Below are 57,671 nucleotides of genomic sequence, written 5' to 3'. Positions count from 1 at the left end.
AACCGGATCTTTTTGTAGCGGTGGACTGTTCACCAGCAAATGATATTGAAAAAGCGACTCAAAGTGAAGGGCAATTAGGTGGAGGGTTCTTACTGAGAATCCAAGATCCTGGTATGATTACTCACAAAGGCTTGCGCGAGTATATTGAAGATACTGCAAACACCCATAATATTCCCTACCAATGTTTCTTCTCTAAAGGTGGTACTGATGCTGGAGCTGCTCATACTATGAATAAGGGTGTTCCTAGTGCAGTGATTGGAGTTCCAGCACGTTATATTCACGGCCATCAAACTTTATTTACTATCTCAGATTATGAAGCAGCCAAAGAAATGCTCTTGCATTTAGTACGTAATTTTGATCGCACGACTTATGAAACGATTATTAAATCATAAAAGGAGCAATTAAATGAAAAGTTTAGCATTTTATAATAAAGAAGGAATTGGCGATGTACTTCTTTTAACTAATGGAATAACGGATGAAGATCATCTTAGCTACGAACGCAAAGGGGATGTTACCATAATTAGAGATCAGACAAATGATCAAGTGATGGGTATTAATATTCATCGTTTATCTAAGCATTTTAAAGTGGAGGGTCAAGGTCTTGTTAAATTAAATAAAGAACAAGAAATGCTGGTTAAAAACCTCATTAAAGAGGCAGGCTTTGATTTAGAGGTCGAAATCGATCGAGAAGAAAAATTTGTGGTTGGATTCGTTGAAGAATGTCAAGCTCACGAAGATTCTGACCATTTAAATATTACTCAAACACGAGTGAGCGAAGATGAAGTCTTACAAATTGTTTGTGGAGCAGCTAATATTGCGCAGGGTCAAAAAGTTTTAGTGGCCAAATCAGGTGCAGTGATGCCTTCGGGCGCAATTATATGGCCTGGTGAATTACGAGGTGTTCCTTCTAGAGGTATGATTTGTTCTACCCGAGAGCTTGGTTTAGAAGATATTCAAAATGATCCAGGCATCTGGGTATTGCCGAATCATTTTGAAGTAGGAACAAGTTTAGCAGAAGTAATTCAAAGCTATTAATTTAGAGAAAAATCACAAAGGAGATCGCTATGACTTCTGAATATAAAGGTCCAGCTTTCAAAAAAGGTCATCACTTAGCTGGAAACAAGAAAAGAAAATTTCATCTTGGTATGGGGAGTCATCGTAGTTCTGAACACGCTTTAGAAGAGCCCGCTTTTAAAAAGGTTCAAAAGAAGATAGAATCTAATAGAATGTCAGATAGACCTTCTGATCGGTGGTTTGAATCCGGTTCAGGAATATTAGAAAGCTTTTCAGACAAACCACTATCATCCTCTTATCAAACAGCTTATGGACGGGAAGCAAAGCATTACCGACTTGAAAAAGCTAGTCAAGCCATGCAAAGCAAGAAAACTTTAGATGAACAGTTTGAAAATGAGCCAAATGAGACAAAGTTTTCTTATGCTTATGATATTCCTTTCTTGCATAATAAAGATTATCGTAGGAATAATATGGAAAACAAATTGCAAAAGGATTATAATAACTCATTGTCTACAAGCGAAAGAGAAAAAACTAAACAAGACAATCAAGTAATAGAAGAACGTTTAGCCAATATTGATCATTCCTTGAAAGCAGTTCAACGGATGCAAGAAGGGCATCAAGAGTGTTGGACTATGAAAAAAGTTGACCGTCAGATACTCAAACGTTTAGTGAAAGACAAGCAATCCTTTCTCTTGTTTACTAAGGAGGATAATGAATAATGTTAGATAAAAATACTGTTTATCACTTTGTGGGAATAAAAGGCTCTGGTATGTCTGCCCTTGCTTTGGTTTTACATGGTGAAGGATACCATGTACAAGGCAGTGATGTAGCTACTTATTTCTTTACACAACAAGAATTAGAAAATCAATCCATCAAAATTCTAGAATTTTCAGCCGATAATATCCAAGCGAGGCAAACGATTATAGCAGGCAATGCATTTAATGATGAACACCCTGAGTTAGTGAAAGCGAGAGAATTAGGTCTACCTATTTATCGCTACCATACCTTTATTGGTGACTTATTAAAACAATACACTTCAATTGCTGTCACAGGTTCACACGGTAAGACTTCTACGACTGGTTTGCTGGCCCATACTTTAAAAAAACTAGCTCCTCTTTCTTATCTCATTGGTGATGGTACGGGTTTTGGCGATGAAGAATCTACCTACTTTGCCTTAGAGGCTTGTGAATATCGCCGTCATTTCATGGCCTATCAACCTGATTATGCGATTATCACCAATATTGATTTCGACCATCCAGACTATTATCAATCCATTGAAGATGTCTTTTCAGCCTTTAATGACTTTAGCCACCAAGCAAAAAAAGGAATTATCGCTTGGGGGGATGACCCATTTTTATCTAAATTGCAATCAAATGTTCCTGTCTATCGCTATGGCCTCAATGATAACCAAGAGTTTTATACTGATAATATTCAACGTACGCCAAAAGGCTCTGATTTTGACGTATATATTAAAGGAGAAAAATTTGGACACTTTCACCTTCCTGCTTATGGCGAGCATAATATTTTAAATGCCTTAGCGGTTATTACCTTACTCTATTTAGAAGGATTTAAGGCTAAAGACATTGCTGAACAAATGGCAAGCTTTCAGGGGGTGAAGCGTCGTTTTTCAGTAAGACAAGTTGAAGATTTAATTATTATTGATGACTATGCCCACCATCCAAGTGAGATAAAAGCAACAATTGATGCGGCTCAACAAAAATATCCTAATCGACGGGTAGTAGCAATCTTTCAACCCCATACTTTCAGTCGTACCGTAGCTTTGCTTAATGAATTTGCTGAAGCTTTATCAATTGCAGATCATGTTCATTTAGTTGATATTTTTACTTCAGCTAGAGAACAATCAGGTGATGTCAAAATTGAAGATTTAGCTAGAATGATTAATGAAAAAGTTGAAATTATTTCGAAAGATCATCTTTCACCGCTTATGGATTACAAAGATGAAGTCCTTTTATTCATGGGAGCGGGAGATATCGACCATTTAGCTCGTCAATTTGAAACAGCCTATGCGAGTCTTCATGTAAAAAATTTATAATGTAATTTGATTCTTAAAGCCAGCGAATTCGTTGGCTTTTTGCATAAATAAAGGAGTGACATAATGTCAAAACGTACCATACTTTTAATTGATGGATCGAGTTTAGCCTTTCGTTCTTTCTTTTCAATCCTTGATATTGAACGTTTTAAAAATCGATCAGGTCTTCATACTAATGCTCTTTTCACTTTTAAGAGAATGTTAGATAATGTCTTGAGTCAATTTAAGCCAACCCATGTTTTAGTGGCATTTGATAAGAGTGGTGGCACTTTTCGGACAGAAAAATATCAAGACTATAAAAGTGGACGCCAAAAGACACCTACTGAATTCAAAGAGCAGATGCCATATTTTCGTGTGCTGTTAGAAGCCTATGGGATTAAACATTATTCTTTAAGTAATTATGAAGCGGATGATATTATAGGAACTCTTGCTTATCAAGCAAACCAAGAAGATCAAGTTATTGTCCTATCTGGAGATAAAGATTTAACTCAATTAGCCAGTGATAAAACAACTGTGTATATTACGCGTAAAGGTGTTTCTGACCTAGAAGCATACACCCCTCAATCAATCCAAGAAAAATGGGGGATTGAGCCTTTACAAATTATTGACATGAAAGGTCTTATGGGGGATTCGTCTGATAATTACCCAGGTATTACTAGAGTGGGTGAGAAGACAGCACTTAAATTACTTCATCAGTTTGGTTCAGTAGAAGCCATGTATGATCGCTTAGATGAGTTAAAAGCTTCTAAAATGAAAGAAAACATTATTAATGATGAAGCTAATGCAAGGATGAGTAAAGATTTAGCTCGTATTCTTCATGATGCACCGATAGAATTGACAATTGAGGAGACTCTTTTGCACCAACCAGATTATCAAGCTTTAGCTGAGTTCTATCGTCAAATGGACTTTCAATCCTTCTTGAAAGACTTGCAAGTTGAGCAAGGGGAGTCGAGTACGATTAATCAAGCAGCAGAAGATTTACCTGAAATTTCCATCCAAGTAATCGATTCAGCAGACCGGATTGAACCCACTATCTTACCTGATCAAGCAGTGTATTACAGTGAAATCTTACAGGACAATTATCACTTTGCCCCTATTAAAGCGGTCGCTTGGTTAGACTTTAAACAGAATCAATTGTACATCCTTCCTGAAGACTTAGCTTTTAGCAGTCAAGTTTTTAAAGAGTGGTTAACTAACGAAGACAAGCAAAAAATCTTTTTTGATTATAAACGTGAAGCGGTCATAGCTTCCCGTTACGATACACAAATTAATGGCATAATGATGGATGTTTTGATTGCCACTTATTTAATTGATACAAAAAACAACCAAGAACTTGCGGATGTGGCTAATCTTTTAAATCTGCCAGTGACAGTGCAATACGATGAAACGATCTATGGTAAGGGAGCAAAAAGAGCTTTACCTGAAAATAAGGATCAGTTTTACCAACATTTAGCCAATAAATTACAAACTCTAAAAGCAGTTCAACAACCATTAGAAAATCGTTTAGAAGAACTAGAGATGACAGACCTCTATCATGAAATAGAGTTACCTTTGGCTCAAACCTTAGCCAAGATTGAAATCGGTGGCATAAAGGTTGATCGTTCAACTCTAGATGAAAAAAATGAGCAAGTTCTAATTCGTATGCAAAAAATGGAAGAAGAAATTCATAACATGGCTGGCTCAACTTTCAATGTGAATTCTCCTAAACAATTGGGTATTGTTCTTTTTGAAGATTTAGGCTTGCCTATTATCAAGAAAACAAAAACCGGGTATTCTACAGCAGCTGATGTTTTGGAAAAGTTGAAAGACAAGCATCCCATTGTCCCAGCTATTTTAGCCTATCGACAGATTGCAAAATTACAGTCGACCTATTTAGCAGGGCTTCCACCCTATATTAAAGAAGATGGTAAGATTCACACACGCTTTGTCCAAACTTTAACTCAAACAGGACGTCTTTCATCCACTGATCCTAACTTACAAAACATACCAATCCGAATCGAAGAAGGACGGCTAGTGCGTCAAGCTTTTGTACCAAGCAAGAAGGGCTGGAAGTTATTTGGGGCGGATTATTCACAAATTGAATTACGCGTTTTAGCTCATATTTCGCAAGATCAACACATGCAAGAAGCGTTTAGAAATAATGAAGATATCCACTCTGCTACGGCTAGAAGAGTCTTTAACCTAGAAGATGATCAGGCAGTAGATGCAGACCACCGTCGCCAAGCCAAGGCAGTTAACTTTGGAATAGTATATGGAATTTCTGATTATGGTTTATCACAAAATTTAAACATTACCCGTAAAAAAGCCAAGGCTTTTATTGATCGTTACTTTGAAATGTTTCCGGGCATCAAAACATTTATGGAAACGATTGTGGAAGAAGCTAAAGAAAGAGGCTATGTAAAAACACTCTTCAATCGCCGGCGTTATTTACCGGATATTCACGCTACCAATTTTAATGTTCGTTCCTTTGCAGAACGAACTGCTATGAACTCGCCAATTCAAGGAAGTGCGGCTGATATTATTAAAGTTGCCATGGTTAATTTAGATCAGCGCTTGAAAGAGGAAGACCTTCAATCACGCATGATTTTACAGATACATGACGAATTGATCCTTGAAGGACCAGAAGAAGAAATGTCGATCTTAGAAAAAATAGTTCCACAAGTGATGGAGGAGGCTGCTGATTTGAGTGTTCCACTAAAAGTAGACTATCATTATGGAGATTCTTGGTTGGAGCTTAAATAAATAGAAATAAACTCACAACAAAATGTCTTAGAACTTGAAAATTCTTAAGAATTTAACTTGTGAGTTTTTGATTTATCATATGTAAAAGTTTACTAATTTTTGTTATATTGAGAAACTTAAATTTTTCATTGACGCACTTTTAAAATTAATATAAAATAAAACTAGCCACTTTGAAAGCGTTGTCAAACAGTGGTAAAATAAAAGGAGGTTTTTTATGATTACGAATGGATTTCACTTTATCGCCTTCATGTTACTTTTCATAGGTGTAATGGTTTGGCTTGAAAGCAAGTATAAGGATTCGAAGTTCTTTACTTATGTACCAGCACTGATAATAGTTTATTTTGGAACGATGTTATTTTCAACCTTTGGTTTTTGGCAAGGGGAGGAAGTCTTGGGTGCAAGGGGAGCGATTAAGGATGCTATTCTTCCAGCTATGATCTTTCTAATGCTTCTAAGAGCTGATTTAAGAGATATTGCCAAGTTAGGCTGGAAAATGATCCTATCATTTTTCTCAGCAACAATCACGATTACAATAGGCTTTGTAATCGCTTTCACCCTATTCAAAGGAATCCTATCGCCGGATGCTCCGCTCACGCTTGGTGCCTTAGCAGGTAGTTGGGTAGGTGGCGTCCAAAATATGTCTGCTGTTATGGAATCATTAAATCTTAATAGTGAAAGTATGGGATACACTCTTTTGATTGATTCGATTGATTATTCAATGTGGATAATGTTCTTGTTAGCTATGGTACCTTTTGCTAAAAAGTTTAATAAATGGACCAAGGCTGACACCTCTGTCATAGATAAAGTGAATGAAAATTTAACTATTAAATTTGATAAAATTAGCACAGCCATTGAGCATCATCATATTCTACTGTTATTAGGTTTAGCTTTTAGTTTTACTGCCCTAGCACAAACGATAGCTGGCTACTTACCTGGTAACTTTGAAACAGGCTGGACAATCATTATCGTTACTTTTATTGGTTTAGCGTGCGCTATGACACCTTTAGGTAAGATTCCGGGTGCCCCACAGCTATCTAATGTTTTGTTATATTTATTAATTGGTTTAATTGCAGCTACTTCAAATTTTGCCGAATTAACCCAAGCCCCAGCTTATATTTTAACTGGTTTTGTTATTTTGTTAGTTCACGGCATATTAATGTTAATTATAGCTAAGCTTTTTAAGTTGGATTTATTCACATGTGGGGTGGCTTCATTAGCTAATATAGGTGGAGTAGCATCTGCACCAGTTTTAGCAGCGGCTTATTCTCAATCTTTAGTGCCTATTGCTGTATTAATGGCCTTAATAGGTGTAAGTACGGGAACATTTATTGGAATACTAATTTCAAATCTTTTAGCATTTTTAGCTTAAAATCTTTAAAAACTGTATCTTTTAAGATGTGACAACAATAGACGATTGTTTGAATGATATTTTATCTGTCTACTTGACAGGGGGCATATCAGAAATTCAATCGTCTTTTTTGTGTCCTTATTAAGACAAAATCTTTAAAATAGCTTGAAGCTTCTAAGCTAGGATGAAAGTCCCCCCCTCTTAGTATATAATAATTGGTGTACATAAAAGAAAAGGACGGAAATTATGATAAAATTAATGAAGCAAATCACTCGTTTTGTTTTTGTTGGAGGGACAGCGACCCTACTAGATATGGGGATCCTCTATTTGCTTAATTATCAATTTGGTGTTAATCACCATATTGCCGCAACCATTGCTTTTGTAGTAGCTACCTTTTATAACTATTACCTGTCTATGAAATTTGTTTTTAAAAGTAAGTTTGAAGCAGGAGAACGACATAAAGAATTCCTGGCTTTTTTCATTTTAAGTGTTATCGGATTGCTAATCACCCTAATCGGCTTGGTGATCTTTGTAGATTGGCTCAAGTGGGATGTAATGATTTCTAAGGTACTGATCGGTATTGTTGTGATGATTTTTAATTTCGTGACACGTAAAATTTATTTTGAAGGGGAGGCAGACCTACATTGAAAATAACAATTTTGATTCCCTTTTATAATGAAGAAGAAATGATCGAAAAGACTCACCAAGTTTTAAGTAAAGAATTGAAAACAATGGTTGAGTTCGAATTTGAATTACTTTATGTGAATGATGGCTCCTCCGATCACACCTTAGAATTGATGCGAAAAATTGCTGAACAAGATGAGCGAGTTAAATACCTTTCATTTAGTCGCAATTTTGGTAAGGAGGCTGGAATGTTAGCGGGCTTTGATCATGCCAGTGGCGAAGCAGTTATTATTATGGATGGAGATTTACAAAATCCGCCATATTTAATTAAAGAAATGATTGCTAAATATCAAGAAGGCTATGATGTGGTGAATGCCAAGCGAAGTCGAGATGGCGAACGAAAAACAACCAGTTTTTTTGCAAAAATCTTTTATAAAGTTGCCAACACCATGATGGATGTCGAATTGACGGATGGTGTTTCGGATTTTCGTCTGTTATCACGGCCAGCCATTAATGCTATTACCTCATTAAGAGAGTATAATCGTTTTTCTAAAGGATTATTTTCTTGGATAGGTTTTAAGGAAACGGTCATTGAATATGAAAATGAATTACGACAAGCAGGACAAACAAAATGGTCATTCAAAAAGTCTTTAAACTACGCTTTAGATGGAATCCTATCCTTTTCTAATCATCCCTTAAGAATGATTTTTGGCTTAGGTTTAACTTGTATTGCAATTGCCGGACTCTATATTATATGGTTACTTTTTAACTACTTTAGTGATCCGAGTCAAGCAGTATCAGGTTACTTCACCACTATTTTTACAATTGTATTTTTTGGAGGCGTTCAATTAGTCTCCATTGGGGTTTTAGGTGAATATATTGGTAAAATATTCTATGAGGTAAAGGGAAGGCCTCATTATATTATTGAAGAAAGCAATATTAAGAAGGGGGACCAGGAATGAAGAAAAAAACATGGATTTATGGAATGAGCGGCTTGGCTCCTTTGGCCTTAATGCTGGTAGGGTGGTTTATTAATGATTTCTTTCCTTTTGGAGAAAAGTCTTTCTTAGCTATCGACTTTAATCAGCAATTTATTGATTTATATATATTTATGCGAAATTCTTTTTATTCAGGTGATTTTGGCGCTTTGTTTTATTCTTTTACCAAATCAATTGGAGGAAATATGATTGGGGCTTGGGCTTATTACTTAATGAGTCCTTTCAATATATTTTATTTAATTTTACCCATGAAATGGATAACCTATGCTATATTTTTATCGGTATGGTTGCGGTATGGGGCTATGGGCTTATCTATGGCTTATTATCTTATTAAACGCCATGGTGGCCAAAAAAGACCTTATTTGACTTTGATTTTGGCTACCACCTATGCCTTGAATGGTTTCGCTGTGTCTTATCAAATGACACCTATTTTTATGGATGCATTATGGCTAATGCCTCTGCTACTTGTAGCGCTAGAAAATGTACTGGATGGTAAAAAGCCTTACACCTACATTTTTCTTTTGGCTTCGACTATGATCATTCAATATTATATGGGCTATATGATTTGCTTGTTTATTTTATTCTATAGTTTTTATTATTTGTTTGTTCAATATTACCAAGTACATAAAGACCATTATTTTAAATTTTTAGGACAAAATGTTGTTCGCTTAGGTATGTTTTCTCTAATAGGAATTGGACTGTCAGCTCTATTATTAGTGCCTAACATTTATAACTTACTCTTTTCAAAAGCTGCTTTGGAATCGACTCTATCTTTTGATTGGGAATTACAAATAAATCCATTAGATATCTTTGCTAAGTTAATGATAGGGGCTTTTGATAATGAGTCATGGTCTGCGGGACCGAACTTACCCAACATATATGTTGGGTCCTTAGCTATGGTGGGGGTAATCAGTTATTTCCTATCGAAAACAATTAAAACCAGCCATAAATGGGCGAGCGCTACTGTTTTAACTATCTTCTTCTTTTCTATGACCCATGAATTCACTAGCAAGATTTGGCATATGGGACAAAATCCAGCAGGCTTTTTCTATCGTTTTTCTTGGATTCTAGTCTTTTTCCTTATCTTATTAGCTTATCAAGGACTCAAGGATAAAGTGATTGAAAGCCAGGAAGTTTTCATTGGAATAGCTATTGCCCTCTTAATTCAGTCTGTAGTGATGGTCAAGGAATATTCTTTCCTGACTCCTGAACAAAGACAAGCTTCCGCCTTTATTTTTGGGCTAATGTGGTTGGTTCTTTATTTAGTAAAACAGCCTCACTTTAAATGGCTGCTAGTTTTATTATTAAGTTTTGGAGAGTTAAGTGCCAATGCCTATCTTTCCCAGGGAAGACTAAATCATAACAATGCTTTTAAATTTGAAAATGCACTGGATGTCATTGACGAATCTATTGATAAAATTCGTCCAGACAAAAGCGATTTTTACCGTATCTCTAAAACATTCTATCGGTCTAAAAATGATCCGATGACTTTTAGTTATCCTGGAATGACAACCTTCACCTCTAGTTTAGAAGGCTCTACACGAGATTTGTTCGAAGAACTAGGAAATTCAGCGATTGATGCATCTATTTATTATTATGGTACTCCTTTAACTGATGCTCTATTCGGAGTGAAGTATTTTGTAAATAATGAACCCTTTTCAAGTGATGATCAAGCTGTTATTGATCAGACTTATATTTTTCCAACGGATGTGACACGCCTAGATATTACTAATGAGGCGAATAAGGTAGATGAAACCGATCGATTTACCATTTTCCAAACTCCTAAAACATTGCCGATTGCTTTTGGAGTAAGTAATCAGTTAGCTCAATTGAATTTAATTGAAAACCGACCGATCGCTAACCAAAATGCGATTGCTCAAGCTCTCCTATCAGATGATACAGAAATTTTCAAACTGGTTGAGACCGAGGTGACTTTAACCAACTTAATTCATGGAGCGACACAATCAGGAGGTCAAATCTTTTCTCGTGAAGATAATACACTGGATGGTTCAATGAAGTTGATTTTTACGCCAACTACTGATGATTCCTACTTTGTCGATATTCCGCGCAGTTTATCAACCTATAAGGGAGAAGTCGACATTTTATTAAATGGACAGAATTACGATTATCGCTCTAAATTCGGAGCCAATCAAGTCTTTAATATTGCCCATCAAGCCAAAGGTCAAGAACAAGAGTTGGAGATCATTATTAAGGCTGACCGACAATTCAATTTGACAGATCTGAAGATTTACCAAATGGATCAAAATAAGGTTAACCAAATAATCGAAGACCGGCAGTCAGAGGCCATACAAATAGAAGAGTGGGGCTCCAACTATGTGAGAGGTTCGATTACAATTAAAGATAGCCCTTGGGTGTTTACTTCTATTCCGTACGACCAAGGATGGCAAGTGAAGGTCGATGGAGAACTTGTAGAAGACGAAAAAATATGGGATTCTCTTTTGGCCTTTCAAGTAGAAGCTGGCGAACATCAACTTGAAATGATCTTTCAGCCGAGAGGCCTTTTATTGGGAGCATGCATTACTAGTTTGTCTGCCTTAAGTTTAATTGCTTGGGCTCTTCTAGAGCAAAAGTACGGCAAGTTCTTAATGTTTCATCTAAATGGTGAGTCGTTAAATAAACGACAAATTGGTCGCTCAGCCAAAAAGTCTCCTACTGACCAGCAGGTTGAAAGGTTCAAAATTACAAAAGACCCAACGAATGACATTAAAGTAGAGGAGTAAATTTCAAGATGAGTCAGAAAAAATCTTTAATTATTTCTTGGTCACTTGGCTTTCACTTTCTATCAGCTTATCTAATAACGGCGATTTTAAACATTATGATGTGTCCTGAACTCAATGTTTTGGTCATTCTGGATAATCAAGTGTCCATATTTTCTTTTTTAAGTATGCTTGTTTTAGTTTTTTCACTTTTATTAGCGGGCGATTTTCATTTTTCAAGAGAAGATTTAAGAGGAGAATTTTTTACTATTGTCTTAGTAATATTTTGTCTATTCTTTACATGGCAAAACTCATCCTTAGTAATCGTCTTGGGTGTGTTTTTTCTTTTAATGACCTACTATTGCTATCTCTTTTTCAATAGACTTAAGAAACAATTCATTGTATTGGGAGGAGCTTTTATCTTAGCGATACGCTTCATTTATCTGGCTGTTTTTTTGAATGAAGAAACATTTGTAACAAATAGTTCATCAATGGATAAAAAATTATTAATCTTATTTATTTTAAGTGCTATTTTAGCTTACTTCTTAACTCGTGGAAGTCTTCTGGAACGATTAAATTTAAGAATGAGGTCAGGGAGTTTATGGGCAATATTCTTTCTGTCCATTATATTGTATGCATCAACAGTTGGCTTATGGGTAATTGCTAGAGTTTTAGTCTATGCTTCACCGACTTATGATATGGGCATTTTTTCGCAGATGTTTGAGAGTATGGCGAATGGGATGGGGCCTATTACAACTTTAGAAAGAGGAGAAAAGTTGTCACATTTTGCAGTGCATCTCTCTCCTATTCATTATTTAATTCTGCCTGTTTATTGGCTATTACCGAGTCCTTTGACTATTCAAGCGCTTCAAGTTCTCATTGTAATGTCAGGAGTCATACCTTTATATTTAATACTTAATCAGTTAAAGTGGAGTGTGAAGTATCGAATTGTCTTTCTTTTGCTCTATTTATGGATGCCATCATTGACTAGCGGTCAATTCTATGACTATCATGAAAATTGTTTTTTAGCACCATTAGTTTTATGGTTAATTTATGCCGACCTCAGTCAATCGAGCTGGAAGATGGCGGTAGCAACCCTATTATTATTAGCAGTCAAAGAAGATGCGATTGTTTATGTAATAAGTATCGGGGCTTTCTTTTTATTACAAAATCTTTGGCCCCAAACGTCTAAGGTAAAAAAAGTAATACTGGGGCTTCAGATTATTATACCAATAGCTTATTTTTTCTTTGCTATTACTTGGTTAAGACACTTTGGCACTGGGGCAATGACTAGTCGCTTTGCCAATTTTATGCTGACAGACCAAGAGGGTTTAATCCATGCGGTCTTTAATGCCATAAAAAACCCCGCATTCACATTAGCAAGTATTTTTACTTATGAAAAGTTAAAGTATCTCTTGATTATTTTTGCAAGCCAGGCCTTTTTACCCTTGCTACAAGTTTCATGGCGCCCGTATATTTTATTGTTACCCCTTTTGGTCATCAATCTTGTCAGTGACTGGCCTTATCAAGTCGACTTATTTAAACAATATCACTTTGGGTCGAGCACGCTTATTCTTTTTATGTCTATCATAACCATTGAACATTGGCAAAGAAGAAAAGTGTATCTGTTTCGAACCAAAAAATTCTCATTTGAACAATTATCAAGCTTTTTCATCACCTTATCAATATTAGCAAGCCTTTCGTTTTTTGTAACAATGATAGGCCCTAGAAAGTATGATTATCAATCCTATCAAAACGACACTGAATTTTATCAATCGATTCAAAAGACCTTAGCTAAAATACCAAAAAATAGTAGAGTTGTGACGGTATCCTCATATACGACACCTTTATCAAAAAATTCAGAACTTTATGATCTTTTCTATCATAATAATCGAGAAGTAGACCTTACTATTGATTATGTTGTTTTTAATCGCTCAATTTTAGAAGGTCAATCAGAAGAAAAACAAGTAATTGAAAAATATCTTGCTTCAGGCTATATTGAAAGTGATCTTTCAGGTAGGGATGTTGCTATTTTAGAAGCTAGATAAATTTTTGAACCACCTAATCCTAGGTGGTTTTTAAAATAAGACGATATCATCTTTACTATTCGACATAACCGACAAAGTTCTTCTTTCATGATAAAATAAAAATAGATTTCAGTTTAGGAGTGGGTTAAATGCCAGAATTACCAGAAGTAAATGCTGTCATGATTGGATTGAATCAGTTGGTTCAAGGAAAGACCATAAAAAAAGTAAATGTTTATTGGCCTAGAATAGTAGGGGCTGAAAATGCTGAAGAAGTAAAATTGTTTGCTAATCAGTTAATCGACCAACAAATCATTGAAGTCAAACGAAGAGGAAAATATTTAATATTTATTCTTAGCGATAAGGTTATGATTTCGCATTTGCGAATGGAAGGTAAATATCAATACACTCCTCAAGATCAATTGACATCCTATCAAAAAGATAAGCACACTCATGTCGAATTTATGTTCACTGATGAAACTTTATTGAACTATCATGACGTTAGAAAGTTTGGTCGGATTGAAGTAATAGCGAAAAATGAGCTAGAAAATTATTTTCTCGCCAAGGACTTAGGTCCAGAACCCACAGAAAATGAGTTTGATTTAGCAAGTTTTCAAAAAGACCTATCCAAAATTAATCGTATGATTAAACCTGTTCTCTTAGATCAAAAAACAGTGGCAGGTTTAGGAAATATTTATGTTGATGAATCCTTATTTAGAGCAGGAATCCATCCAGCTAGTTTGGCCAGGTCTGTTCCACTAAGTAATATGCAAGATCTACATCAATCAATCATTGAGGTGATTGATGAAGCGGTCAAGGCAGGAGGCTCATCCGTTCGAACTTACCGCAACAGTTTAGGACAAGCAGGAGAATTTCAACAACAATTGCAAGTGTATGGGCGCAAGGGACAGCCTTGTTTTCGTTGTGGTACTACCGTAGAAAAAACTCAGTTGGCTCAACGAGGCACACATTACTGTCCAAGGTGTCAGAGATATTTTACTTAGTAAAAACAAACATGATCGACTAAACAGGAGGTATAGTATGACGTTTTTGATAGCATTAACAGGAGGAATAGCAACCGGTAAATCAACCGTGGCTCAAATAATTAAAAATTTAAACTATCCAGTTATTGATACGGATCTAATTGCAAGGAAAGTAGTTAAGCCTGGTAGTAAGGGATTAAATAGACTGGTTGAAAGATTTTCTGAAAAAATCCTATTGGGCTCAGGTCATTTAAACCGTCCACTTTTATCGGCAATAGTCTTCAATGATTCTCAAGCTTTAGAAGCCCTTAATCAAATTTTACACCCTTTGATTCTTGAAGAGCTAAGACGTCAAATTAAAACGTTATCTGAACCATTGGTATTCGTTGAAGTGCCCTTGTTATATGAAGTGGGTTGGCAAGCTTTCTTTGATCAGGTGTGGGTGATCTATGCGCCTTATCATAAGCAATTAGAACGCTTGACTCAAAGAGATCAAATCGATCTAGAAATGGCTCAAAGAAAAATTTCTAGTCAAATCCCCACTATCGAAAAAATTGAGCAAGCTGATTTTGTCATTGATACTGAGTTTGACAAAGAGACAGTTGCTGAACAAGTTAATCAAGCATTACAAGACTTATTAAATAAGCTATAATAGAATTAGGAATTACTTTAATGTATTTATATAGAAAGGGGGAGCTTTGATGGAATGTCCAAAGTGTCATCAGCAACAATCCAAAGTAATTGATTCCCGACCCGCAGAAGATGGTGCATCTATCCGACGTAGAAGAGAGTGTATGACTTGTGGTTTTCGTTTTAATACTTATGAACGTATTGAGAGAACACCTTTATTAGTAGTTAAACGTGATGGAACACGTGAAGAGTTTAATCGTGATAAACTCTTGCGTGGTATTGTTAGAGCGGCAGAAAAACGACCGATTAGTCGTGAGCAAATGGAAGAAGTGGTCGGTCACGTTGAAAATAAAATTCGAGAAATTTGTGAACAAGAAATTGCTAGTAAAGATATCGGTGAATTTGTAATGCCTTTATTAATGGAATTAGATGAAGTGGCCTATATTCGTTTTGCTTCGGTATACCGTGAATTCCAATCACGTGAAATGTTTATTAAAGAACTTGAAGCCCTAACGCTACAATCAAAATCATCGGAGCAAGAGGACCATGGTCTTACAGATTAATCCTTATCAACCTTATCAAGTCAAATTAGGCCTTCCTTTATCATTTCAGCAACTTCAATGTTTAACTCAACTTTATCAACCGATTATTGGGGCCGATGCAGTCAGTTTATATTTAACTTTGGCTCACCAACCGAGAGAAAAACTTAATTGGACCTATCGGACGATGCACTCTCGATTATTACCTGTTCTTAATATGGGTATAGGGGATTTCAATCAAGCACGCATTCATTTAGAAGCTGTGAATCTTATAAGGACTTATCGAGATGAAAAGTCACATGATGACTATACACGGCAAACTATTTTCTATGAAATGCAAATGCCTTTGTCAGTGGAACATTTTTTTAAACATCCCCAATTATCATTAGCTCTTTTTAATCAAATAGGTGATGAGTCTTATTATGGCTTGATTCGTCTGTGGAAAAAAGAAGACCTAGGGCAGACAGCATTAAGCGAAATCACCTTACCTTTCGCTGAGGTTATCAATGCTAAAAGCGAAAACTTTCGTCGTAGTGAATTATTTGAAGCGACCGAAGGCATACAATTCCAAGACCAATACTCAAATTTTGAGCTTGATGAAGACAACTTTCAAGATAGATTTGATTTATCTTTCTTTTATCAGATACTAGCCAGTAAACAAGTTGCTAAAGAATTGATAAGCCAAGCTGTCTTGAACCAAATAGCTAGCTTAAGTCAGTTTTATGAACTGGATGAGGAAGCTATGGCGCAAGTTGTTAAACTCGCTCAAAGTCCAGTCACACAACAAATTGATCTTGAATTGTTAAGAACTTATGCAGCAAAATATCAGTATTTTAAGAAACGCGAATATTATGATCAATTAGTCGACCAGTCAGTCAAAGCAAGTCACGAAGAACTTGCTAATTTGAAAAATGATTTAAAAACGAACTATCCAAGCTTTACCGATCAAGAAATTGAAATTATACTTATCTGTCAGCAAATGAATCCAAGTGAATTTTTAAATCAAATTAAAGAAGAAGCAGGCGGATTTGCGACGAGTTCTGAACATTATTATTTAAAAGAACTAATTGAGAAATCACGTCTGCCACAAGCTGTCTTGAACTTTTTAGTTTATTATTTAATCGTTATGGAAGGGCACGCCAATTTTGAAAAAGGAAGATCGAATCGATTGGCTAATGAGTGGCAACAAGTGGGACTATCCAATCCTGCAGAGGCCTTGGAGTTCTTACATAAGCAGAGACTCTTTAAAGAGAAACAAAGTAAAATTAAAGACAAGCAAAAAGCACAATCATCAAAGAACAATTGGACTAACAAAAAAAAATATCAAGAGTTGGTGCCTAGTTGGTTGAAGGAACAACAAAATCCAAAAGCCACTTCTCAAGAAAATGCTAGCAGTAAACCAGTTGAGACAAATGGTAAGAACGCATTGTCAAAGGAGATAGATGATGACTCTATAGACAAAGGCGCAAAACCTTCGTCACAATTAAAAGAAGAAGAAATTCGCAAACGACTAGAGAACTTATTAAATAAGGGGGAAGATTAAGATGCAATCCATCAAACAGCTGATGAAAGATTTTGAAAATCAAACACCCCAATCTGCTTCAAGTCAAGAAATGACAAAAGTGCTTCTCAATTATCCTGCTATTAAGGATTTTATCAATGCTAATCAGGACAAAATTTCACTAGAAATGATCATGAATTCTCTATCCAAACTCAACGAGTATCGGATGGAAAAAGAAGCCATGGCAGCAGGTAAAGAAGGGCAAAACCCTGGTTTTACACCGGAACTTTTTATCAACTATAACTATATAGATGTTACCTATGTGCCCACTCAAAGTTATTTACATCAACAGGCCCAAAGAAAAACAGCTGCTTTAATTGATAATCGGATGATGGCTCTAGATGTTCAAAAAGCAAGGCTTGAAGATTACGACTTAACCAGTCCGCAACGTTTAGTGTTGATGGAAGCTGTCACAACTTTTATTGAAGAGATTAAAGTGAATATTCGTCAAGCCAGAGGTATGTATATCGCTGGACCGTTTGGTGTTGGAAAGACCTATTTATTAGGGGCCTTAGCCAATGCTCTAGCCAGTTTGGGTTATCAAGTATCGATGATTCATTACCCAACCTTTACGATGGAAATGAAGGCTGTGATTGGGCAAGACAATCAATTATTTATGATGTTAGAGCAAATTAAGAAGAAAACAGTTCTAATTATTGATGATATTGGGGCGGAATCGAATTCAGCTTGGTTAAGAGATGATTTATTAGGGGTTATACTCGAACATCGGATGAAGGAATCCTTACCAACATTTTTCACTTCCAACTTCACAATGGCAGAGTTAGAAGTTCATTTAGCTTCTAGTCGTAATGCTTCCGACGTGACGAAAGCGGCAAGAATCATGGAAAGAATTAAATTTTTAACTAAGGAATGGCAATTGACGGGAGAAAATCGCCGCTTATCTAACCGTTAATTTATTAAAGAGAGGAAATCGATGTATGAGAGATGGATTCAAATCAACAGATTTTAAAAAAGAGCAAAGGTTTATATTGCTAGTCCTTGCTATTGCACTGATTATTCAAATAACGGTGGCAGGGTTGTATTTCTTTGTGGAAAAGCAAACTGTTTTATTATTTCCTATGTTTTTAGGGATTTTAGCTAATTTGACTGGCATTGGCAGATTAATGCAATTATGAAACTAATTCTTGCATTTTTTTAAGATTGATGGTTTAATGAATTTAACTCAAGATAAGAAATTAATGAGAAGTCACGAAGTTTAATTCCCTCATTTCAAGAGAGAGGTCGTTTGCTGGAAGACCTTAATGATAATTAGCTTTACCCCTTCTTGAATGCTCGACCCAAGCATGAGTGGTAAGTCGAGACGTCGGAGGCGTTAACTCTATGAGATTATCTTATAAAAGATAATGAACTTGGGTGGAACCACGTCGAATACACGTCCCATTGGTTAGTAATAGCCAATGGGACGTTTTGTTTTAAGTTTAAGTAGTACGGAGGAGGAATCTTATATGTCAACAATTCATTTAACATTACCGGATGGTGCTGTAAGAGAATATCAATCAGGCATCACACCCATGCAAGTAGCAGAATCTATCTCTCGTTCTTTAGCTAAAGCAACCTTAGCAGGTAAATTTGAAGGAGAGATTATTGACCATAATCGACCAATTGAAAAGGATGGGTCAATTGAGATTATCACTAATAAAAGTGACGAAGCTTTACAAATTATGCGTCACTCAACCGCTCACTTAATGGCTCATGCTATGACTCGTTTGTATCCAGGTATTCACTTTGGTGTAGGACCTGCCATTGATTCAGGATTCTATTATGATACTGACAAACCAGATCCAATTACCGAAGAAGAATTGCCAAAAATTGAAAAGGAAATGAAAAAAATTATTTCAGCCAATTATCCAATTGAACGGCGAGTGGTATCGCGTCAAGAGGCTTTAGAGATTTTTAAGGATGATCCTTACAAGCAAGAGTTAATCAATGATTTACCTGAAGACGAAATTATCACCGTCTATACGCAAGAAGATTTTACTGATTTATGTCGTGGAATTCATGTGCCTTCAACTGGTAAGATTAAGACTTTTAAACTCTTGTCACTCGCTGGAGCTTATTGGCGTGGCAATTCTGATAATAAGATGATGCAAAGGGTTTATGGAACAGCATTCTTTAAACAAGAAGATCTAGATGAATTCTTAAGATTACGTGAAGAGGCCAAGGAGCGCGACCACCGTAAATTAGGTAAAGAATTGAACATATTCATGATTAGTCCGGAAGCGGGATCAGGTTTACCTTTCTGGCTACCTAATGGAGCAACTATCCGTCGTACCATCGAACGCTATATTACTGATAAGGAAATTTCATTGGGTTATCAACATGTTTACACTCCAATCATGGCCAAGACGGATCTTTATAAGACCTCGGGACACTGGGATCATTATCAAGATGATATGTTCCCGCCTATGGATATGGGTGACGGTGAGATGCTTGTTCTAAGACCGATGAACTGTCCACACCATATGATGATTTATAAAGATGATATTCATTCCTATCGTGAACTACCTATTCGAATTGCAGAATTAGGGATGATGCATCGTTATGAAAAATCAGGTGCTTTATCAGGCTTGCAGCGTGTTCGTGAAATGACACTTAATGATGCGCATATTTTCGTTCGTCCTGACCAAATTAAAGAGGAATTTAAGCGTGTGTTACAGTTGATTTCTGAGGTATATCAGGACTTTGGCATTACAGATTATCGTTATCGTTTATCATACCGTGATCCTGAGGATACTAAGAAATACTTTGATGATGATGAGATGTGGGAAAAAGCCCAAGCTATGCTTAAAGAAGCTATGGATGAATTAGAATTGGATTACTTTGAAGCGGAAGGGGAAGCAGCTTTCTATGGGCCTAAGTTAGATGTTCAATTCAAAACAGCTATTGGCTTAGAAGAAACCATGTCCACAGTACAATTAGACTTCCTACTTCCAGAACGCTTTGACCTAACTTATGTAGGTGAGGATGGTCAAAATGACCATCGTCCGGTTGTTATCCACCGTGGTGTAGTTTCAACTATGGAACGATTCGTTGCCTACTTAATTGAAGAGTACAAGGGATCCTTCCCTACTTGGTTAGCTCCAGTTCAAGTTGTTCTTTTACCAGTTAATCTCGCAGCCCATGGTGAAAAAGTAGAAGAAATCTATCATGCTTTGAGAAATGTTGGTGTTCGCGTTGAAATGGACTTGCGTAATGAAAAACTTGGCTATAAGATTCGTTCAGCTCAAACTTCTAAAGTTCCTTACCAATTAGTAATTGGGGACAAAGAAGTTGAATCTGGTAATGTGAATGTTCGTCGTTACGGTCAAGAAAATTCAGAATCAGTTTCGGTTGAAGATTTCATTGCAATGATTTTAGCGGATATTAATAATAAATCGAAAAAATAAAAAATTATAATTCTAAACACTTATCGCCCAAATTGTCTTTATTAACTACTTAAAGGCAAATTTGAGACTAAGTGTTTTTTTAATTCACAAAAATTATTTTCTAATAAGGCGGCAGTTATTAGCAATGATCATAGCAGTCTTGTATAGGTGTCATGAAGGCACAGGGTATTTCAAGCTTTTTTATCGGCAGCTCAGTCGTCTACCAAACTTTACTAATGGCGGTTATAGGAGCCCACGCTCGGTTTGATATTTACTCTTTTAACAGCCCTTTATTTACCAGCAAAAGTACCTTTTGCTTTTTCATGGGAATTAATTGGAATTACAATGGTCTTAATGATTGTCTTTGCGGTTTTAGGTGGATTGCTTTCAGTTAGACAAATTGTACGCATTGATCCAAGTCAAGCGATATCTTAGGAGATAAACGTGAAAGCCATAGAAATTAAAAATATTGAAAAAGTTTTAAAGATGGTGACAAAACAATTCAAGCTTTGAAACAGACTAATTTTGAGATTGAACCAAGCGAATTTGTGGCCATAATTGGCCCAGCTGGTTCTGGTGAAAGTACTTTATTATCGATTATTGGAGGGCTCCAAAGTCCTTCAAAAGGTCAAGTCTACTTAAAAGAAGATTTTTCCGCTTTAAGTGATAAAGAACGTACTAAACGCCGCTTTGATAAAATAGGTTTAATTTTACAAGCCTCGAATCTTATTCCTTTTTAAAAGTTAAAGATCAATTCCGCTTAGCTGATGAACCGACGGCTAGTTTAGATAGTGAACGTGCTTTCGAGGTAGTGGATCTTTTAGCAAAAATGACTAAGGAAATAGCATAAGCAACAATTATGGTGACGCATGACACGCGGCTAATATCTAAATGTGACCGATTTTTTAAAATGATAGATGGAAAATTAGAAGAAGCCGATAGCAATGAATATTTAAAAAGCAGATTTCCTTTTTAAAGGAGATCTGCTTTTTAATCATCTAAAATTGTCAAATATTCTTTTAATAAAGTTAGTTATTGGATTATCTCTTCGATTTTCTAAAGTGTTTTTTTCTTGTTCGGTTTGAGACTCATTATCTTCTTCACCATCTATGGAAGTTTCATTAAGCTCTTCTTCAACTTTGGATTGAGTGACTTGGTTAAGGGGTAAGTTTTCATTTTGATATAAATCAGGATGTTCAGCTAAAGCATCAAGAATCAAGGTTAATTGATCATAAGAAGAAGAATAACTTCCATCTTCTTGGATAAAGTTCCCCATGGATAAGGCAATAATTTCACGCCCATTTTCCTTGCCTGTCGCTACAAAACTATCTCCTGCACCATCTGTGAGACCGGATTTAAGGCCATTAATTCCTTCTCTTCCTAATGATTGACCAGGTAAAAGAGGATTAGGGGTATTAAAAACTTGGCTAAAGTCGCCATCTTCCTGGAAAACATAAGTTTTAGCAGAAGAAATATTTAAAATTTCTGGAAATTCTTTAATGACATTTTGAGTCATCAAAGCTAGGTCCTGAGCAGACATTGCGTTTTCATTACTAGCTAGAGACCCAGCCATACGCCAATCTTCAGGTATAAATTCATTAGGGACACCAGAAGTTGTGTATAAATCGAAATCTACAAAGCCCCAATTATTAAGTTGGTCGATCATCGCTTGAACAGCTGCAGTTTCTGAACCATAGATTTCTCGCATCAGTAAAGAGGCTGCATCATTCCCTGAACGCATAATTAAAGCATGAAGTAAATCATCTACAGTATATTTTTGACCAGCTATTAAAGGGGTGCTAGTTAACTCAGGGTTATCAGAGAGTGCTTGAGTTAGATCACTGGGAGCTTCAATTTCACTTGTAATTTTTATTTTCCCATCTTCAATTGCTTTATAAGTAAGATAGGCTGTAAGAATTTTAGTTGTAGAAGCAATTGGATAGGGGATATTACTTCCTCTTTGAGCTAAAATTCGATTTGTTTCAACATCTACCACAATGAAGGATCTTGAACTAATTGAACTATCAAAAAAGCTGGTTAGCTCCTCTGGGTAATCATCTGGCATGACGACCGTCTTGTATTCTTTGGCCTTATTAATATCTCTAGACAGATCAGGTAATTTAGATAAATTTTCAACTTGGGCTGAAATAGCTTGATTGAATAAATTGCTAAAAAGCATGACTAAAACAAGTTTTTTAAAAAAATTTTGCCAATTTATTGAATGTATAGGCATAGGCTGTCCTCCTTAAAATGGGTGTGACTAACGTTAAAACTAGTCAATAAACTATTCTTTATTATAGCGAAATCTCAATTTAAGTCCAATTGAGATATGAAATTTAAAAAAATCAAAGAAGCATCAAATTTCGTTCACAGTTATGAAAAGCGCAATTTTAAATGTTGATTGGTAAAAATAAAAGAGATTACAACATAGTAATTTTTGATAAAATAGTTTTATTTATTGGGAGAAATTTAATAGAGAGACCACTCATTGATAATAAGGTTAAGTTTTCCCATAAATTGATCCACTGTCCCAATTTCTCTTTTCATTAGAACCAGAGCATAGATAGGGTGTCCATTTTCAAAATAAATAGCTGTACCGTGATAGGCATAATCCAGTTGTCCATATTTAGCAGCCATACCACCTTTGATATAAAGCTTAAAGTGTTGATCTTTTTCAGAAATGGATATGTATCTAACTAGAGGTAAATATTCTTTATCTTGGGCAATTTGTTTTAGTTAAACTAATAAAGTATTAGGAGTAGCATAGTTATATTGATCATAAAGACTTTCTGTCTTTTGACTAGCCCCTGATTTTTCAACCAAATCACGTTTAAAGTCTCCAAAATTGTTTTGATAATAATTAATCAGAATGTTTCAAGCGATGTTATTTGAATACACTAATAAATTTTCAATCAGCTCTTCTAATTGGTATTCAGACTGAATGGGACTATGGGTATTTTTTTCTGCACCTGATTCAAAATCAACATTGCTGGCAGGCAATTGACTTTTCCAGTTAAGTTTTCCCTCTTCAATTAATTAGATGTAAAGAACAGCCGTTCCAACTTTATTGCTAGAAGGAGCATATTGGCCGATAATTTCGTTTAAAAAGTGAGATTCTTTAGTGAAAAATTATAGTAGGAAATGCCTAGACGAGAAGATGGGGAATTATAGTCATTTATTAAATCATTCACTAAATCAGTAACTGAACGATAGGAATCATAATTTCTTGAATAGGATGTAACTTGATGTTCTTCAATCCGATTTTTTCATCCATGCTGGTTTCTTGAGTCTCAATAGTTGTACTTAGTCTTTCTGACGCAGTTGTAATAGATTCTTCGCTATCAGAAGGAGAATGAGAGTCCTGCTGACAGTCAACTAGAAATATCATAAAAAAGCTAATAAAAAGTTTTTTATCGACATGAGCATTTCCTAAGATAATGTAAGAAATACGGTGTCAACCACATAAACATTGAACTTATTTCTAAATAACGAGTCCATTTAAGCTTTGAGATGAACTGTATTTGGTTAATAATAACTACTTTATGAATAATCTTCAAGATAAAATCTGTTTTTACTTAATGAATATATAGAGCATCTTTTGCTATAATAATAAATATTAGTCATGGAGGTGGATGGTAGTGAATTTGAAATCTTTGACTCAAAGTGAAAATCTTGAAGGTAATTTATTCTTATTGGTGTCAGTTTCAGTCTTATTACCTTTTTATGTTGGTAGCGCTGTTATTTTTTTAACAACCTTATATCTTCTATTTCAACACCGTCGAGACTTGAGACAGATAATGCGCAAACAGAGTTGGTTATTTATCTTTTTGATATATAGTTTAATCATATCAATCTACTTTAGGAATTATATCGGAGTTGCCGTCACATTTGTTCTTTTTTTACTTTTTTTACTATTTAATTTTTATTTTCAAATAATGACTCCTCAGCTTTTTTTAAAACAGATAAAAATTTTCACATGGGGGTCTATCCCGTTAGCTTTGCTAGCGTTTGTAAGATATACTTACTATGTTTTTATGAATGGTTACGATTTATTTTATATTTTTAAGTATCATAATCCGCAAATTCGTGCAGAAGCAACGTTTTTTAATCCTAATTATTATGGACTATATATTGCCATGGTTTTAGTAATGGCTATTTATTTAATGGCGAAAACAAAGCGACCACTTGATCGTTGGTTATCGATGATAGTCATCTTCTTAAATTTAATTAGTTTATTTTTAACTGCTTCGAGATGGTCTATTCCTACTTGTATTGTAGGGATTGTCCTTATGGTATTTTTCTTAAAGCCTAAAATAGCATGGGGGATTGGTTTTGCTTTAGCAGGAGGTTTTTTAACTTTGTTTATAAAACCTGAATTATTACCTAGGTTTACTACTTTGGCGCATGCTTTTGATGACCGTTTTGCAATTTGGTATACTGGATGGCAAATATTTATAACAAGCCCCTTAATCGGAAGAGGGCCTATGGCTTATGTTACCTTTTATTATTTGTTTGCAGATCAAGGAAAAATGCATGCCCACCAGTTATTGATTGATACACTAGCTAATTACGGTATTGTAGGTCTAATGGTTTTAACAATGGCTTTTAGTCATTACTTTAGGAATGTAGTTGAACGAGTCTTCCAACCTAAAATTAGACTAGAATTAGGTCTCATTGTGTCAATATTAGTAATCGTTCTTTTTCACGGTATGATGGATGTGGGAATTTTTTGGATACAAACAGGCTATATCTTACTAAGTATTCTAGTGGTCCCTTTTTGTGTTCTCGAACAATTGGAAAATGAAGTTTAAAAGTATGTTGATCAAATAATTTTGAATACAAAATTCACCCACGCAACTTTTGTTGAAGAAGTTGCGTGGGTGATGTGATTATTATTGAATCTGTTGGTAATGGTACCATTCATTTACGCGTAAATTTAAATCCCCCATAAAATTATCGAGTGTACCCAGATCGTTGGTCATTAGCACTAGACTATATATAGGCTTTCCATCTTCGAAGTATATACCTGTATCGTGATAACCATTACCATACTGACCATATTTAGTAGCCATTCCTTTATCAACGTACAGCTTGAATCGTTGTCCTTTTTGTGCGATTAACATGTAGTTTATAATAGGTTGATAGCTATCATCGAAAGCAATTTTATTAAGATAACCGATTAGCATATTGGGTGTCGCATAGTTCATATTTTGAGTTAAAGCAATCGGTTTATTATTAATGCCTGATAGTTCGATTAAGTCATTGCGATAATCACCATAATTTTCGTAATAATAATCGATTAAAATGTTCCAGGCAGTATTATCTGAATAGACTAGAAGGTTAGAAATCAATTCCTCTAAGCTATAATATGAGCGCAAGGGATTATTGGTGATTCTACCATCACCTTCTTCTAAATCCTTTTCGCTAGCAGGCAGTTGACTATCCCAACTTAGGACACCTGCTTCAATTAGGTCGAGATATAGGACGGAGGTTCCCACTTTGTTGGTAGAAGCTGCATGACGTGCTTCATTTTCGTTTAAGTAATAGGATTCTTCACTTACAAAATTTTGATAAGCAATACCTAGCTTAGAAGAATCAAAGCCATATTCATCAATTAAATCTTCGATAATTTCTTGAACGGAGTCATATTGATCGTAATCTAAGGAAAATGATGAAGCGGCTGGTTGTTGTTCGGTATCATCTTCTTGTGTAGTTTCAATAGTTGTTTTTCCACTACTTGCAGAGGTGGTTTCTTCCTTATCGGTTGTTCCGTCATCTTCAACTATTGGTTTATCTTCTTTAACTGTTTCGGTACTTTCGTTAGGCTCTATGGAAGAAACTTCTAAGTCTTCGTTTGTCTCTTCTTTATCATCGTTTGACTTGTTTTGCTTTTTTATAATTGCTTTTCTTAATTTGTCAGTTTTGGATAAAGTTGTTTCTCTACTCTCTTCTTTAGTAGAAGATATTTGATCATCTTCATCAGCAACTGACTTTTCAAGTGAGGAAGAAGGTTGACTTTGTAATGATTGTGAATCCTCTAATGAAGCTTGATTGTTAGATGAGTCAACTGAAGAGCTTTTCACTTCAGGGGATGAGGTATTTTGGCAAGCTGTTAACAGCCCTATCATAATCGTTCCTATTATAATTTTTTTTAAGTCCATTAAAAAACTCCTAATATTTAGATTTCTGCAGTATTATATCATCAATTATGATTAATAGCTAAAGGAAATTTGCGCTCTAAGAATTTGAGGACGAGACGTTAAGACATAAGCATGCCCATTTAGAAGCACCTTGTGTAACATATGTTTGACAACTCTAGACACTCTAGAATGCTCTAAGAATTTTAACTTGATTTATCAAATGAAGTGTGATACACTGTATAAGTTGAGAAAACAAGTAGAAACAAACCGTTTCTCGCCGGACATTAGAAGATGTAGGGCAAATCATTTATGGAGCAGAAAATTCTGTTTTTGTAAATTGATAGAGACGGCACGTATACAAACGGGCTGTTTTTTGTTTTTATTTGTCACTCATAAAAATTATGGAGGTGGACTCATATCGCTAAAGAAGCATTGATTAATGGGCAAATTCGCGCTAAGGAATTGCGCGTCATCGGTGATAATGGAGAACAAATTGGAGTTAAATCGCTACAAGACGCTTTAACGATTGCTGAATCTTTTGATTTGGACCTCGTGCTCGTTTCACCGCAAGCTAATCCGCCAGTTGCACGGATTATGGATTACGGTAAATATCGCTACGAGTTACAGAAAAAAGAAAAAGAACAACGTAAGAATACAAAAGTAGTCAGTGTTAAAGAAGTACGTCTCAGTCCTTCAATTGATGACCATGATTACCAGACGAAATTACGTCAAGCAATCAAGTTCTTGGAAAAAGGCGATAAAGTGAAAGCAAGTATCCGGTTTAGAGGACGGTCAATTACCCATAAGGATTTAGGTTTAGATGTTTTGGAAGACTTTATTGAAGATACAAAAGAAGTTTCGACCGTTGAGTCAAAACCTAAAATGGAAGGCCGTAGTATGTTTACCATACTCGCACCCTCGTCAGAATCATAATACGATTAATAAGTAGGAATATAGGAGGATTATTATGCCAAAACAAAAAACTCACCGCGGTTTAGCAAAACGCGTTAAGAAAACAGGTACAGGTAAATTGAAACGTTCACGTGCATTTACTTCCCACCGTTTCCACGGTAAAACTAAAAAGCAACGTCGTCAACTACGTAAATCAGCTTTAGTTTCTGCTTCAGATATGAAACGTATTAAGCAACAAATTTCAGCTTTATAGGAATAAAGGAGGAAGAAAATCATGGCACGCGTAAAAGGTGGATATGTTACACGTCAACGTCGTAAACGTACATTAAAATTAGCTAAAGGTTATTACGGAGCAAAGTCAAAATTATTTAAGACAGCTAAGCAGCAAGTTATGAAGTCATACATGTATGCTTTTCGTGACCGTCGTCAAACCAAACGTAATTTCCGTCGTTTGTGGATTACACGTATTAATGCAGCAGCTCGTCAAAATGATATGAGTTACTCTGTATTAATGAATGGTTTGAAAAAAGCCGGAATCGAAATTAACCGTAAAATGTTAGCAGATATTGCTATCAATGATGCAGCAGCATTTACTGCTTTGGTTGAGGAAGCCAAAAAAGCATTAGTTTAAAAAATAGACTCTATATCAAATAGGGCTGATGATAAATTAAGGAGACTAAGCAGTTAATATCTGTTTGGTCTCTTTTTCTTTTTCTTCGGATACAAATTGTCTCGCGTTAAAAGATTTTATCTTTAAAATGATAATAGTTTCGGGAGTCATGGACATTGCGCTTAAGCACTTTAAATTTATTGATCACCCCTTAGTTAGTTCAGGATGGTTGAAGGTAATCTCAAGAAAGTTGTTGGGATTCCGAAGGTTCTTCTTAACCTAGATGATAGCCGGGAGGTTGAATTGTCACGGAGTAAGACCTTAAATGCTTTGTGACTAAATTTTTCTAAGGGATAGTGTAGCTTTTGTATCATTTGATAGGTGCTTTTAAACACTTGCTTCTGATTTTATAGGTCATTGTCCCTATTGTCGGTATTGTTCAAAAACAGTCCCCCAATATCTTTTGATTTATTGTAGAGCGCCTGTCTCTATGATGTACTTGATTTATCCAATGAATGTGCAACCGATTTAATTCAGGATTAAGGGATTGAACAACGATATGAAACCGTTCAATAATAATCAAAGTATTAGGGCTCAATTGGCAAGTTAAGGCAATGTAGGCTGTGTATCAGTCAATGAAAATAGTTTTTACCTTATTTTATTCATGATGACTATAACGGTAAAAGTACTTTTTTAGATATTTTAAGTGACATCTTCTACAACATCTATGATTTGATGGGGAATGACATTGCACTAGCAAAGCTTACAGCCCCCTTCACTGTTGGAATTGACTTAAACTTATCAAACAAATCTTTTAAGGGAGGGTCGGTGGCCGTTTATGAGAAACGGAAGCGAAGGCAATTATGACATGATGCATTTATAGATAGATATGTTTGATAAGCAATCATCTTTTTTGAGGGCGTGTGAATTGTTAAACACGCTATTTTTGTTTGGTAGCACTAGAGATGAAACAATGTATCTACAAGGGCTTATTCTGAGCAGGAAAGTGTGGTGATCAAAGCTTGTTTGTTCAGACAAAAACAGACCTTTCCTAAGCCTTATAAGGAGCTAATAATAGGTAAATAGTTAGCCTTTTAATGACAGTCTTTTCTTTATGATAGTAGGAGCAAGGATGAAAAGGGTGAACAGGAGAACTTAAGGCGCAAGAAATATAGTGATTATTTTTGACTTGTGCGACTCAATTATGAGAGAAATTAATGTTTGGGTCTTTAGTATTGAGGACTGTTCTATCTTATTAGTCATGTACAGACTTCTTTCTATATAGTAGAACATGCTTTTAATACATTAAATGTCTGTGTTTTTGTGAATGATCCCTATAATTTATAGAATCATAATATGTTGAAGCCAAAGTCAAGGGAATCTTGATTTTGGTTTTTTGTTTTATATGGAAGTAAACATTTTGAAACATAATTAAATTTAAAAAGAATAGTTTCTTGATACTAATAGAAAAGTTATTTTTCTTTTACGTTCAATTAGTTAAAAGTTAATTAGTAGGAAATTTTTAATATGAAATTTAACCATAACACTACTACAATTCACAATGTTGTGGTAATATGGGATAAAGTACATGTAATTGTGTAGATTATGAAAGTCCATATAAAGCCCCTTTTACGGCGCGATGTTTTTGCTATAAAACATACCTAGTAGATTTTTATAGAGGCTAAGAACATCTTACATTGAATAATGAAGAGTTTAAAGCATTATTAAATAATCGATAAAGGGGAATGTCTCTAAAACATTTAATAACCATGTTTAAAAAAGTAATGAATAATTGACAAAAACAATTTATTCAAGCTGATGGTTACAGGTGATTCGAAGGGTGTCAGAGTCAAAGGATATATATGACAATGGCTCAGTTCGATAAGAAAGCGTATTAAATTTGATCAACAAGAGACTGTTAAAACATTGCAGTGTAATTCACACAGGATTATGGGCTTGACTTAATATTATGGGTATAAAGACACTAATGTGAGAGATTTTATGAATTAGAAAGGAGTTATATGAAGAAATTATCAGCAAGGATAAAGTGAGTTTGAGCAAAAGTTAATAAGGAGGCGAATTGTAATGAATAAAAAAATAATGGTTAATTTAGTGTTGACAATGATGCTTGTGTTGAATATCGTTTTCTCACCACAAACGATGTACGCAGTTTCGCAGGTGTTTGATACAGATACTACTACCATGGTAAAGAATGAAAAAATTGTCGATGGCCAAGTGCTCGAAACTAGGACTAAGAATAAAGCTGGCGAACAAAAAGATGTGGATAATAACATTTTAAAGGATGAAACCCTTCTGGAAGAGATAGGAGATGATAATCTAAACGAAGAGACACAAGTGGATAATTCAAACAACTCAGAAGATGATGCAGAACATCTTCCTCAAAAGAAAACAGAAGTCCCAGTGGATAAAGCGCCAGAAGGCATCAACAATATTGATCCTCCGATAGATGAAACGGCTGTAGAGAATGAAATGGTTCCTGAAAACGCTACTTTTAGTGTCCTTCAAGGTAACTGGGTGAAAAATGTTGTTATGACTGTCACCACAACAGACAATAACACATTCATTTTACCTGATGGGGAATCGATAACTTTTACTCCATCAGAATTAAATGCTTTAATACTTGATTATATTCTAGTTAGTCCTCCTAATACGGTAATAAATGCTGGGGACACTTATACTATTGTTTTGCCAGAAATTTTTGAAGGAAGTTCCGCAGCTGTTTCACTTCTGGTGGAAGGTACAGAAGTGGGTACTTATACTGTAACTAATGGGGAAGTTGCCATTCTTTTTAATGATAAGGCTAAGGAATTTGATGATTTAAATATAAACATAAAGATTTCTGGACAGTTCGATACAACACAATTGATTGAAGAAGAAGTTATTGAGGTTGTCATTCCATACGGTGAAGGAGGTTTTTTTACAACAACTATCATTGCTGAGGAAATACCTTATGACGGGGAAGATAAAAAAATAGCAGGACAACCCTATATTTTTGATGAAAACGGAGAAAAAGTATATAAAGATGTAACTGGACAACCAGTGACAAACCCTACACATATAGATTGGACCGTTCGATTAAATGATAGTATGGCCACCGTTTCAGAGGCTACATATACCGATTATTTTGGTGATGATTTAGAGCTTTTACCAGAAAGTATCTTAGTTGAAAAGCTCATTCGTAATTACGAAAACCAAGTGATAGGCCAAGAAGAAGTAGTGGTTGCACCGTTAATAAGTGATTCGCGCTTTGAAATTGACTTAGGGTCAATTGAAGATGCCTATGATATTAGCTATACTACATTAATTAATCGACCGAATGGGGGAGGAGCTAAAACTATCAGTAATACTGGATTAATTTTCCTAGATGGTTCAGAAACTCCTGTTTCTGATAGTTTTGAGGGAACGTGGTATGAAGATCTACCGACTATTACTAAACAAGGTTCAATCTCAGAGCAAGATCCCTCGATAATTGATTGGGAAGTTACTTATAATTATGGCCAGGAAGATCTTGGGACAGTAATTTTAGAAGATTTAATAAGTGGAGTGGACTCTCAAACGAAGAATATTACAGAAAAAATTAAACTTTTAAAAGATACGATTAAAGTGCGTAAGGTTGTTCCTGATAGTAACGGCAATGTTTTAAACCCAGAAGATTTCACACCAGTTAGTGGAAGCTTTCCTTTAGAACTTAATGCTCAAGGACAAGCCTATTATATTACTTTTTCGACAGAAGTAGAATTGGGTGTTCAGGGGACAGTCACTAATATTATCTCTGATAATCTAGATCCACAAAATAGTGCAACCGACTCGGTTGTTATAAATACTATTCCAACTTTTGGTAAAGCTGGGGAGCAATTGGTAGATGATGAAGGTAAGCCATATATTGAATGGAAAATTACCCTTAATTCGCAAAGAATCAATATGGGTAGCATGACAATTCGAGATGTGTTTGATCAAAGTTTATTAGACTTTAATGTTGCAGATTTATCTTCATATGAATTATACCAAGATGAGATAACAACAGAAAAGTTAATTGATAATAGTAATTACTACATTCGTAATTATACACATAGCGATAATCGAGAAGGATTTGCTCTGACTGTCCAGAATGCAGGACCTCATAAGTATATATTTGTTTATCGAACATATTACACGACAGCAGGACTGCAAGAACCTAATATAGCTAATAATGCTGAACTCGTTTACTTATTCGGTGAGGAAAGTGGACCTGGAATTTCTTTTGATGTTAACTTAGCAGGTCCTAAAGCAGGAATAAAAAAAGTTGGTTCTTATGTAACTAGCGAAGATAAAACTGAGCAATTTATTGAATGGAAGATTACTTTTAATGAAAGTAATATTAATCTTACTAAACCAATAATTGAAGATAGTTTTAGTAGTGGCAATTATAAGTATGTAAATGATTCTTTTGAATTAACTTCTACAAATGAAGGTGCTTTGGCTTTTGATCCTACTGCATTAATAATGAATCCAAGTCAAGGATTTACCTATCAATTTGGTACTGATACCAATGCTACTTATACTATTAAATATCTTACAACCGTAGATGACGCCAATAACCTCGACCAAATAAATAAAGTTACTTTAGATTGGCAAGGTGGTAAGGAAGAAGCAACAGCTAATGTTTATAAACGTCAAGCAGGTATTAATAAGAAAGCTAACATTGTGATTGATGCTGAAGGTAATAAACACATTAATTGGATTATTAATTTCAATACAAAAAAAGCCGTTTTAGCTAATGTAGTAATCACTGATCAATATTCTCCGTCAACAGCAGACCTGTCTAATATTCTTCTATATAGAGACGGAGAGGAAGTTGATCCTAGCCAATACCAGGTCATTGAAGAAAGTCAAGGATCATTTGAACTTATATTAGGAGACATTGATGCAGTTCCGTATACGCTCACATATACAACTAGTCTTTCGTCAGGAGAAGAAGTAAATCTTATTCAAAACAAAGCGTTATTAACTTATACAAACGGGAGTGAGCTAGCCTTTATAAAAGTTCCGAGCCCTGCTTTATCGGTTAACAAAGAAGCAGTGAGCCTAGACAAGACTCCAGATAATCCTGTTATCTCATGGGAAATAACTGCGAATGCGAACACATCAAATCTCATTAACTTAGTAGATCCTGTTTTAACAGACACAATACCAGGCGATCAAGCTTTAATTCAAGATAGCATTAAAGTTTATGATCAAAGTGGCACCCTTATTACCGACAATCTTAATGTGACAATTAACACTGATTCCAATAGTTTCGTCATTCAACTACCAAACGGATCTTATCAATACAAAGTACAATATGACACGGAAATTTTGCAATTCCCATCATTCCATGAAAGTGTTTTGGACAGATATACTAATTCAACTACTTTATCAATGATATACGAAAAAGAAGATGTTGTCGCTAGTGTATCAGATACAGCCTACTTGGATTATTTTGCAAATAACAACAGTGGATTGGTTGCTAAAACAGGGACACAGAACCAATTAACCGAAAACATTGATTGGACAGTTACCGTGAATGAGGAAGGTCTGACAATCAAGAATCCAATAATAGAAGATCAACTTTCGGATAAACATAGTTATCTAACTGATTCATTTAAAGTTAGAGATAGCGCAAATAATCTTTTGAATATTAATGAAGACTATTCAATTACTTTCGCTGAAGATGACAGAAGTTTCAAGTTGACTTTAAACGATACAATAACACAAGCTATTACAATTTCTTACTCCACACGATTAAATGATAATTTAATTGGTACTTATCAGGTTACTAATACCATTACATTAAAGGGCGGAGAAGAGAGAAAAATTATTAAAGAAACAGTTACTGAAACAACTGCTCAACAGTATCAATTTGGTGGAGGCGGAACAGGGAGAAAACTTGATTTTAAAATTCTCAAAAAGGCTAAAAGTGGAAAAGCTATACGAGATGTTGGATTTAAGATTGAAAACATAGACATTCATGGAAATGTCGATACGGTAGTATCGGAAGTATTTACAAGCGAGGAAGGTATTTATATTTCAGATAAATTGAGAGATGGAAAATATATTCTCACTGAGACATCAACTCCTGAAGGTTTTAAAACACTTGCATCATCAATTTATTTTACAATTAACTATTCGGTTGACAATCCACAGTCTTACGAATTACAATTACTTAATTCAAATGGAGAAGTTGCCGAGATACCTAATGTATCAACCAATGGTAATGTAATAACAATCATCAATGAACCCAAAGAGGTTAAGACTCCGTTAAAAGCAAAGAAGATTTTAAGAGGTCTAAATTTAGCTGACGGACAGTTTCATTTTGAATTACTAAATGAGGATGGAGAGATTATTTCTCGAGCTAAGAACGATGTTAATGGTAATATAGTGTTTGAAGCGCTTACTTTTGACACAATAGGTGATTACCAATATATGATACGTGAAAAAATAGATCAACAGGCAGGGGTAACTTATGATACAAATCAATATAATGTATTAATATCAGTCACCTACGATGAACAAGGGCACTTAGCAACTAATATCCAATACGAAGAGGATGATCTACCTACCTTTAAAAACTCTTATACGCCTAAAGTTGGAAAACTATCATTATTGGCTGAAAAAAAATTAGAGGGTCTTTCTCTAGAAAAAGACCAGTTTAATTTCCAAGTATTTAATGAAAATGAAGAAGTTGTTGCAACAGGTACGAATGATAGCAATGGAAAAGTTGTTTTCAGTGAATTAACCTTTGATAAAATTGGAGTATATAAGTATAAAATTGGTGAAAAGAAAGATAACCAGCTAGGTATTGCGTATGATCAAACAACCTATGATGTGATCGTTAAGGTAACCGATGACGAGAAGGGTCAATTACAATTGGTTGTAGAATATCCTAACAATAAGGTTCCTGTCTTTACCAATGTATATACTACTCAACCAGGAAAAGCTTCATTAATTGCTAAAAAAGAATTAACAGGTCTTGATTTAATAGCTGGTCAATTCAATTTTGAAGTTCTAAATTCTGATGGTGAAATTATTTCGACAGCATCGAATGATATAGATGGGAAAGTAGCATTTACTGATATATCTTACGAAAATGTTGGAGAATATAATTACACTATTCGTGAAACCCAGGATGATCAAGCAGGTATCACTTATGATGATTCAACATATGATGTTACAATTACAGTAACTGATAATGGAGCAGGACAACTTGTTCATGAAGTGGTTTATCCTGATCAAGCTATCCCTGTCTTTAAAAATAGTTACACAGCAGCAAAGGGTGTACTTTCATTAGTCGCAGAGAAAAAATTAGAAGGATTAGACTTAGTAGCGGGTCAATTTAACTTTGAAGTTGTGGATACCAACAATGCAGTCGTAGCAACAGGCACGAATGATAGCAATGGAAAAGTTGTCTTTAGTGAATTATCATTTGATACGGTAGGCGAGTGTGCGTATACCTTACGTGAAGTGTCAGACAATCAAGCAGGAATTACCTACGATGATTCAGTGCATGAAGTAGTAGTTACCGTAACTGATGATGAAAAAGGTCAGTTACAGATGGATGTAGCCTATCCAAACCAAACAGTTCCTGTCTTTAAAAATAGTTACACAGCAGCAAAGGGTGTACTTTCATTAGTCGCAGAGAAAAAATTAGAAGGATTAGACTTAGTAGCGGGTCAATTTAACTTTGAAGTTGTGGATACCAACAATGCAGTCGTAGCAACAGGCACGAATGATAGCAATGGAAAAGTTGTCTTTAGTGAATTATCATTTGATACGGTAGGCGAGTGTGCGTATACCTTACGTGAAGTGTCAGACAATCAAGCAGGAATTACCTACGATGATTCAGTGCATGAAGTAGTAGTTACCGTAACCGATGATGGGACAGGTTTATTAAGGTTAAGTGTCACCTATCAAAATGATGCAATAGCTGTTTTCAAAAATATTTATACTGAAATTTCAGAAAAGCCTAAAGATCCTGAAAAACCTCAGGAACCAGAAAATCCTAAAGACCCTGAAAAACCTCAGGAACCAGAAAATCCTAAAGACCCAGAAAAAGCTCAGGAACCAGAAAATCCTAAAGACCCAGAAAAACCAGAAAAACCGAAAAACCCGGATAACGCTAAAAATCAAGAAAACACTAAGGATACTTTACCTATAACCGGTGAAGAAACTACTTATTCATTATTAGCTCTGACAGTTTTGATTATTGGTTTGATGATTTATCTTTTGGGTAAAAAAGGTTTAAGTAAGAAATTTTAGGAATAGATACCCTTAAGACATTTGTAGATTATAATTTACCGAACAAATGAACGTTATGGAATCACTTTTAAGGTAAGTAAAACAGACGAATCGCTTGATTCGTCTGTTTTATTCTTATAAAAGGGTGAATTTTTATGAAAAATAGCCTCCCAAAAGGTCTACTCTGTGAGACTTGAGAGGAAAATTTTAGGAGGGAAATAATTGTTGATAGTTAAGTATTATAATAAAAGTCATTCAAAAAACTATTGAAAGAAATAAGCGGTCAATCTCTGAAACGAAAGCCTCTCGACCTCTTATTTCAATAAATTAAAATGGGTAGAACATTTAACAGAGTGATCTAAATGTTGTGAATGTAATAAATCTAGATGATCAATAACGGATTCATAAGTAACATTATCCTCGAGCAAAATCCCTTCATCTTCACGGGTAGAATCAAATATCACAAGACTAGGGGTTGAATGAACACCCATGGCTTTAGCAATTTTAAGGTCATTAAAATATAAATCTCGTGTGAAATCGGAATAGAAATCCTCATAGAACAAATCTGAATCTAAACCATTGCTTGCAGCAAGGTCCATAATTAAGTTTTCGTTCAAAAGAGATAGATCGTGATAAATTTTTTGTTGTAAATCTTTTAAAAAGCATCTGCCTTTACGTTTGCCTTGAAAGTGTGCAGCTTTTACGGCTAAAGCAGCTTTATAAAGTTTACAGTAGAGGTCATTACGGACTGCTAAACTAGGTTGAATAATGCCTAAACGCTGCATAAAGTCATTTAAAATCTCTTCATTATGTATACAAAGAATATTAATGTCAATCTTTGAAGAAATTAATTTACTAGCCTTATTAATCTCTTGCTCGGAATAGTAGCATTTTCGCCCTAAAGGATTGACAAACAAATAAAAGTCAAAATACTTTGCCTGACCATTAAAGTGATAATCAATCATATAATTTTCCACACTATTCCTCCTTCGTATTACTTTTTCTTAGTATAAGCTTATCATAAACATAGTGTAATCTATAATAATACGCCTAGAGTGAAAAACCTCACAAATAAATAGTATGCCGTAAAATGATAGATATTTCAACTAATGAACAGTTATATACGAAAACCCTTTGACTTATGGTAAAATATTTTCTGGATGATATTAATCAATTAGACTGATATGGGTTGAATATTTTGAAAACTTGTAGAGGGCTAGAAAGGGGGAAATCATGGAAAATAAATATGTATATGAAGAACCTTTTGTCGACAATTGGGCATTGTTCTTAGCCCCTTATGGTCAGGCTGTTGAAGAATTGAAGCTAAAATTAAAAAGTATTCGCCAAGAATATATTGATTTGGATAGACACGCACCGATCGAATTCGTTACCGGACGAGTAAAATCACCTGAAAGTATTATGGAAAAAATGGCTGTTAGACAAATCAAAGCCAAAGATTTCCTTTGTGGTGTTCAGGACATAGCTGGGGTTCGAGTGATGTGCCAGTTTGTTGAGGATATCTATGAAGTAGCAGATTTACTATTAAGACGGTCTGATTTTAAAGTCATTATGATTAGGGACTATATTAAAAATCATAAGCCGAGTGGGTATCGTTCTTATCATATGATCTTAGAGTATCCGGTGGAAAGAATTGAAGGAAACATTTCGGTTATTGTGGAAGTACAAATTAGAACTTTAGCGATGAATTTTTGGGCAACCATCGAACATTCGTTAAATTATAAGTATGATGGCAAGTATCCTGTTGAAATATTAGAAAGACTTCAACGAGCTTCTGAGGCTGCCTTTCTACTTGATGAAGAAATGAGTCAGATTCGTGAAGAGATTCATGAAGCAACCAAACTGTTTGACTCGCGTTAAGAGCAAGAGTAAGGAGAAACTATGAAAAAGATTGGATTAGTATATAATAAAAAAGCTTTATCAGTTGCCTATGCTCAACGACTTAAAACTAAACTCCATCACTATCAATTAAAAGAGCTCTCTAACGGGGAAACTCCTGACTATGTAATATCAATTGGTGGAGATGGCACACTTTTATCAGCCTTTCACCAGTACCAGGCATTTATCAATCATACTCAATTTATAGGGATTCATACGGGACATTTAGGGTTTTATACGGACTGGTTAGGCGAACAGATGGATCAAGTTTTACAGAGTATTGTTGAAAATGACGCTGAATCCATTTCATATCCCTTACTATCGGTAGCTATTACTCTCGGTAATGGAAAAAAGAGACATGTTCTAGCCCTCAATGAATGCAGTATTCGTTCGCATCGTAAAACAATGGTGTGTGATGTGGAAATAAAAGACCAATTCTTTGAAACATTTCGTGGGGATGGATTGTGTATTGCGACACCAACCGGGTCTACGGGGTTAAACAAATCTTTAGGTGGAGCGGTAATGCATCCACGAATTGAAGCAATACAGATGACAGAGATGGCTTCGGTTAATAATCGTGTTTATCGATCCTTGGCCTCGCCTATTATTTTACCGGCTGATGAATGGCTCACTTTAAAACCAGATCCATCCAATGAATGGATGGATATCACGACTGACCATCTATTTTGGGCGGACCAGACAATTGATACGGTGCGCTTGCAATTGGCTAAGGAGAGAATTCATTTCGCTAGCTTTAAGCATATGCATTATTGGAATCGTGTAGAATCCTCTTTTATCGCTAATCAAGTGAGAAAATAAGTTTAATCAATAAAAGGTGAGGTTTATAATGGAGTTGAAGTGGTTTTATGATCAATCGGAAGAAATAACGATTAAAGAATTTTTAAGACAACAACAGTTACCAAAGGCCTTTTTAAGAAAGGTTAAGCTTGAAGGTCAACTGTTATTGAACCATTTAAAAGTACCTGTTCGTTTTAAAATCCGTAAAGGAGACTGTCTTCATTTATTAGCTCCCATCGAGCGAGGGCATGAAACAGTTCCACCTTCAGATGACCCAATTGAAATCGTCTATGAAGATGATGATCTACTTATTTTAAATAAACAAGTGGGAGTAGTTTCAATTCCTTCTTTAGCAAATCCTTCGAGTTCAATTGCTAATCGAGTGAGAGGTTACTACCAAAAGCAAGGCTACTCGGATCAAGTAATCCATATAGTAACAAGGTTAGATCGTGATACATCAGGCTTAATGTTAATTGCTAAGCATCGATTAGCTCATGCATTGATGGATCGTCAAGTAAGAGCAGGTCAAGTGGTTAAATATTACCATGCTCTAAGCAGTCGCAGTCAATGGTCAGACCATGGTATAATTGAAGCACCTATTGCACGTACGGAGTCTTCAATTATAACCCGGCGTGTTCATGAAAGTGGAAAATATGCCAAGACCGAATATTGGTGTCAGCAAACTTATCCTAATGGAGCGCACTTAAGAATAAGGCTTCATACAGGACGAACACATCAAATTCGGGTACACTTAATGCATATGGGAGGTCCTTTAATTGGCGATGATTTATATGGAGGTCCTTTGACCGAAACGATCAGACGTCAAGCGCTTCACTGTGGCCAATTGGAGTTTAACCACCCCATGACTCAACAGCCCTTACATTTTGAGATGAATCTACCAGAAGATATGCAAGATTGGATTCAAGCCCAGCAAGTTAACTAAGAGAGGAATAGCAATGGAAGTATTTGAAAGAAGTTTTGAAGAAAGCGTCGCTAGTTTCAAAGCTATGCTGCAAAACAACCGTATGACACGCTTTCGTACTGAGTTTTTAGCGTTACATAATTATGATCAAGCCAAAATTTTTACTGAGTTTGTCAGTTCTGAGCGAAAAACAGTCTATCAATATCTTGCTCCCAGTGAACTCGCTGATGTCTTTGATGCCTTTGAATCAGATATTCTTCACTTGAGTGAAGAGTATTTCCTAGAGATGGAAAATGCCTATGCAGCTATTGTTTTAGGTGAAATGTACGCGGATAATGCGGTGGATATTTTAAATAATATTGATAATAAAGAAAAAGTAAATACGTACATGCATTTAATGCCTAATAGGTCTGCCCGTGAAATATCTCGTTTGATAAACTATATTGACGAAACAGCAGGATCCATCATGACGACTGAGTTTGTAACTGTCAAGGAAGAATATACAGTTAAACAAGCCTATGAACACTTAAAAACGGCAGCCGCTCAAGCAGAAACTATCTATTATGTGTATGTGATTGATGAAGATAGACGACTAAAGGGTGTTTTATCTTTAAGAGATCTCATTGTTCATGATGATCAAACCTTAATCTCAGAAATCCTTAATCCTCGTTTAATAACAGTTGAAGTAAATGATGATCAAGTAGAGGTAGCAAAAATGGTACAAGATTACGACTTATTGGCCCTACCAGTTGTAGGCTTTGATCGTGAATTACTTGGTATTATAACGGTAGATGATGTTTTAGACGTTATTCAAGAAGAAGCAGACAGTGACTACTCAGGTTTGGCTGCAGTTGATGTTAATGAAATTCATACTACTCCATTTAAGGCTTCTAAAAGTCGCTTGCCTTGGTTAGTTACACTGCTATTTATGGGGATGGGGACAGCCACTCTAATTTCTCAGTTTGAAGGTTTGATATCCTCAGTGCCTGTTTTATCTAGCTTTGTTACATTAATAACCGGTACAGCAGGTAACGCTGGAACTCAATCTTTAGCGGTTGCTGTTCGCAAGCTTACTAATAAATCAGAAGATGATAAATTTTTTGATTCTTTTAGTTTTGAATTACTAACAGGAGTAGTCACAGGATTGGTAGTTGGGTTAACCATAGCCCTAGTGGCAGGCTTTTGGAAAGGAAACCTCTTTTTGGGTATGATCATAGGGATTGCTATGGCTTGTGCAATCGTGGTGGCTAATATTGCCGGTGCTTTGATTCCTAAACTCATGATGAAGATAGGCTTTGACCCCGCTGTGGCTAGTGGTCCATTTATCTCAACTTTAAGTGACTTAACTTCAGTCTTCATTTATTTTACAATTGCCCGAGTTTTTTTAACCTATTTACCTTAATGATAAGAAAAGCCTCTAGCTATAGACACCCACTTGTTTTAGAATTTCAATTTTCAAACTCTGGTCCAAGTATAAAAATCTAAAGGATTGTTATTTTTTCATAATTTGCTTTTGAATTTAAGGCTAATTGTTGTATAGTAGAATCAAGTGATTACAATGATTTATCTTTTAAGATGGATCAATATAAAGGAGAGAACAGAATGGTAGAATTGAACTATCAATTATCAGAATCAGATCGTGCACGTTTAGAACGTGTGAAAGAATTAACCGAGATTCCTTCACCAACTGGTTATACTGGTGAAATTGTGTCGCATTTAATGAAAAAATTTGACCAGGATAAAGTGGAGTATACTAAGACACCAAAAGGAGGTTTACTAGTAACTTTAGAAGGAAAAAATAAAGAACGTCAGCGTTTTATTACAGCTCACGTGGATACTTTAGGAGCGATGGTTCGTGCGGTAAAAGCTGATGGTCGTTTGAAATTAGATCTAATCGGTGGGTTTGTTTACAATTCGCTAGAAGGAGTATATTGCAAAATCCATTCTGCAAAAACAGGTAAAACTTTTGATGGAACGATTTTAATGCATCAGACTTCTGTTCACGTTTACCGTAACGCAGGGTCATTAGAACGCAATCAAGACAATATGGAAGTTCGTTTAGACCACCCTGTTTTTAACCCAGAAGATGTAGCAGAATTAGGTATCGAAGTAGGAGATTTTATTTCTTTCCATCCACGTGCAGAAATTACTGACTCCGGTTATTTAAAATCACGCCACTTAGATGATAAAGTGAGTGTTTCCCTTTTATTAGAAGCTATTGAAGCAATTAAAGCTGGAGAACTTAAATTAGCACATACTACTCATTTCTATATTTCTAATAACGAAGAAATTGGCTACGGTGGAAACTCTAACATTGCTCCAGAAGTTGAAGAATATATTGCTGTCGATATGGGAGCATTAGGAGATGATCAAACTTCAGATGAGTATACAGTGTCTATCTGTGCTAAAGATGCTTCTGGCCCTTATCATGTTGGCTTACGTAATCAATTAGTTGGATTATGTGATGAAAATAAGATTCCTTATAAAGTAGATATCTATCCATACTATGGTTCAGATGCTTCTGCAGCTATGCGTGCCGGAGCAGATGTACGTCACGGATTGTTTGGTGCTGGAATTGATGCTAGTCATGCCTTTGAAAGAACACACATCACCTCAGTAATTGCCACATATGACTTAATTCATAAATACTTAGAAGCAGAGATGGTAGATTAATCGTTTTTAGGTAATAGACCTAGTCATTTCTTATAGATGAGAAATGACAGGTCTTTTTTTGTTGACGAATTGTCCAATCAAATGCAACACCGATAGTAAGAATCCAAAAAGTTCTTCTTTAGGTGGTTTATATTTTATACCTTTCCTTGGTCTATTTTTCATTAACTCTAGGTTATTGTGTAAACCATCTTTACTTACTTTTGACAAATCCATTTCTTCAGGATAAAACTCTCTTAAAAGCTCATTGCTGTTTTCATTTGTACCTTTTGCCAAGCACACTAAGGATCATAGAAATATGTCTTACAGACTAATTCCTCTTCTGTTTCCTCAAATTCTGAACATTCTTCGCCTCTGTCAAATGTTATTGTTTTTACAAGATCTTTTAGCGCATTAATGATTGCCGATGTGATATTTTCCGACTTTCTATTTTCTACTAATATCGCTATGTAATATCTGGATCTTCTTTCTGCCAGTGTTACAAAACAATACTTGCTTTTTCTATGACTCTCTTTTCCTCTACGAACCTTAATGTTTGAAGAATTGCTTTTTATTTCTCTTGAAATTGTACTAAGAGATCTTCTTAATGTTTTGGCAATTTTTATGATACTCCTTCATAAATTTAAAATTGATAAATACAAGCTCTCTCTTCCATGGTAAGATGGTTATAACTCATAGTTAATGGCTCCTTTTAATCTGTTTTGTTTGGTTATTTACCTATTAATATAGCTAATGAACTCTGCGTTTATTGAACGTTGCACTTGTTATGATAATTTATCTGTTTAAAAAGTCATTAAATAAGGGATATCGCAATAGGACCTATTCAAAACAAGTATTTTTTGTTAAAATTAGTTGATGGAAAAGAAAGTTATGAGGTGAGTAAATGGACCGTATCAGCGAAGTGTCTGTTAATCTATTTGGCTATAATCGCAAACAAGTTAACCAATTAGTTGAATATAAAGATGAAAAAATTAAATCTTTAGAAAGAGACGTTGCTAATTTAAACCAGAAAGTACAAGCTCTAGAAGAGAAAGTGGTTTATTTCCAGTCGATTGAAGCCGCTCTAAAAGATGGTTTAGTGGACGCACGAAAGACAGGAAATGAAATTATTGCCGATTCAGAAGCAGAAGCAGAAAAGCTAATAAATCGTACTAATGAGCAAGTGGCCCAATACAAAGAAAACTTTGCATATTATAGTAAGGAATTAGCCAATACAGGAACAGATTTAAAAGATCAATTAAAAATGATGCAATCACAAATGCTAGATATGATTTCAGACTATGAAAAATTTGTTTCATCAACTAATTTTGATGAGGTTTTTCCTAGCAAGCAAGTGGATCGTTTTAGGAATCAGATTGAAGATTATGAGCAAGATGACTTACAACCAAACAGTCATCGAAAGAATCTTTCGGCAGAAAAACAATTGTCAGATAGAGAAAAAGAGGAATTACAACGTTTAATTCAAGATGTTATAAAGAATGAAGAAACGGCAGAAAAGACAAATGACAAAAAATTGGTTGATTTTAAGAAAGCTCATGGTTAACTAAATGATAAAAAAGGGCTGGGGGTAAACCCAGCTTTTCTTGTCTTTAAGTTATCAACAGAAATGAGGAGAAATAATGGTTAAAAATATAACAAAAGAAGTGGAGCGTCGTCGAACTTTTGCAATCATTTCCCATCCCGATGCTGGAAAAACAACTATCACCGAGCAACTTTTATTATTTTCTGGAGCTATACGTGAAGCGGGAACGGTAAAAGCTAAGGGAAAAAAATCAAATAAATTCGCTAAATCAGATTGGATGGAAATTGAAAAGCAAAGAGGTATATCAGTCACGTCTTCTGTCATGCAAGTGGATTATGATGGCTATCAAGTTAATATTCTTGATACTCCAGGTCACGAAGATTTTTCGGAAGATACCTACCGTACTTTAATGGCAGTCGATGCTGCTGTTATGGTGGTCGATTCTGGTAAGGGAATTGAGCCTCAAACTAAGAAATTATTTGAGGTCGTCTCAAAGCGTGGAATTCCTATCTTTACATTTATGAATAAACTAGACCGCGATGGACGCGAGCCAATGGATTTAGTAGCGGAATTAGAAGAAGTCTTAGGAATTAATGCCTATCCAATGAATTGGCCAATGGGTATGGGTAAAACATTACTAGGTCTATATGATTTATACAATCAGCGCGTGGAAATTCGTCAATCAGATGATGAAGATTATTTTATAGCACTGGATGAAGAAGGACATGCCCAAGGAGACCACGATTTTAAATCATCATCTATTTATAGTCAAGCAATTGATGATGCACAACTTTTACATGAAGCGGGTAATAGTTTTGATCGCCAGGCTATTTCACGAGGAAAATTAACGCCCGTCTTTTTTGGGTCCGCTTTAACGGGTTTTGGCGTACAAACTTTCTTGGATGCCTTTGTCGATTTGTCTCATCAGCCGGCGCCGGCTTTAACAGTTGACGAAGAATATATCCAGCCAACAGATGAGCGTTTTACAGGCTTTGTTTTTAAAATCCAAGCTAATATGAACCCAGCACACCGTGACCGCATTGCCTTTGTAAGGATTGTTTCTGGCCGTTTTGAAAAGGGAATGACAGTTACTTTAAACCGAACCGGCAAAACCATTCGAATGGCACATACTACCCAGTTCATGGCCGACAGTCGAGCAGAAGTCCAAGATGCTTTTGCAGGCGATATTATTGGCTTATATGATACGGGGAATTTTCAAATAGGTGATACCATCTATGCAGGTAACCAAGCCGTCCAATTTGAAGATCTACCACAATTTACGCCGGAGATTTTTATGAAAGTAGCGCCAAAGAATGTAATGAAGCAAAAATCTTTCCATAAAGGAATTGAACAACTTGTGCAAGAAGGAGCCATTCAATTATATAAGACCTATCATACAGAAGAGTATATACTAGGAGCGGTCGGACAACTGCAGTTTGAAGTTTTTCAATATCGTTTATTAAACGAATATAATGCAGAAGTTGAAATGACACCAATGGGGTCAAAAATTGCACGTTGGATTGATGATGAGGACTTAGATCCTAAGATGTCTTCCTCACGAAACCTTCTGGCAAAAGATCGTTTCGGCCAAGCTGTTTTCCTTTTTGAAAATCAGTTTGCTGAAAATTGGTTTAAAGACAAACACCCTGATGTTAAACTTAAACAGTTGATGTAAATCTCTTATTAAGGGTTACTGGTATTTAATAAGTAAATAATCTTAGCTTTTAATTTTGGTTTTGTGTATAATAATGATAGCGTTTGCCTGGGTTTTTATTTGCCTAGAATGAATAGCTATTCAGCGCATAGCTTAATATTAGAAATAATGTCTTTAAGGAGATGAACATATGGAAAAGAAAGAATTTCACGTAGTTGCTGAGACTGGGATTCACGCAAGACCTGCAACTTTATTAGTGCAAGCAGCTAGTAAGTTTTCATCAGATATTAACTTAGAATATAAAGGTAAATCAGTAAATTTGAAATCAATTATGGGAGTGATGTCTCTTGGCGTAGGACAAGGAGCTGACGTTACAATTACAGCTGAAGGTTCTGACGAAAAAGAAGCTATTGAAACGGTAACAGAGACCATGAAGAAAGAGGGCTTATCTGAATAATGACTAATAAACTAACCGGTATTGCGGCTAGTGATGGGATTGCAATTGCACCTGTTTATTTATTAGTGGATCCCGACTTAAGTTTTGACAAAAAGTCAATTGAAGATAGTGAACAGGAACTTATGCGTTTGTCTGTCGCTGTTGACCAAGCAAAAGCGGAACTTGAAAATATTCGCCAATTAGCTGCTGACCAATTAGGTGAAGAAGAGGCAAAAGTTTTTGATGCACATCTTTTAGTTTTATCAGATCCAGAATTCCTAGCCCAAGTAAAAACTTTGATTGAAGAAGATAAGATGAATGCAGAGGCTAGTCTTGAACAAGTTGCAGATATGTTTATTGCTACATTTGAAGCGATGGAAGACAATCCTTACATGCAAGAACGTGCAGCAGATATCCGTGACGTGAAACAACGACTTTTAGCTGCTTTATTAGGAGTGGAATTACCGACTCCAGCTACTATTGACCATGAAGTAATTGTGGTGGCTAGAGACTTAACGCCAAGCGACACTGCGCAATTGAATAAAAAATATGTGAAAGCCTTCGTCACAGAGATTGGCGGAAGAACATCTCACTCTGCTATCATGGCAAGGTCGTTAGAGATACCTGCCGTTGTTGGGATTGAAGGTGTTTCTCAAGCGGTTAAACAGGGAGAAAACTTAATCGTAGATGCCTTAGAAGGTCAAATTATCCTGCAAGCAAACGAGGAAGAACTAAAAGAGTATCAGCATAAAGGCGACCAATTTAAACAAGTCCAAGAAGAATTAAAAAAATTGGTAGCATCGCCATCCATAACTAGTGATGGTAAAACAGTAGAAATTGCTGCCAATATTGGAACCCCTAAGGATGTTGAGGGAGCTATTGATAATGGAGCAGATGGAGTAGGCTTGTATCGAACAGAATTCCTTTACATGAATGCTGCTGATTTTCCTAGTGAAGATGACCAATATCGCGCTTATCGTCAAGTGCTTGAAGCTGTTGATGGTAAAGGGGTGGTCGTTCGAACCATGGATATAGGTGGCGATAAGCATTTGCCATATATGAAGTTGCCACAAGAAATGAACCCGTTTTTAGGTTACCGTGCTATTCGTATTTCTATAGATAAGCCAGAGATGTTCAAAACACAATTGAAAGCATTACTGAGAGCATCGGTTCATGGTGATTTGAAAATCATGTTTCCTATGATTGCTACAATTTCAGAGTTTCGCCAGGCTAAATCTTTATTAGAAGAGGTTAAAAAAGAACTTCAACAAGCGCAGGTTGAATATTCAGATTCTATCGAAGTTGGAATAATGATTGAAATTCCAGCTGCTGCTGTTTTAGCGGACCAATTTGCAAAGGAAGTAGACTTCTTCTCAATTGGTACAAATGATTTAATCCAATATTCAATGGCTGCTGATCGAATGAATGAGCGAGTTTCTTATCTTTATCAACCCTATAATCCTTCTATTTTGAGATTAGTCAAATTTGTAATTGATGCAGCTCACCAAGAAGGTAAATGGGTTGGTATGTGCGGTGAAATGGCTGGTGACCAAATGGCGGTACCTATTCTACTAGGTATGGGATTAGATGAGTTTTCAATGTCTGCTTCGTCAATCTTAAGAACACGTCAGTTAATTTCACGCTTAGATAGTAAAAAGATGCAAGAATTAGCTGATCGCGTGATCAAGGAATGTAATTCATCTGAAGCAGTAGAAGAGCTTGTTAATCAATATTTAGCCTAAAGTGTATTTCATAAATAGTTAAGACCCTAGGAATAGTTTGTCGCCATTTAAGCATAGCCATATGTTTGTGGAACAAATCGTTTCTAGTGTCTTTTTTTTACAAAAAACACTGTTGTTAAGGTAGTAAAATATTTACTATAATAGATGAGAATAGAAATAAGCTCTAGGAAGGAAGCATTATGAAGATAGGCATGTTTACGGATACCTACTTTCCTCAATTAAGTGGTGTATCAACTTCAATCAAATTATTAACAAAAGAATTGCGAGCTAGAGGACATGAGGTAGTTATCTTCACTACTACTGATCCGAATGCAGAAGCAGAGCCAGATGTTGTTAGGATTTCAAGTGTTCCCTTTTTAAGTTTTTCTGATCGAAGAATTGCATATCGGGGATTCGATCGCTGTTTGAAAATAGCGCGTTCCATGAACTTAGACCTTATTCATACGCACACCGAGTTTAGTATGGGTTTAGCTGGTAAGTATGTTGCTAGCCGTTTGAAGATTCCTAATATACATACTTATCATACAATGTATGAAAATTATACCCACTATATTTTAGATGGGCTCTTAGTTCAAGCCAATCATGTAAGAGTAATTTCACGTCAGTATTGTAACCAATCAAATGCAGTCATTGCGCCCAGTCAATTAACTAAAGATACTTTAGAATCTTATGGTGTTCATGTTCCTATACAGATAATAGCTACTGGAGTAAACATTCCAAATTTTAAACCAGAAGAAGCTAAAACTTTGCGGAAGACTTTAGGTTTTAATAGTAAAGACCGTGTATTATTATCTTTATCACGTTTATCTAAAGAAAAAAATATAATTGAAGTCTTATATTCTTATTGTGAATTGAAGCAAAAGGATCCAAATCTAAAATTAGTGATTGCTGGGGATGGACCAGAAAGAGATAGTCTAGAACAATTTAGTCGTAAACATGATTTAGATGTGCGCTTTGTTGGATTTGTCGATCATGATGAAGTTTGGCGTTATTACCAAATGGCTGATTTATATGTAAATGCCTCAGAGTCGGAATCGCAAGGGTTGACTTATCTAGAAGCAATTGTTAACCGCTGTCCAATCATTGCTAAGAGTAATGATTACCTCAAGACTGTGATGCAAGAAGAGGCTTTTGGCGCCTTATTTGATGAAAATTACACACTTAATCAAGCAATTAGAGACTTTTTGGAGAAAAAAGACTCAAAACAAGTTGATCCAATTGATACAGATAACTTATATGAAATATCAGTAGAAAAGTTTACGGATCAAGTTTTAACCTTTTACAAGCAAGTATGTGAGCGATATATTGAAGAAGAAACTGGCCTTTTTGATCGTGTCTTTAGTAAAGTAAAAAATGTTATTCGTGAAATTGTAATAGGAGGAAAAATATAGTGGATCAAACACTCAAAGTAGGTTTTATCGGACTAGGTGTTATGGGACAATCAATGGCTAGACACATATTAAGAGCTGGTTATCCGCTTTATGTTTATAATCGAACGAGGTCTAAAGCCAATCAATTGGTTGAAGAAGGGGCTATTTGGCAAGCTTCACCTGAAGAAGTTGCTCAGGCATGTGACTTAGTCTTAACAATAGTTGGCTATCCTGAAGATGTTGAAGCGGTATACCTAGGTGAAAAGGGCTTGTTTAAGGGTGCTCACTCAGGTCAGGTTTTTATTGATTTAACCACCTCTAGACCAAGTTTGGCTCAGGAACTCACTAAAAAAGGACAAGCTTTGGGTGTTACTGTTTTAGATGCACCTGTTTCTGGTGGAGATTTAGGAGCAAAAGCAGGACGCCTAACAGCTATGGTTGGAGGAGATGCAGCAACTTTAGATCAAGTTCGTCCTATTCTTGAAACATTTAGTGCAAGTATTCAACTCCATGGTTCTGCAGGTTCTGGCCAACATGCTAAGGCAAGTAATCAGATTATGATTGCTGGGACAATGACCGGCATGGTCGAAACATTAAGGTATGCTAAAGCAAATGGGTTAGACTTAGAAAAAGTTATTGCAACCTTGACTGGTGGAGCTGCTAATAACTGGTCATTGGCCAATTATGGGCCTCGTATTTTAAAATCAGACTATTCACCTGGATTTTTTGTTAAGCACTATATCAAGGATTTAGGTATTGCTTTAGAAGAAGCTGAAAAAGCCAATTTAAATTTACCAGGTACAAAACTTGCCTATGATTTATACCAAGAATTAGCAAAAGAAGGTCATGAAAATGATGGTACTCAAGCTTTGATTAAGCTTTGGTGGGATCAAGCTTAATAGTCCTCCTCACTCTAAGTTGGGAAGCAACTTAAAATTTATTTCTTGCAATTTTATCTCAGTTTGTTAGTATACCTTGTATAAAATAAATTATCTTCTTAGTGAAGAATGGAGGAAATCATGAAAGCATCTGTACTTACTGGAATTATTCAACGACTAGAAACAATGACTAAGGCAAAAGATGAAGTTGAAATTCGTCGATTTGAATTGGATGGGATTGAAAAATGCCAAGTGACTTATTTACCAAATGATGATGCTTTTGAAATGACAGAATCAGAAACGGGAACTGTTTTCCGCTTTGACAACATTGATCTAGTAGCCATTGAAATATTTGATCTGTTGGGTTAATACAAACAAAAAGAGGTCTGAGGATAATCGAAATCCTAGACCTCTTTTTATTTATCATAAACATATAATCTTTTCATCAGTTAAAATCCTAAGCAAGATAATTATAAATATTAGAGCCAGTGAATCATGAGTATAAGAATACAAGAATGTGCTATAATGACTTTAAGTAAAAAAAGAAATAAGTTAATGAAGATAATAAAAAAGTATAGGAGGAATCATGAGAAAATTGATTCAACCCACTTGGTGTCTTAATTCAGTTTATCGTCTTAAGCCATCTGATCTAATCAACCAGCAAATTAAAGGCCTAATAGTAGATCTTGATAATACACTCTTGGCATGGAATTGCCTAGATCATACCCAAGAATTAGCAATATGGGCAAAGAGTATGCAAGATGCAGGTATAAAATTATTTGTTTTATCCAACAATCATCCCGAACGAGTACATAGGGTGGCGGATCCTTTAAAATTACCTTATCTCGGTCATGCCTTAAAACCGCTCAGACGTAGTTTTCGCTTAGCAATGAAAAGAATGCAAGTTAAGCCGGAGCATGTCTTAGTGGTCGGTGACCAGATAATGACCGATGTAATAGGAGCTAAGAGTTTAGGTTTGAAAGTACTTTTAGTTAAACCTATTGTCAATAATGATAATATTTACACCCTGGTCAATCGCACTTTAGAAAAAAAGGCACTGAAATGGATTGGGATTGACCGACATGGAGACTGGGGGGACCAACTTGAAAGACCAAACTAATTTACAAGAAAACTATCAATGCATTGGATGTGGGGCTGAAATTCAAAGTGAAGATCCTAATAAGATGGGGTATTTATTGGCTTCTATCTTGGAGAAGAAAAAAATAGAAGGCGATTTTTATTGTCAGCGCTGTTTCAGACTGCGTCATTATAATGAGCTGCAGGATGTGCAAATTTCAGACGATATATTTCTGGATCGCCTTTCTTCCATTTCAGAAGACGATGCTTTTGTAGTGAATGTTATTGATATATTTGATGTTGAAGGAAGTATGTTATCTGGCTTAAATCGTTTTATTGGCAAGCAACCCTTTGTTTTAGTCGCTAATAAAGTAGACTTATTACCAAAATCAGTCAAACAAAATCGAATCGTTCATTGGTTGAAACAGCGTTTCTTTGAAAATAGTTTAAAACCAGACGAAGTGTTTTTGCTGTCAGCCAATAAGCCAGCTAGCTTACAAGCTCTAATTGATCGGATTGACCGCGAGGTAAGACAACGTAATGTTTACATAGTGGGAGTTACTAATGTTGGAAAATCTACCTTAATTAACCAACTACTGAGACATTATGGTGGAGACAAAGAAATAATCACAACCTCTGATCATCCGGGCACCACACTCGATACGATTCGTATACCATTAACAGAAACAACGGGTATCATTGATACTCCGGGAATTATCAAGGAAAACCAACTGGCTCATTACTTAGATCGTCAGGGAATGAAAAAACTATTACCCAATAAAGCAATTAAGCCTAGAACTTTTCAGTTAAATGCTGGTCAAACACTCTTTTTAGCTGGAGCAGGTAGAGTTGATTTTATAGCAGGAGAAAGGGCAGCCTTTACTTTTTATGTCTCCAATGAGACATATATTCACCGGACTAAAACGGATAAGGCAGATGACTTTTACCTTGAGCACAAAGGACAACTCTTAAGTCCTCCATATCTCAATCAAGCAGTTAATTTTCCTGAACTACAAGGAAGGGATTATCAATTAAAACCCAATCAAGATTTAGCGATTGCTGGACTAGGATGGTTAACAGTTAATGAACCTGTTCAAGTAAGACTATGGGCTCCAAAAGCTGTCCAAGTTACACAAAGAGAAAGTATGATTTAGGTTAAACAGATCTAGTTAGAAAAGGAGTCAATATGACCGTATTAAATAAAAAACAAATTAAGTTTCTTAGAAAAAAAGCGCAAAAAGAAAAAGCAATTTTTCAAATCGGAAAATTAGGAATTACAGAAGTCTTTATTCAACAAGTGGATGATGCCATTGAAAAAAGAGAATTAATTAAATTTAATATTCTGCAAAATTCTGATGAAGAAATTGATCAAGCGGCTGAACAAATTGCTCAAGCAATTAATGCAGTAATTGTTCAAACCGTTGGACATACAGCTGTTCTTTATCGCCCTTCTCACAAAGAAAAATATCAAAGAATAAGTGAAGAAATAGCCACTATTCAATAGCAACAGAAAGGAGACCTCCATGCGGACGATCGTCAGTGAACAAACTATTTTGAGGCTTGAGCGAGAATATGCCTCGATCACCTTAGGACAAATAGCGGATTTAACAACCGACCGTGATCGCCAACGCATCGGTATTTTAGGAGGGACTTTTAATCCGCCTCATTTAGGTCATTTAATGATGGCTGAACAAGTAGGAAAACAATTAGATTTAGATGAAGTTTGGTTTATGCCAACCGCAAAGCCACCTCATGCGCCGGGGAAGCAGACCATTGCTTCTCAACACCGGCTGCAAATGGTTCAAAGAGCGATCGAAGGTAATCCTTTGTTTAAACTCCAAGCCTACGAAGTTAATCGTGGTGGGAAAAATTATACCATTGATACTATGAGGCATTTCGTGAAAGCTTACCCTGAGTGCGACTTTTACTTTATCATTGGGAGTGACTCAGCTAATGAACTAGAGACTTGGCGTGACATTAGTGAATTGGCTTCAATGGTTCAATTTGTGGGTGTGCGACGTCCAGGCGAAGAAATTTATGGGGGGCAATATCCAATCATCTGGGTAGACAGTCCTTTGGTAGAGCTTTCTTCAACGGAAATTCGTCTAAGAGTCTACTTGGAACAATCCATTCGTTATCAAGTTCCTGATGCGGTGATAGACTACATTAACCGCCACGACCTATATCGACGTTTGGATTGATGAAAGAAGGAGTTTTTATGACAGAAGAACTTATTTACCAACAAGACTTTATTAATATGAGCCGTCAAGAGTTGATTAATCAATTAGAAAAGCGTTTATCAAAAAGACGGTTTGATCATGTAATGGGGGTTGAAAAAAAAGCGCTTGAGTTAGCGAAGCTTTATGAAGAAGATATCGAAAAAGCATCAATCGTTGCTTTAATGCATGACTATGCCAAAGAAATTGAATCCGAGGCAATGTTAAATTTAGCTCAAGCATTTTGGTCAGACGAGCGGCTTGAAGACGCAACAGAAGGAATCTGGCATGGTTTTGCTGCTGCACAAATATTGAAAACGGATCTAGCATGTCAAGATGATGAAATTATTCAAGCGGTAGCTGCTCATACTACGGGCTGGCACCAAATGTCAAAACTTGCAAAAATACTTTATATCGCAGACTATACAGAAGAAGGACGTAATTTTAAAGGAGTCAATAAGGTTAGAAAACTAAGTCAAATTGATTTAGATAAGGCCTGTTTTTTGAAGATGCGTATGACAGTAAAGCACTTGATGAAAAGGCAAGAATATCTTTTCCCCTTACAAATTGAAGTCTATAATAGTTGGATTAAAAATTATAAAGCAAATAAAGTTATTTAGGAGGAATTATGACATTATCAAGTAAAGAAAAATTAGAAGTAATTGTAAAAGCGGCGGACGATCGGATGGGCCAAGATATTATGGCTTTAGATGTAAGTCAAATGACACCCTTGGCAGAATATTTTGTAATCATGCACGCCAAGAATGAACGTCAACTTAATGCGATTGTGGACGAAATCATTGAAAAATGTCATCAAGCGAATATAAATATCAAGGGTTCTGAAGGAAAAGATGGCGGACGCTGGATTTTAATTGATATTTATGAAATCGTTGTTCATGTCTTTCATTATGAAGAGCGTAGCCATTATAATTTAGAAAAAATCTGGCGAGATGCGCCATTAGTGGACATTTCTGCATGGGTGAATCCTTAATGAGTTTTACCGATGTCGCTTTGGTTTATGACCGTTTTAATGATTTGAGCGCCTATGATCAGTGGCTAGATTTTACTTTAGCTCATGCAGGAGAAGCTGTTGAAAATGTTTTGGATATGGCATGTGGGACAGGTTATTTTAGCCGTTTATTAGCTAAGAATTATCAGCAAGTTAAGGGTATGGATTTAAATGAAGCAATGATTGACCAAGCTAAAAAACAAGCAGGAAATGAATATGAAAACCTCATCTTTCAACAAGGTGATATGCTCAATCTAGAAGCAGAAGAGGGAAAGTATGATTTAGTGACTTGCTATGCAGATTCTTTATGTTTTCTAAAGAATGAAGAAGAGCTTAAACAGGCTCTTTTTTCAATGGTTAATTGTCTAAAAGATAGTGGTCGATTATTGTTTGATGTATGGACCCCTTATCAATTGAGTCAAGGATTTGATCAATTTTCTTATCAGGATGAAGATGAAAAGGGAGCTCTATTGTGGACATCTTTCACTAAAGCTAATGATTTAAGTGTAATTCACCAGTTAACTGTCTTTGATCGCGTTGAGTCTGAAGCTGATCAAGATTTTTATAGACGTTATCAAGTCGACCTAGAAGAAAAAACCTATCCCTTAGCTACTTATAAAAATTTTTTACTAGAAGTAGGCTTGCAACCACAACAAATTCAAGTTTTGGTCAATTTTGGTGAACGTCAGTATGACGAATCTCAAGATCAAAAGACTGATCGTTGGTTTTTTGTATGTCAAAAGGGGGAATAAATGTTGAGAACCTTAGGCATTATTGCAGAATACAATCCTTTTCATTATGGCCATCTCTATCAACTCAAAAAGGCAAGGACCTTAACTCAAGCTGAATGCATTATCGTTTTAATGAGTGGGAATGTTGTGCAAAGAGGGGAGTTTCCTATTCTGGATAAATGGCATAGGGCAGAGCTTGCCTTAAAAAATGGAGCAGACCTAGTCCTCGAACTTCCATTGAATGCTAGTCTGCAGGCAGCGGATTTTTTTGCCGGAAGCTCCGTTGACATCATGAAAGACTTGGAGGTTGATTTTTTAGCTTTTGGAAGTGAATCGGCTGAATTAGCAGATCTTCAAGCCTATTTAAATTTTATTGAGTTAATTGATGCGGACTTGCAAAAAAATATCCGTCTTTTACTTAAAGAAGGAAAGGCCTACCCAGCCGCTTATCAAACGGCTGTCGCTCAACAATTGAAACAGCATGAATACAGTTTAAGTTTCGATCCATCTGCTAGCAATCAAATGCTAGGCATTCTGTACTTAAAAGCACTAAAAGGTTCTAAAATTCAACCAATTGTTATCCCTCGTCTTAAAGAAACTCAAGAGCTAGAACAGTGGATTGAGCTACCACATGAGCTACAACCAATATCTATCCTTTCAGGCAGTCAAATCAGAAAGGAAGTTCAAGAGGGTGTTCTAAAAGCTCGAAATCTTCCGATAATGACTTGGCAGAAGTTGCAAATGCATTCCTTAATCGAATGGCAAGATTATTATACCTTACTCAACTATGCTATCTTAGCGTTGGGGAAAGAAGGTCTTGCTAAAATTCAAGGAATGGTCGAGGGGATGGAGTCGGCTATCTATAAGCAAAATCTCAAAACTCAGTCTTGGGAGGAATTAGTGGATGCTCTTACTTCGAGTCGGTGGACACGGTCAGCTGTACAACGTCTATTGATGATGGTTTTATTGCATATTGATCAAACAATGTGGCAAAGTTATTTAACAAAAAATAAAAAGCAGAAAGTGCTTCGTATCTTGGCTTTTAATCAAGTGGGACGAGCCTTTTTAAGCAGCTTTAATTCGGAAAAACTAAAACTTTTTTCTAATTTATCGCAAGAAATAGCAGACAATTATCACTTGTCCTTGCAAGTAGATAGTATTTTGCAGGCCAATCCTAATAAAAAAACTGAAGAACAAGTGATAGCAAAGCATCCCATTTATTTAAATGAGCCTTATTTATAGCAAGCTAAACTAGTAATATGAACGTCAATCAGCTATACTAATATTGGTTTAGAATTGATTATTGTGATTGACAAGCTGTCTTTTCTTAAGTATAATTTATTTTGTCGTTTTAGAGGTGATATATATGAAATGGACCCTTCGTCAATTACGTGAGGCCTGTCGTGACGGCATCTATTCTTTTGATGAGCGAATAGATATCCAATCACAAATAAGTGAACGCAAGTCGGATATAATCCACATAGATGAAGTGCATTCTAAGGGATACTTCCTTTTGCGTGATGAAGAGTTTGTGCTCCACTGCCAATTTGATGTGGACGTGACATTGCCTTCAACTCGTAGTTTGAAGCCTGTAGTTGTCCCTTTATCAATAAAGGTGAGAGAACGCTACGTTGATAAAAGTTTAGACTTTAATGCTCAAGACTATGAGGAAACCACTATTGTTCTTGAACATGACTATATTGACCTCGCAGCGTCTGCTGTTGATAATATTCTTTTGAATATTCCAAGACAAGTCATTGCAGAGGATGATACAGATCTTCCTTCAGGCAAAGACTGGACAGTCGTAACCGAAGAAGAATATAATCTTCAAAACCAAGCAGAAGAGGATCAAGTTGATCCAAGATTTGCAGCCTTAAAAACGTTATTATCAGACCAAGATAAATAATGGTCATCAACTACCAGGAGGTGTAAAACATGGCAGTACCAAAAAGAAGAACATCTAAAGCAGTAAAAAGAAAGCGTCGTACTCACTTCAAATTAAACGTACCAGGAATGAATCCTTGTCCTGAGTGTGGCGAAATGAAATTAAGCCACCGTGTATGCGGTAATTGTGGTTTCTACGCAGGGAAAAATGTAGAACAAGTAGCAAAATAATAACAAGAAAGATCGGTTAATCGGTCTTTTTTGGCTCTATGTCCAATAGGGTTGATGCTATCCAAGGAGATTAAGCAATTAAC

At 35.7% G+C, this 57,671-nt stretch carries 52 protein-coding genes and 1 pseudogene (1 of these 53 running past the window's edge); 46 read left to right on the top strand and 7 right to left on the bottom strand.

What is annotated here, in order from left to right:
- From pepA to ACQV2O_RS01945, 19 genes and pseudogenes are all read left to right on the top strand, one after another.
- On the top strand, positions 1–392 hold the end of the coding sequence (pepA, locus tag ACQV2O_RS02035) for a glutamyl aminopeptidase (RefSeq protein WP_428873610.1). The gene continues 682 nt to the left of window position 1, outside the view; the window shows 392 of its 1,074 coding nt (coding positions 683–1,074); its start codon lies beyond the left edge, outside the window; it ends in the stop codon at positions 390–392.
- A gap of 13 nt (positions 393–405) precedes the next feature.
- A complete protein-coding gene (gene ytpR / locus ACQV2O_RS02030) occupies positions 406–1,035 on the top strand; it encodes a YtpR family tRNA-binding protein (RefSeq protein WP_428873611.1) in 630 nt (209 codons plus the stop codon).
- Between the two features lie 29 nt (positions 1,036–1,064).
- On the top strand, positions 1,065–1,733 hold the full coding sequence (locus tag ACQV2O_RS02025; protein WP_428874856.1) for a hypothetical protein: 669 nt from the start codon (positions 1,065–1,067) through the stop codon (positions 1,731–1,733).
- The gene (gene murC / locus ACQV2O_RS02020; RefSeq protein ID WP_428873613.1) at positions 1,733–3,067 is read left to right on the top strand and encodes a UDP-N-acetylmuramate--L-alanine ligase; all 1,335 of its coding nucleotides are present in this window, start codon (positions 1,733–1,735) and stop codon (positions 3,065–3,067) included. Before ACQV2O_RS02025 ends, murC begins: the two co-directional genes overlap by 1 nt.
- Positions 3,068–3,130: 63 nt before the next feature.
- Positions 3,131–5,806: a DNA polymerase I gene (polA, locus tag ACQV2O_RS02015; RefSeq protein WP_428874855.1), complete on the top strand. Its 2,676-nt coding sequence runs from the start codon at positions 3,131–3,133 to the stop codon at positions 5,804–5,806.
- A gap of 214 nt (positions 5,807–6,020) precedes the next feature.
- Positions 6,021–7,175 carry a DUF819 domain-containing protein gene (locus tag ACQV2O_RS02010; RefSeq protein WP_428874854.1) on the top strand — a complete coding sequence of 385 codons (1,155 nt, stop codon included), beginning with the start codon at positions 6,021–6,023 and terminating at the stop codon, positions 7,173–7,175.
- Positions 7,176–7,400: 225 nt separating this feature from the next.
- Positions 7,401–7,802, top strand: a complete 402-nt coding sequence (locus tag ACQV2O_RS02005; RefSeq protein ID WP_428873616.1) for a GtrA family protein — start codon at positions 7,401–7,403, stop codon at positions 7,800–7,802.
- Entirely contained in the window at positions 7,799–8,740 is a 942-nt protein-coding gene (pgfS, locus tag ACQV2O_RS02000) for a glycosyltransferase PgfS (protein WP_428874853.1), read from the top strand. Before ACQV2O_RS02005 ends, pgfS begins: the two co-directional genes overlap by 4 nt.
- Positions 8,737–11,517 (top strand): YfhO family protein, encoded by a 2,781-nt coding sequence (locus tag ACQV2O_RS01995; protein ID WP_428874852.1) that lies wholly within the window; start codon positions 8,737–8,739, stop codon positions 11,515–11,517. The genes pgfS and ACQV2O_RS01995 overlap by 4 nt, the downstream gene beginning before the upstream one ends.
- An 8-nt stretch (positions 11,518–11,525) precedes the next feature.
- The gene (locus ACQV2O_RS01990) at positions 11,526–13,541 is read left to right on the top strand and encodes a DUF2079 domain-containing protein (RefSeq protein ID WP_428874851.1); all 2,016 of its coding nucleotides are present in this window, start codon (positions 11,526–11,528) and stop codon (positions 13,539–13,541) included.
- 128 nt (positions 13,542–13,669) lie between these two features.
- Positions 13,670–14,521, top strand: coding sequence for a DNA-formamidopyrimidine glycosylase (gene mutM / locus ACQV2O_RS01985; RefSeq protein ID WP_428874850.1), 852 nt, complete (start codon positions 13,670–13,672; stop codon positions 14,519–14,521).
- A gap of 37 nt (positions 14,522–14,558) precedes the next feature.
- Positions 14,559–15,152, top strand: a complete 594-nt coding sequence (coaE, locus tag ACQV2O_RS01980; RefSeq protein WP_428873621.1) for a dephospho-CoA kinase — start codon at positions 14,559–14,561, stop codon at positions 15,150–15,152.
- A gap of 49 nt (positions 15,153–15,201) precedes the next feature.
- Complete coding sequence (gene nrdR, locus ACQV2O_RS01975; protein WP_428873622.1) at positions 15,202–15,693, top strand: transcriptional regulator NrdR; 492 nt, start codon at positions 15,202–15,204, stop codon at positions 15,691–15,693.
- Positions 15,677–17,212, top strand: coding sequence for a DnaD domain protein (locus tag ACQV2O_RS01970; protein WP_428874849.1), 1,536 nt, complete (start codon positions 15,677–15,679; stop codon positions 17,210–17,212). Before nrdR ends, ACQV2O_RS01970 begins: the two co-directional genes overlap by 17 nt.
- A gap of 1 nt (position 17,213) precedes the next feature.
- The gene (dnaI, locus tag ACQV2O_RS01965) at positions 17,214–18,143 is read left to right on the top strand and encodes a primosomal protein DnaI (RefSeq protein WP_428873624.1); all 930 of its coding nucleotides are present in this window, start codon (positions 17,214–17,216) and stop codon (positions 18,141–18,143) included.
- A 25-nt stretch (positions 18,144–18,168) separates the two neighbouring features.
- Positions 18,169–18,366 carry a hypothetical protein gene (locus ACQV2O_RS01960; RefSeq protein WP_428873625.1) on the top strand — a complete coding sequence of 66 codons (198 nt, stop codon included), beginning with the start codon at positions 18,169–18,171 and terminating at the stop codon, positions 18,364–18,366.
- Positions 18,367–18,696: 330 nt separating this feature from the next.
- Positions 18,697–20,637, top strand: a complete 1,941-nt coding sequence (gene thrS, locus ACQV2O_RS01955) for a threonine--tRNA ligase (RefSeq protein WP_428874847.1) — start codon at positions 18,697–18,699, stop codon at positions 20,635–20,637.
- A gap of 243 nt (positions 20,638–20,880) precedes the next feature.
- Positions 20,881–21,051, top strand: a complete 171-nt coding sequence (locus ACQV2O_RS01950) for a hypothetical protein (RefSeq protein WP_428874846.1) — start codon at positions 20,881–20,883, stop codon at positions 21,049–21,051.
- A gap of 9 nt (positions 21,052–21,060) precedes the next feature.
- A pseudogene (locus ACQV2O_RS01945) lies at positions 21,061–21,592 on the top strand (ABC transporter ATP-binding protein).
- 18 nt (positions 21,593–21,610) lie between these two features.
- On the opposite strand, the gene ACQV2O_RS01940 reads toward ACQV2O_RS01945, so the two are convergent.
- The 4 genes from ACQV2O_RS01940 to ACQV2O_RS01925 all read right to left on the bottom strand — a co-directional run bounded on the left by ACQV2O_RS01940 (position 21,611) and on the right by ACQV2O_RS01925 (position 24,004).
- Positions 21,611–22,849 (bottom strand): D-alanyl-D-alanine carboxypeptidase family protein, encoded by a 1,239-nt coding sequence (locus tag ACQV2O_RS01940; protein WP_428874845.1) that lies wholly within the window; start codon positions 22,847–22,849, stop codon positions 21,611–21,613.
- 236 nt (positions 22,850–23,085) lie between these two features.
- Positions 23,086–23,253 carry a hypothetical protein gene (locus ACQV2O_RS01935; RefSeq protein ID WP_428874550.1) on the bottom strand — a complete coding sequence of 56 codons (168 nt, stop codon included), beginning with the start codon at positions 23,251–23,253 and terminating at the stop codon, positions 23,086–23,088.
- A gap of 237 nt (positions 23,254–23,490) precedes the next feature.
- Entirely contained in the window at positions 23,491–23,649 is a 159-nt protein-coding gene (locus ACQV2O_RS01930; protein ID WP_428874555.1) for a serine hydrolase, read from the bottom strand.
- A 157-nt stretch (positions 23,650–23,806) separates the two neighbouring features.
- Positions 23,807–24,004: a hypothetical protein gene (locus ACQV2O_RS01925; protein WP_428874551.1), complete on the bottom strand. Its 198-nt coding sequence runs from the start codon at positions 24,002–24,004 to the stop codon at positions 23,807–23,809.
- Between the two features lie 244 nt (positions 24,005–24,248).
- On the opposite strand from ACQV2O_RS01925, the gene ACQV2O_RS01920 reads away from it, so the two are divergent.
- On the top strand, positions 24,249–25,427 hold the full coding sequence (locus ACQV2O_RS01920) for an O-antigen ligase family protein (protein WP_428874844.1): 1,179 nt from the start codon (positions 24,249–24,251) through the stop codon (positions 25,425–25,427).
- An 81-nt stretch (positions 25,428–25,508) separates the two neighbouring features.
- Here the strand turns inward: ACQV2O_RS01920 and ACQV2O_RS01915 are convergent, their stop codons facing one another.
- On the bottom strand, positions 25,509–26,777 hold the full coding sequence (locus ACQV2O_RS01915) for a serine hydrolase (protein ID WP_428874843.1): 1,269 nt from the start codon (positions 26,775–26,777) through the stop codon (positions 25,509–25,511).
- Positions 26,778–27,188: 411 nt separating this feature from the next.
- Here ACQV2O_RS01915 and infC point away from each other — a divergent pair, with 411 nt between their 5' ends.
- From infC to ACQV2O_RS01895, 4 genes are all read left to right on the top strand, one after another.
- The gene (infC, locus tag ACQV2O_RS01910; RefSeq protein WP_258436502.1) at positions 27,189–27,689 is read left to right on the top strand and encodes a translation initiation factor IF-3; all 501 of its coding nucleotides are present in this window, start codon (positions 27,189–27,191) and stop codon (positions 27,687–27,689) included.
- Positions 27,690–27,723: 34 nt separating this feature from the next.
- Positions 27,724–27,921 carry a 50S ribosomal protein L35 gene (gene rpmI / locus ACQV2O_RS01905; protein WP_258436501.1) on the top strand — a complete coding sequence of 66 codons (198 nt, stop codon included), beginning with the start codon at positions 27,724–27,726 and terminating at the stop codon, positions 27,919–27,921.
- A gap of 21 nt (positions 27,922–27,942) precedes the next feature.
- Positions 27,943–28,299 (top strand): 50S ribosomal protein L20, encoded by a 357-nt coding sequence (gene rplT, locus ACQV2O_RS01900; RefSeq protein WP_428874468.1) that lies wholly within the window; start codon positions 27,943–27,945, stop codon positions 28,297–28,299.
- A gap of 2,064 nt (positions 28,300–30,363) precedes the next feature.
- The gene (locus ACQV2O_RS01895; protein ID WP_428874842.1) at positions 30,364–36,573 is read left to right on the top strand and encodes a Spy0128 family protein; all 6,210 of its coding nucleotides are present in this window, start codon (positions 30,364–30,366) and stop codon (positions 36,571–36,573) included.
- Between the two features lie 293 nt (positions 36,574–36,866).
- On the opposite strand, the gene ACQV2O_RS01890 is transcribed toward ACQV2O_RS01895, so the two are convergent.
- A complete protein-coding gene (locus ACQV2O_RS01890) occupies positions 36,867–37,529 on the bottom strand; it encodes a DsbA family protein (protein WP_428874841.1) in 663 nt (220 codons plus the stop codon).
- A gap of 256 nt (positions 37,530–37,785) precedes the next feature.
- Here ACQV2O_RS01890 and ACQV2O_RS01885 point away from each other — a divergent pair, with 256 nt between their 5' ends.
- The 5 genes from ACQV2O_RS01885 to ACQV2O_RS01865 all read left to right on the top strand — a co-directional run bounded on the left by ACQV2O_RS01885 (position 37,786) and on the right by ACQV2O_RS01865 (position 42,841).
- Complete coding sequence (locus ACQV2O_RS01885; protein ID WP_428874465.1) at positions 37,786–38,430, top strand: GTP pyrophosphokinase; 645 nt, start codon at positions 37,786–37,788, stop codon at positions 38,428–38,430.
- A 21-nt stretch (positions 38,431–38,451) separates the two neighbouring features.
- Positions 38,452–39,267 (top strand): NAD kinase, encoded by an 816-nt coding sequence (locus tag ACQV2O_RS01880; RefSeq protein ID WP_428874464.1) that lies wholly within the window; start codon positions 38,452–38,454, stop codon positions 39,265–39,267.
- 28 nt (positions 39,268–39,295) lie between these two features.
- Entirely contained in the window at positions 39,296–40,189 is an 894-nt protein-coding gene (locus ACQV2O_RS01875; RefSeq protein ID WP_428874463.1) for an RluA family pseudouridine synthase, read from the top strand.
- Between the two features lie 13 nt (positions 40,190–40,202).
- Positions 40,203–41,570, top strand: a complete 1,368-nt coding sequence (gene mgtE / locus ACQV2O_RS01870) for a magnesium transporter (protein WP_428874462.1) — start codon at positions 40,203–40,205, stop codon at positions 41,568–41,570.
- 200 nt (positions 41,571–41,770) lie between these two features.
- Entirely contained in the window at positions 41,771–42,841 is a 1,071-nt protein-coding gene (locus ACQV2O_RS01865; RefSeq protein ID WP_428874840.1) for a M42 family metallopeptidase, read from the top strand.
- Between the two features lie 30 nt (positions 42,842–42,871).
- Here the strand turns inward: ACQV2O_RS01865 and ACQV2O_RS01860 are convergent, their stop codons facing one another.
- Complete coding sequence (locus ACQV2O_RS01860; RefSeq protein WP_428874839.1) at positions 42,872–43,114, bottom strand: hypothetical protein; 243 nt, start codon at positions 43,112–43,114, stop codon at positions 42,872–42,874.
- A gap of 607 nt (positions 43,115–43,721) precedes the next feature.
- Here ACQV2O_RS01860 and ACQV2O_RS01855 point away from each other — a divergent pair.
- The 17 genes from ACQV2O_RS01855 to rpmF all read left to right on the top strand — a co-directional run bounded on the left by ACQV2O_RS01855 (position 43,722) and on the right by rpmF (position 57,588).
- On the top strand, positions 43,722–44,381 hold the full coding sequence (locus ACQV2O_RS01855; RefSeq protein WP_428874838.1) for a DivIVA domain-containing protein: 660 nt from the start codon (positions 43,722–43,724) through the stop codon (positions 44,379–44,381).
- Positions 44,382–44,457: 76 nt separating this feature from the next.
- Complete coding sequence (locus ACQV2O_RS01850) at positions 44,458–46,035, top strand: peptide chain release factor 3 (RefSeq protein ID WP_428874837.1); 1,578 nt, start codon at positions 44,458–44,460, stop codon at positions 46,033–46,035.
- A gap of 169 nt (positions 46,036–46,204) precedes the next feature.
- Positions 46,205–46,471: a phosphocarrier protein HPr gene (locus ACQV2O_RS01845; RefSeq protein ID WP_428874483.1), complete on the top strand. Its 267-nt coding sequence runs from the start codon at positions 46,205–46,207 to the stop codon at positions 46,469–46,471.
- Positions 46,471–48,192: a phosphoenolpyruvate--protein phosphotransferase gene (gene ptsP / locus ACQV2O_RS01840; protein WP_428874836.1), complete on the top strand. Its 1,722-nt coding sequence runs from the start codon at positions 46,471–46,473 to the stop codon at positions 48,190–48,192. The genes ACQV2O_RS01845 and ptsP overlap by 1 nt, the downstream gene beginning before the upstream one ends.
- A 179-nt stretch (positions 48,193–48,371) precedes the next feature.
- Positions 48,372–49,583 (top strand): glycosyltransferase family 4 protein, encoded by a 1,212-nt coding sequence (locus ACQV2O_RS01835; protein ID WP_428874485.1) that lies wholly within the window; start codon positions 48,372–48,374, stop codon positions 49,581–49,583.
- On the top strand, positions 49,583–50,461 hold the full coding sequence (locus ACQV2O_RS01830) for an NAD(P)-dependent oxidoreductase (protein ID WP_428874486.1): 879 nt from the start codon (positions 49,583–49,585) through the stop codon (positions 50,459–50,461). The genes ACQV2O_RS01835 and ACQV2O_RS01830 overlap by 1 nt, the downstream gene beginning before the upstream one ends.
- Positions 50,462–50,581: 120 nt before the next feature.
- On the top strand, positions 50,582–50,809 hold the full coding sequence (locus tag ACQV2O_RS01825; protein ID WP_428874487.1) for a YkuJ family protein: 228 nt from the start codon (positions 50,582–50,584) through the stop codon (positions 50,807–50,809).
- Positions 50,810–51,026: 217 nt separating this feature from the next.
- The gene (locus tag ACQV2O_RS01820) at positions 51,027–51,560 is read left to right on the top strand and encodes a YqeG family HAD IIIA-type phosphatase (RefSeq protein ID WP_428874835.1); all 534 of its coding nucleotides are present in this window, start codon (positions 51,027–51,029) and stop codon (positions 51,558–51,560) included.
- Positions 51,523–52,671 carry a ribosome biogenesis GTPase YqeH gene (gene yqeH, locus ACQV2O_RS01815; RefSeq protein WP_428874834.1) on the top strand — a complete coding sequence of 383 codons (1,149 nt, stop codon included), beginning with the start codon at positions 51,523–51,525 and terminating at the stop codon, positions 52,669–52,671. Before ACQV2O_RS01820 ends, yqeH begins: the two co-directional genes overlap by 38 nt.
- Before the next feature lie 32 nt (positions 52,672–52,703).
- Entirely contained in the window at positions 52,704–53,021 is a 318-nt protein-coding gene (yhbY, locus tag ACQV2O_RS01810; protein WP_428874833.1) for a ribosome assembly RNA-binding protein YhbY, read from the top strand.
- A 19-nt stretch (positions 53,022–53,040) separates the two neighbouring features.
- The gene (locus ACQV2O_RS01805; protein ID WP_428874491.1) at positions 53,041–53,718 is read left to right on the top strand and encodes a nicotinate-nucleotide adenylyltransferase; all 678 of its coding nucleotides are present in this window, start codon (positions 53,041–53,043) and stop codon (positions 53,716–53,718) included.
- Positions 53,719–53,735: 17 nt separating this feature from the next.
- Positions 53,736–54,353 carry a bis(5'-nucleosyl)-tetraphosphatase (symmetrical) YqeK gene (gene yqeK, locus ACQV2O_RS01800; RefSeq protein ID WP_428874832.1) on the top strand — a complete coding sequence of 206 codons (618 nt, stop codon included), beginning with the start codon at positions 53,736–53,738 and terminating at the stop codon, positions 54,351–54,353.
- Positions 54,354–54,361: 8 nt separating this feature from the next.
- Positions 54,362–54,724: a ribosome silencing factor gene (gene rsfS, locus ACQV2O_RS01795; RefSeq protein ID WP_428874831.1), complete on the top strand. Its 363-nt coding sequence runs from the start codon at positions 54,362–54,364 to the stop codon at positions 54,722–54,724.
- Positions 54,709–55,494: a class I SAM-dependent methyltransferase gene (locus tag ACQV2O_RS01790; protein WP_428874495.1), complete on the top strand. Its 786-nt coding sequence runs from the start codon at positions 54,709–54,711 to the stop codon at positions 55,492–55,494. Before rsfS ends, ACQV2O_RS01790 begins: the two co-directional genes overlap by 16 nt.
- Positions 55,495–56,715 (top strand): nucleotidyltransferase family protein, encoded by a 1,221-nt coding sequence (locus ACQV2O_RS01785; RefSeq protein WP_428874830.1) that lies wholly within the window; start codon positions 55,495–55,497, stop codon positions 56,713–56,715.
- A 124-nt stretch (positions 56,716–56,839) separates the two neighbouring features.
- Entirely contained in the window at positions 56,840–57,379 is a 540-nt protein-coding gene (locus ACQV2O_RS01780; protein ID WP_428874497.1) for a YceD family protein, read from the top strand.
- A gap of 29 nt (positions 57,380–57,408) precedes the next feature.
- Positions 57,409–57,588, top strand: coding sequence for a 50S ribosomal protein L32 (gene rpmF / locus ACQV2O_RS01775; protein ID WP_428874498.1), 180 nt, complete (start codon positions 57,409–57,411; stop codon positions 57,586–57,588).
- The last annotated feature ends 83 nt before the right edge of the window (positions 57,589–57,671 follow it).

This window comes from Facklamia sp. P13055 (assembly GCF_050409445.1).
GTDB lineage: Bacteria > Bacillota > Bacilli > Lactobacillales > Aerococcaceae > Facklamia.
The sequence above is the reverse complement of the archived record's forward strand: the minus strand, read 5'-3'. Positions and strand labels throughout refer to the sequence as shown.

Excerpts from the sequence above, each read along its gene's own strand:
- ytpR (WP_428873611.1), top strand. The coding sequence starts at position 406 with ATGAAAAGTTTAGCATTTTATAATAAAGAAGGAATTGGCGATGTACTT.
- ACQV2O_RS02025 (WP_428874856.1), top strand. The coding sequence starts at position 1,065 with ATGACTTCTGAATATAAAGGTCCAGCTTTCAAAAAAGGTCATCACTTA.
- murC (WP_428873613.1), top strand. The coding sequence starts at position 1,733 with ATGTTAGATAAAAATACTGTTTATCACTTTGTGGGAATAAAAGGCTCT.
- polA (WP_428874855.1), top strand. The coding sequence starts at position 3,131 with ATGTCAAAACGTACCATACTTTTAATTGATGGATCGAGTTTAGCCTTT.
- ACQV2O_RS02010 (WP_428874854.1), top strand. The coding sequence starts at position 6,021 with ATGATTACGAATGGATTTCACTTTATCGCCTTCATGTTACTTTTCATA.
- ACQV2O_RS02005 (WP_428873616.1), top strand. The coding sequence starts at position 7,401 with ATGATAAAATTAATGAAGCAAATCACTCGTTTTGTTTTTGTTGGAGGG.
- ACQV2O_RS01995 (WP_428874852.1), top strand. The coding sequence starts at position 8,737 with ATGAAGAAAAAAACATGGATTTATGGAATGAGCGGCTTGGCTCCTTTG.
- ACQV2O_RS01990 (WP_428874851.1), top strand. The coding sequence starts at position 11,526 with ATGAGTCAGAAAAAATCTTTAATTATTTCTTGGTCACTTGGCTTTCAC.
- mutM (WP_428874850.1), top strand. The coding sequence starts at position 13,670 with ATGCCAGAATTACCAGAAGTAAATGCTGTCATGATTGGATTGAATCAG.
- coaE (WP_428873621.1), top strand. The coding sequence starts at position 14,559 with ATGACGTTTTTGATAGCATTAACAGGAGGAATAGCAACCGGTAAATCA.
- nrdR (WP_428873622.1), top strand. The coding sequence starts at position 15,202 with ATGGAATGTCCAAAGTGTCATCAGCAACAATCCAAAGTAATTGATTCC.
- ACQV2O_RS01970 (WP_428874849.1), top strand. The coding sequence starts at position 15,677 with ATGGTCTTACAGATTAATCCTTATCAACCTTATCAAGTCAAATTAGGC.
- dnaI (WP_428873624.1), top strand. The coding sequence starts at position 17,214 with ATGCAATCCATCAAACAGCTGATGAAAGATTTTGAAAATCAAACACCC.
- ACQV2O_RS01960 (WP_428873625.1), top strand. The coding sequence starts at position 18,169 with ATGAGAGATGGATTCAAATCAACAGATTTTAAAAAAGAGCAAAGGTTT.
- thrS (WP_428874847.1), top strand. The coding sequence starts at position 18,697 with ATGTCAACAATTCATTTAACATTACCGGATGGTGCTGTAAGAGAATAT.
- ACQV2O_RS01940 (WP_428874845.1), bottom strand. The coding sequence starts at position 22,849 with ATGCCTATACATTCAATAAATTGGCAAAATTTTTTTAAAAAACTTGTT.
- ACQV2O_RS01935 (WP_428874550.1), bottom strand. The coding sequence starts at position 23,253 with ATGGCTGCTAAATATGGACAACTGGATTATGCCTATCACGGTACAGCT.
- ACQV2O_RS01925 (WP_428874551.1), bottom strand. The coding sequence starts at position 24,004 with ATGATATTTCTAGTTGACTGTCAGCAGGACTCTCATTCTCCTTCTGAT.
- ACQV2O_RS01920 (WP_428874844.1), top strand. The coding sequence starts at position 24,249 with ATGGTAGTGAATTTGAAATCTTTGACTCAAAGTGAAAATCTTGAAGGT.
- ACQV2O_RS01915 (WP_428874843.1), bottom strand. The coding sequence starts at position 26,777 with ATGGACTTAAAAAAAATTATAATAGGAACGATTATGATAGGGCTGTTA.
- rpmI (WP_258436501.1), top strand. The coding sequence starts at position 27,724 with ATGCCAAAACAAAAAACTCACCGCGGTTTAGCAAAACGCGTTAAGAAA.
- rplT (WP_428874468.1), top strand. The coding sequence starts at position 27,943 with ATGGCACGCGTAAAAGGTGGATATGTTACACGTCAACGTCGTAAACGT.
- ACQV2O_RS01895 (WP_428874842.1), top strand. The coding sequence starts at position 30,364 with ATGAATAAAAAAATAATGGTTAATTTAGTGTTGACAATGATGCTTGTG.
- ACQV2O_RS01885 (WP_428874465.1), top strand. The coding sequence starts at position 37,786 with ATGGAAAATAAATATGTATATGAAGAACCTTTTGTCGACAATTGGGCA.
- ACQV2O_RS01880 (WP_428874464.1), top strand. The coding sequence starts at position 38,452 with ATGAAAAAGATTGGATTAGTATATAATAAAAAAGCTTTATCAGTTGCC.
- ACQV2O_RS01875 (WP_428874463.1), top strand. The coding sequence starts at position 39,296 with ATGGAGTTGAAGTGGTTTTATGATCAATCGGAAGAAATAACGATTAAA.
- mgtE (WP_428874462.1), top strand. The coding sequence starts at position 40,203 with ATGGAAGTATTTGAAAGAAGTTTTGAAGAAAGCGTCGCTAGTTTCAAA.
- ACQV2O_RS01865 (WP_428874840.1), top strand. The coding sequence starts at position 41,771 with ATGGTAGAATTGAACTATCAATTATCAGAATCAGATCGTGCACGTTTA.
- ACQV2O_RS01855 (WP_428874838.1), top strand. The coding sequence starts at position 43,722 with ATGGACCGTATCAGCGAAGTGTCTGTTAATCTATTTGGCTATAATCGC.
- ACQV2O_RS01850 (WP_428874837.1), top strand. The coding sequence starts at position 44,458 with ATGGTTAAAAATATAACAAAAGAAGTGGAGCGTCGTCGAACTTTTGCA.
- ACQV2O_RS01845 (WP_428874483.1), top strand. The coding sequence starts at position 46,205 with ATGGAAAAGAAAGAATTTCACGTAGTTGCTGAGACTGGGATTCACGCA.
- ptsP (WP_428874836.1), top strand. The coding sequence starts at position 46,471 with ATGACTAATAAACTAACCGGTATTGCGGCTAGTGATGGGATTGCAATT.
- ACQV2O_RS01835 (WP_428874485.1), top strand. The coding sequence starts at position 48,372 with ATGAAGATAGGCATGTTTACGGATACCTACTTTCCTCAATTAAGTGGT.
- ACQV2O_RS01825 (WP_428874487.1), top strand. The coding sequence starts at position 50,582 with ATGAAAGCATCTGTACTTACTGGAATTATTCAACGACTAGAAACAATG.
- ACQV2O_RS01820 (WP_428874835.1), top strand. The coding sequence starts at position 51,027 with ATGAGAAAATTGATTCAACCCACTTGGTGTCTTAATTCAGTTTATCGT.
- yqeH (WP_428874834.1), top strand. The coding sequence starts at position 51,523 with ATGGAGACTGGGGGGACCAACTTGAAAGACCAAACTAATTTACAAGAA.
- yhbY (WP_428874833.1), top strand. The coding sequence starts at position 52,704 with ATGACCGTATTAAATAAAAAACAAATTAAGTTTCTTAGAAAAAAAGCG.
- ACQV2O_RS01805 (WP_428874491.1), top strand. The coding sequence starts at position 53,041 with ATGCGGACGATCGTCAGTGAACAAACTATTTTGAGGCTTGAGCGAGAA.
- yqeK (WP_428874832.1), top strand. The coding sequence starts at position 53,736 with ATGACAGAAGAACTTATTTACCAACAAGACTTTATTAATATGAGCCGT.
- rsfS (WP_428874831.1), top strand. The coding sequence starts at position 54,362 with ATGACATTATCAAGTAAAGAAAAATTAGAAGTAATTGTAAAAGCGGCG.
- ACQV2O_RS01790 (WP_428874495.1), top strand. The coding sequence starts at position 54,709 with ATGGGTGAATCCTTAATGAGTTTTACCGATGTCGCTTTGGTTTATGAC.
- ACQV2O_RS01785 (WP_428874830.1), top strand. The coding sequence starts at position 55,495 with ATGTTGAGAACCTTAGGCATTATTGCAGAATACAATCCTTTTCATTAT.
- ACQV2O_RS01780 (WP_428874497.1), top strand. The coding sequence starts at position 56,840 with ATGAAATGGACCCTTCGTCAATTACGTGAGGCCTGTCGTGACGGCATC.
- rpmF (WP_428874498.1), top strand. The coding sequence starts at position 57,409 with ATGGCAGTACCAAAAAGAAGAACATCTAAAGCAGTAAAAAGAAAGCGT.